General features: G+C 71.5%; 54 protein-coding genes, 1 pseudogene and 1 riboswitch (1 of these 56 only partly in view). Of the genes and pseudogenes, 33 read left to right on the top strand and 22 right to left on the bottom strand.

What is annotated here, in order from left to right:
- Nucleotides 1-434: the 5' portion of a hypothetical protein gene (locus IE257_RS19820; protein WP_189970472.1), read on the bottom strand. It extends 259 nt beyond the left edge of the window; 434 of the gene's 693 nt are visible here — the first part of the coding sequence; the start codon lies at nt 432-434; its stop codon lies beyond the left edge, outside the window.
- A 245-nt stretch (nt 435-679) separates the two neighbouring features.
- Here IE257_RS19820 and IE257_RS19815 point away from each other — a divergent pair, with 245 nt between their 5' ends.
- Both IE257_RS19815 and IE257_RS19810 read left to right on the top strand, forming a co-directional pair.
- A complete protein-coding gene (locus tag IE257_RS19815; RefSeq protein WP_189970470.1) occupies nt 680-1,540 on the top strand; it encodes a bifunctional methylenetetrahydrofolate dehydrogenase/methenyltetrahydrofolate cyclohydrolase in 861 nt (286 codons plus the stop codon).
- Nucleotides 1,530-2,132, top strand: a complete 603-nt coding sequence (locus IE257_RS19810) for a DUF3017 domain-containing protein (protein ID WP_229920525.1) — start codon at nt 1,530-1,532, stop codon at nt 2,130-2,132. The genes IE257_RS19815 and IE257_RS19810 overlap by 11 nt, the downstream gene beginning before the upstream one ends.
- On the opposite strand, the gene IE257_RS19805 is transcribed toward IE257_RS19810, so the two are convergent.
- The gene (locus IE257_RS19805; protein ID WP_189970466.1) at nt 2,129-3,055 is read right to left on the bottom strand and encodes a LysR family transcriptional regulator; all 927 of its coding nucleotides are present in this window, start codon (nt 3,053-3,055) and stop codon (nt 2,129-2,131) included. The genes IE257_RS19810 and IE257_RS19805 overlap by 4 nt on opposite strands.
- Here IE257_RS19805 and IE257_RS19800 point away from each other — a divergent pair.
- From IE257_RS19800 to IE257_RS19780, 5 genes are all read left to right on the top strand, one after another.
- The gene (locus IE257_RS19800; protein WP_189970464.1) at nt 3,048-3,647 is read left to right on the top strand and encodes a short chain dehydrogenase; all 600 of its coding nucleotides are present in this window, start codon (nt 3,048-3,050) and stop codon (nt 3,645-3,647) included. The two genes, IE257_RS19805 and IE257_RS19800, sit on opposite strands and share 8 nt — an antisense overlap.
- A 195-nt stretch (nt 3,648-3,842) precedes the next feature.
- Nucleotides 3,843-4,832: a malate dehydrogenase gene (locus tag IE257_RS19795; protein ID WP_189970462.1), complete on the top strand. Its 990-nt coding sequence runs from the start codon at nt 3,843-3,845 to the stop codon at nt 4,830-4,832.
- A gap of 135 nt (nt 4,833-4,967) precedes the next feature.
- Nucleotides 4,968-6,683: an AbeC-like domain-containing protein gene (locus IE257_RS19790; protein ID WP_229920524.1), complete on the top strand. Its 1,716-nt coding sequence runs from the start codon at nt 4,968-4,970 to the stop codon at nt 6,681-6,683.
- The gene (locus IE257_RS19785; RefSeq protein WP_189970460.1) at nt 6,680-7,054 is read left to right on the top strand and encodes a hypothetical protein; all 375 of its coding nucleotides are present in this window, start codon (nt 6,680-6,682) and stop codon (nt 7,052-7,054) included. Before IE257_RS19790 ends, IE257_RS19785 begins: the two co-directional genes overlap by 4 nt.
- 3 nt (nt 7,055-7,057) lie before the next feature.
- Nucleotides 7,058-7,825, top strand: coding sequence for a serine/threonine kinase C-terminal domain-containing protein (locus IE257_RS19780; protein WP_189970458.1), 768 nt, complete (start codon nt 7,058-7,060; stop codon nt 7,823-7,825).
- Nucleotides 7,826-7,889: 64 nt separating this feature from the next.
- On the opposite strand, the gene IE257_RS19775 is transcribed toward IE257_RS19780, so the two are convergent.
- Nucleotides 7,890-8,381, bottom strand: a complete 492-nt coding sequence (locus tag IE257_RS19775) for a carboxymuconolactone decarboxylase family protein (RefSeq protein ID WP_189970456.1) — start codon at nt 8,379-8,381, stop codon at nt 7,890-7,892.
- A 47-nt stretch (nt 8,382-8,428) separates the two neighbouring features.
- Here IE257_RS19775 and pdxR point away from each other — a divergent pair, with 47 nt between their 5' ends.
- Nucleotides 8,429-9,829: a MocR-like pyridoxine biosynthesis transcription factor PdxR gene (gene pdxR, locus IE257_RS19770; RefSeq protein ID WP_189970454.1), complete on the top strand. Its 1,401-nt coding sequence runs from the start codon at nt 8,429-8,431 to the stop codon at nt 9,827-9,829.
- A 73-nt stretch (nt 9,830-9,902) separates the two neighbouring features.
- Here pdxR and IE257_RS19765 read toward each other — a convergent pair whose 3' ends face one another.
- Complete coding sequence (locus IE257_RS19765; RefSeq protein WP_229920523.1) at nt 9,903-10,763, bottom strand: DMT family protein; 861 nt, start codon at nt 10,761-10,763, stop codon at nt 9,903-9,905.
- A gap of 104 nt (nt 10,764-10,867) precedes the next feature.
- Here IE257_RS19765 and IE257_RS19760 point away from each other — a divergent pair, with 104 nt between their 5' ends.
- Nucleotides 10,868-11,170: a hypothetical protein gene (locus IE257_RS19760; protein ID WP_189970452.1), complete on the top strand. Its 303-nt coding sequence runs from the start codon at nt 10,868-10,870 to the stop codon at nt 11,168-11,170.
- A gap of 8 nt (nt 11,171-11,178) precedes the next feature.
- Nucleotides 11,179-12,381, top strand: a complete 1,203-nt coding sequence (locus IE257_RS19755) for a glutathionylspermidine synthase family protein (RefSeq protein WP_189970450.1) — start codon at nt 11,179-11,181, stop codon at nt 12,379-12,381.
- A gap of 43 nt (nt 12,382-12,424) precedes the next feature.
- Here IE257_RS19755 and rocD read toward each other — a convergent pair whose 3' ends face one another.
- A complete protein-coding gene (gene rocD, locus IE257_RS19750; protein ID WP_189970448.1) occupies nt 12,425-13,630 on the bottom strand; it encodes an ornithine--oxo-acid transaminase in 1,206 nt (401 codons plus the stop codon).
- A gap of 131 nt (nt 13,631-13,761) precedes the next feature.
- A riboswitch (ZMP/ZTP riboswitch) is annotated at nt 13,762-13,852 on the top strand.
- Nucleotides 13,853-13,886: 34 nt separating this feature from the next.
- Between rocD and glyA the strand changes: the two genes are divergently transcribed.
- The 4 genes from glyA (at nt 13,887) to IE257_RS19730 (ending at nt 18,212) form a co-directional block, all read left to right on the top strand.
- Complete coding sequence (gene glyA, locus IE257_RS19745) at nt 13,887-15,155, top strand: serine hydroxymethyltransferase (RefSeq protein ID WP_189970446.1); 1,269 nt, start codon at nt 13,887-13,889, stop codon at nt 15,153-15,155.
- A gap of 232 nt (nt 15,156-15,387) precedes the next feature.
- Nucleotides 15,388-16,401 carry a tryptophan--tRNA ligase gene (gene trpS / locus IE257_RS19740; protein ID WP_189970444.1) on the top strand — a complete coding sequence of 338 codons (1,014 nt, stop codon included), beginning with the start codon at nt 15,388-15,390 and terminating at the stop codon, nt 16,399-16,401.
- A gap of 97 nt (nt 16,402-16,498) precedes the next feature.
- Nucleotides 16,499-17,098, top strand: coding sequence for a 2'-5' RNA ligase family protein (locus IE257_RS19735; protein ID WP_189970442.1), 600 nt, complete (start codon nt 16,499-16,501; stop codon nt 17,096-17,098).
- A gap of 190 nt (nt 17,099-17,288) precedes the next feature.
- Entirely contained in the window at nt 17,289-18,212 is a 924-nt protein-coding gene (locus IE257_RS19730; RefSeq protein ID WP_189970440.1) for a YihY/virulence factor BrkB family protein, read from the top strand.
- Between the two features lie 86 nt (nt 18,213-18,298).
- Here the strand turns inward: IE257_RS19730 and IE257_RS19725 are convergent, their stop codons facing one another.
- The 4 genes from IE257_RS19725 to IE257_RS19710 all read right to left on the bottom strand — a co-directional run bounded on the left by IE257_RS19725 (nt 18,299) and on the right by IE257_RS19710 (nt 22,345).
- On the bottom strand, nt 18,299-18,727 hold the full coding sequence (locus IE257_RS19725; protein ID WP_189970438.1) for a hypothetical protein: 429 nt from the start codon (nt 18,725-18,727) through the stop codon (nt 18,299-18,301).
- 66 nt (nt 18,728-18,793) lie between these two features.
- Nucleotides 18,794-19,702: a hypothetical protein gene (locus IE257_RS19720; RefSeq protein ID WP_189970436.1), complete on the bottom strand. Its 909-nt coding sequence runs from the start codon at nt 19,700-19,702 to the stop codon at nt 18,794-18,796.
- Nucleotides 19,696-20,940, bottom strand: coding sequence for an SH3 domain-containing protein (locus tag IE257_RS19715; protein WP_189970434.1), 1,245 nt, complete (start codon nt 20,938-20,940; stop codon nt 19,696-19,698). The genes IE257_RS19720 and IE257_RS19715 overlap by 7 nt, the downstream gene beginning before the upstream one ends.
- A 220-nt stretch (nt 20,941-21,160) precedes the next feature.
- A complete protein-coding gene (locus IE257_RS19710) occupies nt 21,161-22,345 on the bottom strand; it encodes a D-alanyl-D-alanine carboxypeptidase family protein (RefSeq protein WP_505383561.1) in 1,185 nt (394 codons plus the stop codon).
- Between the two features lie 178 nt (nt 22,346-22,523).
- Between IE257_RS19710 and IE257_RS19705 the strand changes: the two genes are divergently transcribed.
- The 3 genes from IE257_RS19705 (at nt 22,524) to IE257_RS19695 (ending at nt 25,748) form a co-directional block, all read left to right on the top strand.
- Nucleotides 22,524-22,799: an SCO4848 family membrane protein gene (locus IE257_RS19705; protein WP_189970429.1), complete on the top strand. Its 276-nt coding sequence runs from the start codon at nt 22,524-22,526 to the stop codon at nt 22,797-22,799.
- Nucleotides 22,796-24,070 (top strand): metallophosphoesterase, encoded by a 1,275-nt coding sequence (locus IE257_RS19700; RefSeq protein WP_189970427.1) that lies wholly within the window; start codon nt 22,796-22,798, stop codon nt 24,068-24,070. The genes IE257_RS19705 and IE257_RS19700 overlap by 4 nt, the downstream gene beginning before the upstream one ends.
- Before the next feature lie 121 nt (nt 24,071-24,191).
- Nucleotides 24,192-25,748, top strand: coding sequence for an ABC transporter substrate-binding protein (locus tag IE257_RS19695; protein WP_189970425.1), 1,557 nt, complete (start codon nt 24,192-24,194; stop codon nt 25,746-25,748).
- A gap of 6 nt (nt 25,749-25,754) precedes the next feature.
- On the opposite strand, the gene IE257_RS19690 is transcribed toward IE257_RS19695, so the two are convergent.
- The 5 genes from IE257_RS19690 to IE257_RS19670 form a co-directional block, all read right to left on the bottom strand.
- Complete coding sequence (locus tag IE257_RS19690) at nt 25,755-26,483, bottom strand: TetR family transcriptional regulator (RefSeq protein ID WP_189970423.1); 729 nt, start codon at nt 26,481-26,483, stop codon at nt 25,755-25,757.
- A gap of 11 nt (nt 26,484-26,494) precedes the next feature.
- Nucleotides 26,495-26,902 (bottom strand): thiol-disulfide oxidoreductase DCC family protein, encoded by a 408-nt coding sequence (locus IE257_RS19685; RefSeq protein ID WP_189970994.1) that lies wholly within the window; start codon nt 26,900-26,902, stop codon nt 26,495-26,497.
- 96 nt (nt 26,903-26,998) lie between these two features.
- A complete protein-coding gene (locus IE257_RS19680; protein WP_189970421.1) occupies nt 26,999-27,403 on the bottom strand; it encodes a hypothetical protein in 405 nt (134 codons plus the stop codon).
- A 144-nt stretch (nt 27,404-27,547) separates the two neighbouring features.
- On the bottom strand, nt 27,548-28,306 hold the full coding sequence (locus IE257_RS19675; protein ID WP_189970420.1) for an alpha/beta fold hydrolase: 759 nt from the start codon (nt 28,304-28,306) through the stop codon (nt 27,548-27,550).
- 84 nt (nt 28,307-28,390) lie between these two features.
- Nucleotides 28,391-28,942 carry a hypothetical protein gene (locus tag IE257_RS19670; RefSeq protein ID WP_189970418.1) on the bottom strand — a complete coding sequence of 184 codons (552 nt, stop codon included), beginning with the start codon at nt 28,940-28,942 and terminating at the stop codon, nt 28,391-28,393.
- A 304-nt stretch (nt 28,943-29,246) separates the two neighbouring features.
- On the opposite strand from IE257_RS19670, the gene IE257_RS19665 reads away from it, so the two are divergent.
- Together IE257_RS19665 and IE257_RS19660 are read left to right on the top strand one after the other, a co-directional pair.
- Nucleotides 29,247-29,639, top strand: coding sequence for a hypothetical protein (locus IE257_RS19665; RefSeq protein ID WP_189970416.1), 393 nt, complete (start codon nt 29,247-29,249; stop codon nt 29,637-29,639).
- Entirely contained in the window at nt 29,639-32,101 is a 2,463-nt protein-coding gene (locus IE257_RS19660; RefSeq protein ID WP_189970414.1) for a DUF4132 domain-containing protein, read from the top strand. Before IE257_RS19665 ends, IE257_RS19660 begins: the two co-directional genes overlap by 1 nt.
- Before the next feature lie 75 nt (nt 32,102-32,176).
- Here the strand turns inward: IE257_RS19660 and IE257_RS19655 are convergent, their stop codons facing one another.
- The 5 genes from IE257_RS19655 to IE257_RS19635 all read right to left on the bottom strand — a co-directional run bounded on the left by IE257_RS19655 (nt 32,177) and on the right by IE257_RS19635 (nt 36,291).
- Entirely contained in the window at nt 32,177-32,935 is a 759-nt protein-coding gene (locus IE257_RS19655) for a succinate dehydrogenase iron-sulfur subunit (protein ID WP_189970412.1), read from the bottom strand.
- Nucleotides 32,935-34,689, bottom strand: coding sequence for a succinate dehydrogenase flavoprotein subunit (sdhA, locus tag IE257_RS19650; RefSeq protein WP_189970409.1), 1,755 nt, complete (start codon nt 34,687-34,689; stop codon nt 32,935-32,937). Before sdhA ends, IE257_RS19655 begins: the two co-directional genes overlap by 1 nt.
- Before the next feature lie 23 nt (nt 34,690-34,712).
- Nucleotides 34,713-35,195 (bottom strand): succinate dehydrogenase hydrophobic membrane anchor subunit, encoded by a 483-nt coding sequence (locus IE257_RS19645; RefSeq protein ID WP_189970407.1) that lies wholly within the window; start codon nt 35,193-35,195, stop codon nt 34,713-34,715.
- A 5-nt stretch (nt 35,196-35,200) separates the two neighbouring features.
- Nucleotides 35,201-35,581, bottom strand: coding sequence for a succinate dehydrogenase, cytochrome b556 subunit (gene sdhC, locus IE257_RS19640; RefSeq protein WP_078892868.1), 381 nt, complete (start codon nt 35,579-35,581; stop codon nt 35,201-35,203).
- A 152-nt stretch (nt 35,582-35,733) separates the two neighbouring features.
- Entirely contained in the window at nt 35,734-36,291 is a 558-nt protein-coding gene (locus IE257_RS19635; RefSeq protein WP_189970406.1) for a 2-oxo-4-hydroxy-4-carboxy-5-ureidoimidazoline decarboxylase, read from the bottom strand.
- A 415-nt stretch (nt 36,292-36,706) separates the two neighbouring features.
- Between IE257_RS19635 and IE257_RS19630 the strand changes: the two genes are divergently transcribed.
- Nucleotides 36,707-37,450 (top strand): RNA polymerase sigma factor, encoded by a 744-nt coding sequence (locus IE257_RS19630; RefSeq protein WP_189970992.1) that lies wholly within the window; start codon nt 36,707-36,709, stop codon nt 37,448-37,450.
- Entirely contained in the window at nt 37,450-38,472 is a 1,023-nt protein-coding gene (locus IE257_RS19625) for a hypothetical protein (RefSeq protein WP_189970404.1), read from the top strand. The genes IE257_RS19630 and IE257_RS19625 overlap by 1 nt, the downstream gene beginning before the upstream one ends.
- A gap of 300 nt (nt 38,473-38,772) precedes the next feature.
- Here IE257_RS19625 and IE257_RS19620 read toward each other — a convergent pair whose 3' ends face one another.
- Complete coding sequence (locus IE257_RS19620; protein ID WP_189970402.1) at nt 38,773-39,642, bottom strand: L,D-transpeptidase family protein; 870 nt, start codon at nt 39,640-39,642, stop codon at nt 38,773-38,775.
- A 205-nt stretch (nt 39,643-39,847) separates the two neighbouring features.
- Here IE257_RS19620 and IE257_RS19615 point away from each other — a divergent pair, with 205 nt between their 5' ends.
- Together IE257_RS19615 and leuE are read left to right on the top strand one after the other, a co-directional pair.
- Nucleotides 39,848-41,428, top strand: coding sequence for an acyl-CoA mutase large subunit family protein (locus IE257_RS19615; protein ID WP_189970400.1), 1,581 nt, complete (start codon nt 39,848-39,850; stop codon nt 41,426-41,428).
- A gap of 45 nt (nt 41,429-41,473) precedes the next feature.
- Nucleotides 41,474-42,124, top strand: coding sequence for a leucine efflux protein LeuE (leuE, locus tag IE257_RS19610; protein ID WP_189970398.1), 651 nt, complete (start codon nt 41,474-41,476; stop codon nt 42,122-42,124).
- Here leuE and IE257_RS19605 read toward each other — a convergent pair.
- Together IE257_RS19605 and IE257_RS19600 are read right to left on the bottom strand one after the other, a co-directional pair.
- Nucleotides 42,117-43,481 (bottom strand): polysialyltransferase family glycosyltransferase, encoded by a 1,365-nt coding sequence (locus IE257_RS19605; RefSeq protein ID WP_189970396.1) that lies wholly within the window; start codon nt 43,479-43,481, stop codon nt 42,117-42,119. The two genes, leuE and IE257_RS19605, sit on opposite strands and share 8 nt — an antisense overlap.
- The gene (locus IE257_RS19600; RefSeq protein ID WP_189970393.1) at nt 43,481-44,461 is read right to left on the bottom strand and encodes a glycosyltransferase family 2 protein; all 981 of its coding nucleotides are present in this window, start codon (nt 44,459-44,461) and stop codon (nt 43,481-43,483) included. Before IE257_RS19600 ends, IE257_RS19605 begins: the two co-directional genes overlap by 1 nt.
- A 176-nt stretch (nt 44,462-44,637) precedes the next feature.
- Here IE257_RS19600 and IE257_RS19595 point away from each other — a divergent pair, with 176 nt between their 5' ends.
- The 10 genes and pseudogenes from IE257_RS19595 (at nt 44,638) to IE257_RS19555 (ending at nt 56,199) form a co-directional block, all read left to right on the top strand.
- Nucleotides 44,638-45,963, top strand: coding sequence for a DUF6716 putative glycosyltransferase (locus tag IE257_RS19595; RefSeq protein WP_189970391.1), 1,326 nt, complete (start codon nt 44,638-44,640; stop codon nt 45,961-45,963).
- Nucleotides 45,960-46,325: pseudogene (locus tag IE257_RS38500) on the top strand (acylneuraminate cytidylyltransferase family protein); the annotation flags it as partial. The gene IE257_RS19595 and the pseudogene IE257_RS38500, both read left to right, overlap by 4 nt.
- A gap of 429 nt (nt 46,326-46,754) precedes the next feature.
- Nucleotides 46,755-47,663, top strand: a complete 909-nt coding sequence (locus IE257_RS38495) for an N-acetylneuraminate synthase family protein (protein WP_229920558.1) — start codon at nt 46,755-46,757, stop codon at nt 47,661-47,663.
- A 45-nt stretch (nt 47,664-47,708) separates the two neighbouring features.
- The gene (locus IE257_RS19585) at nt 47,709-48,872 is read left to right on the top strand and encodes a hypothetical protein (RefSeq protein ID WP_189970388.1); all 1,164 of its coding nucleotides are present in this window, start codon (nt 47,709-47,711) and stop codon (nt 48,870-48,872) included.
- Between the two features lie 137 nt (nt 48,873-49,009).
- The gene (locus tag IE257_RS19580) at nt 49,010-50,254 is read left to right on the top strand and encodes an amidohydrolase (RefSeq protein WP_189970990.1); all 1,245 of its coding nucleotides are present in this window, start codon (nt 49,010-49,012) and stop codon (nt 50,252-50,254) included.
- Nucleotides 50,255-50,484: 230 nt separating this feature from the next.
- Nucleotides 50,485-51,543: a BMP family lipoprotein gene (locus tag IE257_RS19575; protein WP_189970386.1), complete on the top strand. Its 1,059-nt coding sequence runs from the start codon at nt 50,485-50,487 to the stop codon at nt 51,541-51,543.
- Between the two features lie 210 nt (nt 51,544-51,753).
- Nucleotides 51,754-53,433, top strand: coding sequence for an ABC transporter ATP-binding protein (locus IE257_RS19570; RefSeq protein WP_189970383.1), 1,680 nt, complete (start codon nt 51,754-51,756; stop codon nt 53,431-53,433).
- Nucleotides 53,430-54,545, top strand: a complete 1,116-nt coding sequence (locus tag IE257_RS19565) for an ABC transporter permease (protein ID WP_189970381.1) — start codon at nt 53,430-53,432, stop codon at nt 54,543-54,545. Before IE257_RS19570 ends, IE257_RS19565 begins: the two co-directional genes overlap by 4 nt.
- Entirely contained in the window at nt 54,542-55,804 is a 1,263-nt protein-coding gene (locus IE257_RS19560) for an ABC transporter permease (RefSeq protein ID WP_229920520.1), read from the top strand. The genes IE257_RS19565 and IE257_RS19560 overlap by 4 nt, the downstream gene beginning before the upstream one ends.
- Entirely contained in the window at nt 55,801-56,199 is a 399-nt protein-coding gene (locus IE257_RS19555; protein ID WP_189970379.1) for a cytidine deaminase, read from the top strand. The genes IE257_RS19560 and IE257_RS19555 overlap by 4 nt, the downstream gene beginning before the upstream one ends.
- Nucleotides 56,200-56,221 lie beyond the last annotated feature (22 nt).

Here is a 56,221-nt window from a genome sequence, read left to right as displayed (position 1 = left end):
AGGGCCAGGCCGATCACGATGAGGCCACCGATGACGAAGCCGATGCCGACGGCGGTTCCCGCCTCTTCCGCCGAAGAGCTGGAGGAGCCCGAGAGGGCCGCGGCGAAGACGGTGCCGCCGATGATGACGAACAGGCCGGCCAGCGCCTGCAGGCTACCCAGGATGAAGAGGATGACGCGGGCGGCCTTGGCGCCGCCGGGCATCTCCATGTGGGCCCCGGGGTAGCCGCCCGGGCCACCCGGATATCCGCCGGGCCCGCCCGGGTACCCGGCCGGTCCGCCCGGGTAGCCCTGCGGGGCCTGCTGCGGGTAGGCGTAGCCGCCCTGCGGCGGGACGCCCTGGGGCGCCTGCTGGGGGTAGCCGTAGCCGGGCTGGCCCTGGGGGGCCTGGGGCGGCTGCTGTCCGTACGGGTTGTGCGGTTCGCCGAAGCTCATGGTGGGGTGTTCCTCCGTGGAAGTGCAGGGACGCACGGCACGAGCGCGGAGGAATCCTGCACGGTGCGGTCCCGCCCCCCGGCACTGCCCGCGGCACTCAGTCGTTTCATCGTGGTCCGACCGGCCGTTACTTGTCCAGTTGGTTGCGCTACGGGCGGTGACTTGTTGTGCAAGTGCAATGAACCCTGAGCCCCCGCGAGTGCCTTGACTGGAACCGGGGCCGCCTCATCCGGGAGGATGGGGTCATGACCGCCCAGATTCTCGATGGCAAGGCCACCGCCGCCGCGATCAAGTCCGAACTGACCGCCCGTGTGGCGGCCCTGAAGGCCCGGGGCATCACCCCCGGCCTCGGCACCCTGCTGGTCGGTGACGATCCGGGCAGCCGCTGGTACGTCAACGGCAAGCACAAGGACTGCGCCGAGGTCGGCATCGCCTCCATCCAGCGCGAACTGCCCGGGACGGCCTCCCAGGAGGACATCGAGGCGGTCGTGCGGGAGCTCAACGCCAACCCGGACTGCACCGGCTACATCGTCCAACTCCCGCTCCCCAAGGGCATCGACACCAACCGGGTCCTGGAGCTGATGGATCCGCTGAAGGACGCCGACGGCCTGCACCCCATGTCGCTGGGGCGGCTGGTCCTCAACGAGCCGGGCCCGCTGCCCTGCACCCCGTACGGAATCGTCGAACTGCTGCGCCATCACGGCGTCACGATCAACGGCGCGCACGTCGTCGTCCTCGGCCGCGGAATCACCGTCGGGCGCTCCATCGGCCTGCTGCTGACCCGCAAGTCCGAGAACGCCACCGTGACGCTCTGCCACACCGGTACGCGCGACCTCTCCGGGCTGCTGCGCCAGGCGGACATCATCGTCGCGGCGGCCGGTGTCCCGCACCTGGTCAAGCCGGAGGACGTGCGGCCGGGCGCGGCCGTGCTCGACGTGGGCGTCAGCCGCGACGGGAACGGGAAGATCGTCGGTGATGTGCACCCGGGCGTGGCCGAGGTGGCCGCGTGGATCTCGCCGAACCCGGGCGGGGTCGGCCCGATGACCCGGGCCCAGCTGCTCGTCAATGTCGTCGAGGCGGCGGAACGGACCACCAGTGCAGGCTGAATCGGACGCCGAGAACGCGGCGGGCGGCGGCGCGGCCCGGGCGAACGGCACGCCCGTCGCTCCGGTCGCACCCGTCACGCCGGTCGTCCCCGCCGTGGGGGCCGAACCCGGCCCCCACGGCGGTACCGCCGCGTCCGGTACCGCCGCGTCCGGTACCGCCGCGTCCGGTACCGCCGCGTCCGGTACCGCCGCGTCCGGGGCCGAGACGGCCAGGTCCCGCCGCTTTCCCTCCATCACCCGGGACACCGCCCGCCCCGAGGGCAGCGGTCGCGCCGTGCCCGGGGCCGTGTCCACACCGGCCCGTCAGTGGCCGATGCTCAGCGTGCTCACCGCGACCGCGGTCGGGCTGCTGACCACCGCGCTCGGGCACCCGCGGGTCGGCTGCCTGATCATCGGCGTGGCCCTGCTCGCGGCCTCGGTGATGCGGCGGCTGCTGCCCTCGGTGGGGATGCTCGCGGTCCGCTCCCGCTTCACGGACATGATCACGTACGGGCTGCTGGGTGTGGCGATCACCCTGCTGGCGCTGGTGATGCCCAAGCCGCTGCTGCACATCCCGTTCATGGAGGACGTGGTCCGCTTCACCGTGCGCTAGGCGGGGCGGGGCGGGGCCGGCGCCGTCGGTGCGGCCGGCGCGGTGGGTGCGCCCGTCGCCGTGAGTGCGGTGAGCGCGGCCAGGGCGGCCGCGACGGCCGGCTGGGTCTCGGTGCCCGCCCGGACCAGTGCGTCCAGCGTCCGCCCCGGCCCCGGCAGCTCCCGTACGGCGGCGCCGGGCGGCGGGGCGTCGCACAGCAGCTTCGGCAGGATCGACACGGCCTGACCGGTGGCCACGAGCCACAGACCGGACCGGAGGTCCCCGCACTCGTGGGCGATGAGCGGGGTGAATCCGGCGTTCCGGCAGGCGTGCAGCAGCATCTCGCGGCAGCTGCTCGGGGCCGGCGCCGCGACCCACTCGCACTGCCGAAGCGCGGCGAGCCCGTCCTGCTCGTAGGCGCGGAGCAGGGACCGCGGCAGCGCCAGACACAGCGGATCCTCGAAGAGCGGCACCGCGGTGGTTCCGGGCGCGGGCGGGGCGCCGAGCAGCGGGTAGGCGTAGGTCACCGCCAGGTCCAGGCGGCGCAGGCGCAGCAGCGGCAGTGCCTCCTCCGGGTCCGCCTGCACGATGCGCGGGCGCAGCCGCGGGTGGCGTACGGCCAGCTCGGCGACGAGGGGGGCGGCCACCGTGGCCAGTGCGCTCGGGGCGCAGCCGACCGCGAGCTCCCCGATCGGCTCGGCGTCGAGGGCGCGTACGGCTCCCTCGGCCCGTTCCAGGGCCGCGAGCACCGGTTCGCACGCGGCGGCCAGCGCCTCCCCGGCGGGGGTCAGCCGCAGCCCGCGCCCGTCCTTCTCGACCAGGGCGGCTCCGGCCTCCGCCTCCAGGGCGCGTAGTTGCTGGGAGACGGCCGAGGGCGTGACCCCGTGCAGGTCGGCGACGGCCGTCACCCGGGTGTGCTCCGCCAGGTCCCGCAGGATGACCATGCGCTTCACCCTCGGCCGGGCGGTCCACACGGCCCTGCGCGACCGCGGTCACCAGGTCGTCACCGCCTCCCGCAAGGGCGCCGACGTCCATGTCGACATCACCGACCCCCGCTCCATCCGCGCCATGTACGAGCAGGTGGCGCAGCGGGAGGGTGACATCGACGCGGTGGCGTGCGCGGCCGGCAGCGTGCCGTGGCGCCCGCTTGCCGAGCTGGGTACCGACGACATCCGCGGCGGCCTCGAAGGCAAGGCCGTCAGCCAGATCGAGCTGGTCCGCCAGGGCATCGCGCACCTGCCGGCGCACGCCTCGTACACGCTGGTCACCGGCATCCTGGCACGCGAGCCCCTGCTCACCGGCTCGGTGGCCGCCCTCGTCAACGGCGCCGTCGAGGCCTTCGTGCGCGCCGCCGCCATCGAACTGCCGGGCCGTCAGCGCATCAACGCGGTCAGCCCCACCGTCTTCGAGGAGTCACTCGACGCGTACGGGGACACCTTCGCGGGATTCGACGCCGTCCCGGTCGCCCGCGCGGCGAACGCCTACGTCAAGTCCGTGGAGGGGCACCGGACGGGCCAGATCTTCCTGGTCGAATAGGGGTCCGGGGGCCGGTCGCGCCTTCGAACGCCGGGGTCCGTGTGCCACGCACCACAGGGACCCGGGGGTTAGCCCGGTCCCGGGTCGGATAGCCTGACCGCGGATGTCTCTTCACGTCAAGATTTACAGGGGAGCGGCGTCCTCCAGCACATGGGGCAGGGACGCCCCACCGCCAGCTGTCTAACGGAGAAGGCCATGACCCGCACTCCTGTGAATGTCACCGTCACCGGCGCCGCCGGCCAGATCGGCTACGCGCTGCTCTTCCGCATCGCGTCCGGTCACCTGCTCGGCGCGGACGTGCCGGTCAAGCTCCGTCTTCTGGAGATCCCCCAGGGCATGAAGGCCGCCGAGGGCACCGCCATGGAGCTCGACGACTGCGCCTTCCCGCTGCTCGCCGGCATCGACATCTTCGACGACCCGAACCAGGGCTTCGACGGTGCCAACGTCGCGCTGCTCGTGGGCGCCCGCCCGCGTACCAAGGGCATGGAGCGCGGTGACCTGCTCGCCGCCAACGGCGGCATCTTCAAGCCGCAGGGCCAGGCCATCAACGCGCACGCCGCGGACGACATCAAGGTCCTGGTCGTGGGCAACCCGGCCAACACCAACGCGCTCATCGCGCAGGCCGCCGCCCCGGACGTGCCGGCCGAGCGCTTCACCGCGATGACCCGACTGGACCACAACCGCGCGATCTCGCAGCTGGCCGCCAAGACCGGTGCCGCCGTCTCCGACATCAAGCGACTGACCATCTGGGGCAACCACTCGGCGACCCAGTACCCGGACATCTTCCACGCGGAGATCGCCGGCAAGAACGCCGCCGAGGTCGTCAACGACGAGCTGTGGCTGGCCGACACCTTCATCCCGACCGTCGCCAAGCGCGGCGCCGCGATCATCGAGGCCCGTGGCGCGTCCTCGGCCGCGTCGGCCGCCAACGCCGCCATCGACCACGTCCACACCTGGGTCAACGGCACCGCCGAGGGCGACTGGACCTCGATGGGCATCCCGTCGGACGGCTCCTACGGCGTCCCGGCCGGTCTGATCTCCTCCTTCCCCGTCACCTGCAAGGACGGCAAGTACGAGATCGTCCAGGGCCTGGACGTCAACGAGTTCTCCCGCACCCGCATCGACGCCTCCGTCCAGGAGCTGTCGGAGGAGCGCGACGCGGTCCGCGAGCTCGGCCTGATCTGATCCGGTCGCCCCGACCCGATCCGCTCTTCCTGAAGGCCCCGGCGCATTGCGCCGGGGCCTTTTGGCGCGAACGAGCCTGTCGTGCGCCTGATCACCGTCTTATGGTTTCCCTCCGCACACCGAAAGGGGGATTCGGTGACAGGCACTGCGGACGACAGAACTCCTGTGCACCCTTCGCTCAGCGAGGCCGGCCGGCTGCTGTGCGCCGGCAGCTATCTCGACGCCGCGTACCGCGACCGGGTGATCCAGGAGCTCTATGTCCACGAGGAGCGCTACGTGGCGCCCTCCTACGGCTTCGACGCCGCACGCGTCCTCGCCCACGCACTCCAGGCCCGCCGCGCCGAAGTGGCCTGGGCCTCGGCCGTCATCGCGGTGTGGGGCCTCGGACTGGTGATGGCCCAGGCACTCGTGATCTTCCTGCTGATCCCGGCCGCGTTCCTGAGCGGGGCCGGACGGATCGAGCGCCGTCGCGTGACGCGCGCACGCGGCAGCCGCTTCCTCGAACTCCTCCTGCGCGCATGCGGGTACGTCCTCCTCATCGGCGTCGTCCTGGGTGTACTGGTCGGCGCGGTCGACGGCCGGACGGGAGTCGGAGGGACCGACGAGTCGCTTGTCGTATACGAGTCCTTCCTCCAGGAGTTCGACGAGCAGCCCTTCGGCCTGGGCTTCGTCCTCGCGCTGCCCGTACTCGGCTACGCGCTCGCGGCCTCGTACGCCTGGACGGCCCTGATCGTCTTCGGCCTGCTGTCCCTGGTCGTCGGCCTCCAGCGGGGCCACTTCGCCCGCGTCATCAGCACCTCGCTCAGCAGGACGCAGTACGCCGACCCGAACGCCGACCCCGCCTCCGGCAGGCGCTTCCTCAGGGCCCGCGACCGAATCCTGCGGACCCAGCACAGCCGCCTGGTCATCTACAACGTCGACGACCCGTTCTGCGGCGCGGGCGCCGCGTACCGCCCCTGGCACCTGTCGGTCGAACTGCGCCCCCGCACGGACGGCGTCGAGCCCGAACCGCTGGACAACGAGCGGATCGTGGCCCGGATCAGGCCGCGGCTGGAGGCCCTGCGCATCCCGTCGCCGCACGGCTCACCGGAGGCCGAGCAGGCCGTACTGGACCGGCTGCGGGAACTGGTCGTGGACGAGTGCGTGTTCCTGCCGGCGTCCGGGCTGCCGGCCGCGTTCGAGCCGGACCTCTCGGACAGCGCGTTCGACGCGCACCGGGCCGGAGCCGTGGAGGAGGGCGGGGAGCGCCGCCGCCACTTCCTGCGGGTACGGGTCGGCGGCTGGGACGAGAACCTCGTCATCACCGTCTTCGTACGCGTCCACACGCAGGGCGGGATGCTGATGCTGGAGGTGGCGCCGCACGTGCTGCTGCCCGTACGGCGCCAGTTCCAGGAGGCCGACGACGTGGCCCGGCGCCACTTGCGGAACAACCCCTTCGCCAAGACGGTCTGGGCGCTGAAGCACGCCCCCCGCTCGCTCTCCAAGGCGCTCACCACCCTGTCGGGCGGCAGCCGCGGCCCGTGGCAGATCGCCACGGAGGGCCACGGCGGCGCGCTCCCGGCCGGTCCGGCCGTGTCCGTGCGCGAGCTGGCGGCGCAGGAGGACGCCTCGCTGTTCCAGCTGATGGACCTGGACCGGTACCTGAAGACCATTCAGGACCGGATCGTGGCCGGCGTGACCGTGGCCCTGCACGAAGCGGGCTGGCACACGGAGGAGTTCGCGCAGCGCGCGGTCACCGTGGCGGAGGGCGGGGTGTACATCCAGTCGGTGAGCCACAGCGCGTTCAGCGTGGGCGGCAGCGGACACAGCAATCGGACGAGCCATCACACGGACAGGGGAGATCGGCAGTGACGCAAGACGGGGGAACCGGGGAGGTGCGGATCAACCGCGTCTCGGACAGCACCTTCAGCATCGGCGGCACCAACATCACCAACACCACCGTCCACCACGACGGTACGGGGGCGGCCGCCCCGGGCGCGGCGGAACTGCTGCAGGCCGTACGGGAGCTGCGCATCGCCCTCGTCCACCTGCCCCGCAGCGCCGACCGGTCGGCGCTCGACGCCGAACTGGACGAGGCCGCGGGCGAGCTGGAGGAAGCCGGGGAGATCCGGCCCGGCCTGCCCGCCCGGCTGAGGGGTGCGCTGCAGCGCTGGGCCCCCGTGGTGGACTCGGTGAACGCGGCCGCCGCCCTCGGCGGGCTGCTCGCCTCGTTGGGGAGCTGACCGGTGGCCACGGGCGGCGGCGCCCACTGGAATCCGCAGTCGCAGCGCTGGGAGTGGGCGGAACAGCCGCCGCCGCCCCCGCCCCCGCCCCCGCCCCCGCCCCGCCCGCAAGGGGGCGGACCGGGCCGGGAGCAGTCGTGGAAGGTCCCGCTGCTGGTGGCCCTCGGGGCCGCGGTGGTGGGCGGCTGTGCCATGGCGGGATGGCTCCTGCTCGGCGACGAGGAGCCGAAGAAACCCGCCGCGGCCCCGTCGGCCTCGGGTACCCCGGCCCCGCCGTCCGGTACGCGTTCGAACGCGGCCCCGACCGCAGCCGCCTCCGGGTCGCCCTCGGTCCCGCCGCCGTACACGGTGGTCCGCGACGACGGCGGTTTCTCGGTCGCCGTCCCCACGGGCTGGGAGCGCAGTCACGACGAGGACGGCAGCGGCTCCTTCTACCGGCGGCCCGGGGACCGCAGCGCGCTGGTCCAGATCTTTCGCGTCACCGAGCCGGACGGTGTCGGAGCGTGCGAGCTGCTGCGGATCTCCTCGGAGGCCCTCGGCGTCCGTCCCGGCTACCAGGAGGTCTCCCTCGATCCGGTGTCCGGTGGGTCCTGCGAGCTGGTGTACGAGTACGACAACCCGGAGTCGTACGGACGCCGCCGCGCGATCGAGCGGATCACCGTCGCCCCGGACGGCCGACGGTGGGCACTGCTGGCGGCCGGACCGGCCGCCGACGGCGCGGCGGTGCGCGCGAACCTGACGGCGGCCGTGGAGTCCTTCAGGACGGACTGACGGGTCTGACCGGACTGACGGGTCTGACCGGACTGACCGGACTGGCCGGACCGGCCGGACCGGACTACTTGTACATGCCCGGGGTGTAGTGGCCCGGAACCATGCGGGTGGTGACTCCGATACGGTTCCAGACGTTGATCGTCGCGATCACGGCGATCAGCTGGGCCAGCTCGCGCTCCTCGAACTGCTCGGCGGCCTTCTCGTAGACCTCGTCGGGCACGAAGCCGTCCGTCAGGACGGTGACCGCCTCGGTGAACTCGATCGCGGCGAGCTCCTTCTCGGTGTAGAAGTGCCGCGACTCCTCCCAGGCACCCAGCTGGACGATGCGCTCCACGCTCTCGCCTGCGGCGATCGCGTCCTTGGTGTGCATGTCGAGGCAGAAGGCGCAGTGGTTGAGCTGGGAGGCGCGGATCTTGACGAGCTCGACCAGGGAGGGGTCCAGTCCCTTCTTGGAGGCGATCTCCAGAGCCAGCACGGCCTTGTAGACCTCGGGGGCGAGCTTCGCCATGTGCAGGCGCGGGGTGTGCTCGGGGGCGTGTTCATGTGTGGTCGTCATGTGATCCACCCTAGGAGCCGGGCGGCCCACCGATATGGTCCATATTCATGACGGAATCGTGGGCCACTTTCGGCGCCGACCTCCACCTGCAGCTGGACCTCACGGCCGGACGCCGGCTGCGGGCCGGGCTCACCGAGGCCCTGCGCGAGGCCGCGCGCAGCGGTCGGCTGGCTGCCGGGACCCGGCTGCCGTCCTCGCGCACCCTCGCCGCCGACCTGGGCATCGCCCGGAACACGGTCGCCGAGGCGTACGCCGAGCTCGTCGCCGAGGGCTGGCTGACGGCCCGCCGGGGCTCCGGCACCCGCGTCGCCGAACGGGCCCGGCCGCGCCGTCCGGCGGCGGCCGGCCCCGTACGGCGCCCTGCGCGCAGCGGGCCCGCGTACAGCCTGGTGCCGGGCTCCCCGGACCTGGGGGGCTTCCCGCGCGCGGCCTGGCTGTCGGCGGCCCGCCGGGCCCTGACCGATGCGCCGAACGAGGCCTTCGGCTACGCGGCCGACCCGCGCGGCCGCGTCGAGCTCCGGCGGGCGCTGGCCGGTTACCTGGCGCGGGCGCGCGGGGTGTACGCGGACCCCGAACGCATCGTGCTCTGCGCGGGCTTCCGGCACGGGCTGACCCTGCTGGCGGGCGTGCTGCGGGCGCGGCGGGTGCGGGAGGTGGCGGTGGAGGGGTACGGCCTGGACTTCCACCGGAACCTGCTGGTGCGGGCGGGGCTGCGGACGCGCCCGCTGGGCGTGGACGGGGAAGGGGCCAGGACGGGGGAGCTGACCGCGGCGGCGGGCGCGGTGCTGCTGACCCCGGCGCACCAGTTCCCGACGGGCGTGGCCCTGACTCCGGCGCGGCGGGCGGCCGCGGTCGACTGGGCCCGGACCACGGGCGGGCTGATCCTGGAGGACGACTACGACGGGGAGTTCCGCTACGACCGCCAGCCGGTCGGGGCGCTCCAGGGCCTTGATCCGGACCGGGTGGTGTACCTGGGCACGGCGAGCAAGTCGCTGGCCCCCGGGCTGCGGATGGGCTGGATGGTGGTCCCGCCGGGGCTGCTGGAGGAGGTGCTCGCCGCCGGCCGGCCCACGGATTGGGCGTGCGGCGCGCTGGACCAGCTGACGCTGGCGCAGTTCATCACCTCCGGGGCCTACGACCGGCACGTGCGTGGGATGCGGCTGCGGTACCGGCGGCGCCGGGACGAGCTGGTGGCGGCGGTGGGGGACCGGGTGGGGGTGTCGGGGATCGCGGCGGGACTGCACGCGGTGCTGGACCTCCCGGCGGGATCGGAGCGGGTGGTCCTCCAGTCGGCCGCCTGGCAGGACCTGGCCCTGCACGGGCTGGCGCGGTTCCGGCACCCGGAGGCGGAGGTTTCGGGGCGGGATGCGGTGGTCGTCGGCTACGGGACCCCGTCGGACAGCGCGTGGTCCCCGACCCTGGCGGCCCTGGCGGCGGCCCTCCCGTGACCTGCGGCGCCGTGTCGGGGGCGCTGCCCCCGCGCCCCCGCGCCTCAAACGCCGGCGGGGCCGAGGGAGCGCCTCACACGCCGGCGGGGCTGGATTGGGTACCGGCCGGGGGTTCGGCCGGGGGTTCGCCGAAGCGGGCCAGGGCCAGGGATCCGGCCACCGCCACCGCGAAGCCCGTCACCGCCAGCCAGGCCAGGCCCTCGCGGGTGCTGTCGCCGAGCCAGACCACGCCCACCACCGCCGGACCGATGGTCTCGCCGAGCACCAGACCCGCCGTCGCCACCGTCACCGAGCCGCGCGCCAGCGCCGAGGTGAGGAGCAGGAAGGCCGCGCCACCGCCCAGCAGGAGGGCGTACAGAGCGGGGTTGCGCAGGTCCCAGGGCGAGTCGATGAGCCGGACCGAGACCTCCACCACCCCGAAGCCCGTCCCCGCCGCGAGGCCGAGCACGAGCGCCCGCGGCCCGTCCGGCAGCCGCCCCGCGACCACGCCGACCAGCAGCACCAGCCCCGCCACCGCCAGCATTCCCAGCTTCAGCGCGAGCGACCCGGTCCCGGTGCCCTCCTCCCCGGCGGAGAGCCCGAGCATCACCAGCCCCGCGCACACCACCGCCACCGCGCCCCATTCGATCCGGGACAGCCGCACCCGCAGCAGCCGCGCCGCGACCACCGCCGTGACCGCCAGGCTGGCCGCCAGCGCCGCCCCCACCGCGTAGATCGGGACGTGCCGCAGCGCGATGATCTGGAGCACGAAGCCGGCTCCGTCCAGGCCGAGGCCCGCCAGGTAGCGCCACTCCCGCACGGCCCGCAGGAACAGCGCCGTGTCCACGCCGGAGCCCGTACCCGGCTCCCCCGACCGCACCGCGACGGCCTGCAGAACCGAGGCCGTACCGAAGCAGACAGCCGCACCGAGCGCGCAAATCATCCCAATAAGCACGAACTGACTCTAGATCACGGATCTCACGACGGCCGGATTCCATCGGCCGGGGGCCCCGCTCTACTCTGTCGGCAGCACGCGAGGCCCCAGGGGGAGCAGCAGACATGGACAGCAGCAGCACGAATCAGCGGCGAATGCGCTCCGGCGCGGTCGCACTCGGCGGCATGGGCCTGCTCGCGGCCACGCTCGTGGCCTGCGGCAGCAGCGACGAACCGGACAAGCGCTGCGCCTCCCGCTCCACGTTGCAGCACCTGAACAACAAGGAGTGCAAGAGCGGCGGCACCGGCGCGTACTACTACGGCGGCAACGTCAGCGCCGGCAAGGTCTCCGGCGGCAGTTTCGACAAGTCCGCCGTCACCCGCGGCGGCATCGGCGGCCACAAGAGCTCCGGCTCCAGCGGCGGCTGACCGCCACCATGGAGCGGAACACCATCGAGCCCCGTCCCGGCTGGCAGAAGACGGTCGAGGAGCAGGGGGTGATCTATCCCCTCACCCGGTACCCCGACGACTCCCTGCGCCCCTACTGGGACGAGAGCGCGTACTACTCCTTCTCGCTCCCCGAGGTCGAGGCCCTGGAGAACGTCGTCGAGGAGCTGCACGCCATGTGCCTGGCCGCGGCCGCGCACATCGTCGAGCACGACCGCTTCGAGGACCTCGGCATCACGGATCCGAAACTGGCCGCGCAGATCGCCGAGTCCTGGCGGCGCCGCGCCGAACAGCCCTCCCTCTACGGCCGTTTCGACCTGCGCTACGACGGCACCGGCAGCCCGGCCAAGATGCTGGAGTACAACGCCGACACCCCCACCTCCCTCGTGGAGGCGGCCAGCCCGCAGTGGTTCTGGATGGAGGAGCGCTTCCCCGGCGCCGACCAGTGGAACTCCCTCCACGAGCGCCTCGTCGACGCCTGGCGGCGCCAGGCCGAGCTGCTCCCGCCCGGCCCGCTGCACTTCGCGCACTCCGAGACCGACGAGCTCGGCGAGGACCTGATGACGGTCGCCTACCTCCAGGAGACCGCCGAGCAGGCCGGCCTGGACACCCAGGCGCTCTCCGTCGAGCAGATCGGCTGGGACAGCCTGTCCGGCCGGTTCGTGGACGAGAAGCTCCGCTTCATCCGCTCCTGCTTCAAGCTCTACCCGTGGGAGTGGCTGGCGACGGACGATTTCGGCCCGCACGTGCTCGGCACGTACGACCACGGCGGCGGCTCCGGCACCACCTGCTGGATCGAGCCCCTGTGGAAGATGCTGCTGTCCAACAAGGCGCTGCTCGCGATCCTGTGGGAGCTCTTCCCGGACCACCCCAACCTGCTGCCCGCCTACCTGGACGGCCCGCGCGAACTGGCCGAGCCCGGGTCCACCGGCTACGTGGCCAAGCCCCTCCTCGGCCGTGAGGGCGCGGGAGTCACCCTCCACGCGGCGGGCGGGGGCGGTGAGCCGTTCGTACCGGAGGAGGGGGAACGGTACTGCTTCCAGGGCCTGGCCCCGCTGCCCGACTTCGACGGCAACCGGGTGGTGCTCGGCGCGTGGGTCGTCGAGGACGAGGCGGCGGGGCTCGGCATCCGCGAATCGGCGGGGCCGGTCACGGACGAGTACGCCCGCTTCCTGCCCCACGTCATCCTCTAGGGCCTGTACTGCCGGGGCCCGTACTGCGCGTGGCGAGCGCGCCCTACGCGCCGAGCACCGATCGGAGCTGGTCCAGGCCCCAGTCCAGGTCCTCCTTGCTGATCACCAGCGGCGGGGCGATCCGGATCGTCGACCCGTGGGTGTCCTTCACGAGCACCCCGAGCTCCATCAGCTTCTCGGAGATCTCCCGGCCCGTGCCCCGCGACGGATCGATGTCGACGCCCGCCCACAGCCCGCGGCCGCGTACGGCGGTCACCGCGCCCCCGCCGACCAGCAGGTTCAGCTCACGGTGCAGGTGCTCGCCCAGCTCGGTGGCGCGACCCTGGAACTCCCCGGTCCGCAGCATCGCGATCACCTCCAGGGCGACCGCGCACGCGAGCGGGTTCCCGCCGAAGGTGGACCCGTGCTCGCCGGGCCGGAACACCCCGAGCACGTCCCGGTCGGCCACGACGGCCGAGACCGGAACCACGCCGCCGCCGAGCGCCTTGCCGAGGATGTACACGTCCGGGACGACGCCCTCGTGCTCGCACGCGAAGGTCCGGCCCGTGCGCCCCAGCCCCGACTGGATCTCGTCCGCCATGAAGAGGACGTTCCGCTCGCGGGTCAGCTCCCGTACGCCGCGCAGGTACCCGGCGGGCGGCACCAGCACCCCCGCCTCGCCCTGGATCGGCTCCAGCAGCACGGCCACCGTGTTCTCGGTGACGGCGTGCGCCAGCGCGGTGAGGTCCCCGTACGGGACGATCTCGAAGCCCGGCGTGTACGGCCCGAAGTGGTCGCGGGCCTCGTGGTCCGTGGAGAAGGACACGATGGTCGTGGTCCGCCCGTGGAAGTTGTCGGCGGCGACCACGATCTTGGCGTGCCCGTCCGGGACGCCCTTGACCTCGTAGCCCCACTTGCGGGCGGTCTTCACCGCCGTCTCCACGGCCTCCGCCCCCGTGTTCATGGGAAGCACCATCTCCTTGCCGCACAGCGCGGCGAGCTCGGTACAGAACTCGGCGAAGCGGTCGTGGTGGAAGGCGCGCGAGGTGAGCGTGACCCGTTCCAGCTGGGCACGGGCGGCGTCGATCAGACGGCGGTTGCCGTGACCGAAGTTGAGGGCCGAGTACCCGGCGAGCATGTCGAGGTATCTGCGGCCCTCGATATCGGTCATCCAGGCGCCTTCCGCGGACGCGACGACCAGGGGCAGCGGATGGTAGTTGTGCGCGCTGTGCGCGTCTGCGGAGCGGATGGCATCAGCAGTTGTCGACACGGGGTCTCCGATCGTCCGTCCGGCGCGGTGGAGCGCCGGGTGAAGCGGTGACGAGGGTGGCGTCACCTTCTTATCGTCGCTCGAATACCGGACGCAGAAACCTCTCTTCCGGCGCGCCCGCTAAGGTGTCCGGTACGCACGGCGACTGGCGTACGGAGAACCAACTCCGGGGGAGTCGTGCGCGCTCGACCGCATACAGGGCCGCTCGCCTGGGCCTCGCGGGGTACCGATCACATCGACCCCGGAGGAGCCCGCCATGTCCGCGAGCCGCCATCCCGCCCTTTTCGCGACCGACCCCGAGCTGGCGTCGTTCGTCGCGGCGGAGGAAGTGCTGCAGGCACAGACCCTGCGCCTGATCCCCAGTGAGAACTACGTGTCCGCGGCCGTGCTCGAAGCGTCCGGCACCGTGCTGCAGAACAAGTACAGCGAGGGCTACCCCGGCCGCCGCTACTACGAGGGCCAGCAGAACATCGACCGCGTCGAGGCGCTGGCCGTCGAGCGGGCCAAGGGCCTGTTCGGCGTGGACCACGCCAACGTGCAGCCGTACTCCGGCTCGCCCGCCAACCTGGCCGTGTACCTGGCCTTCGCGAAGCCGGGCGACACCGTGATGGGCATGGCCCTGCCGATGGGCGGGCACCTGACGCACGGCTGGGGCGTCTCGGCGACCGGTTCCTGGTTCCGGGGCGTCCAGTACGGCGTACGGGCGGACACCGGGCTGATCGACTACGACGCGGTGCGTGACCTGGCCCTCGCCGAGCGGCCCAAGCTGATCTTCTGCGGCGGCACCGCCCTGCCGAGGACCATCGACTTCGCCGCCTTCGCGGAGATCGCGCGCGAGGCGGGTTCGATCCTGGTCGCGGACGTGGCCCACATCGCGGGCCTGATCGCGGGTGGCGCGCACCCGTCCCCGGCGGACCACGTCGACGTCGTCTCGACCACCACGCACAAGACCCTGCGCGGTCCGCGGGGCGCGATGCTGATGTGCCGGGAGGAGCACGCGAAGGCCATCGACAAGGCGGTCTTCCCGGGCCTCCAGGGCGGCCCGCACAACCAGACGACGGCCGGTATCGCGGTGGCGCTGCACGAGGCCGCGCAGCCGTCGTTCGTCTCATACGCCCACGCGGTCGTCGCCAATGCCAGGGCGCTGGCCGCGGCGCTCCTGCAGAGGGGCTTCGACCTGGTCTCGGGCGGTACGGACAACCACCTGATCCTGATCGACCTGACGGGCAAGGACGTACCCGGCAAGATCGCCGCCAAGGCCCTGGACCGGGCGGGCATCGTCGTGAACTACAACACGGTGCCGTTCGACCCGCGCAAGCCGTTCGATCCCTCGGGGGTGCGGATCGGTACGCCGTCGCTGACGTCCCGCGGGCTGTCCACCGAGCACATGCCGCTGGTGGCCGACTGGATCGCCCGGTCCGTGGACGCCGCCGCGAAGGGGGACGAGCAGGCGCTCGCCGCGATCCGGGCCGAGGTCACGGACCTGATGGCTGCCTTCCCGGCCCCTGGGCTTCCGCTGTCCTGACCTGCGGCCCGGCTGCCGGGGGCGCTGCCCCCGGACCCCCGCGCCTCAGACGCCGGCGGGGCTGGATTTCCGGCCCGCCGGCGATCGGGGCGCGGGTGCGGGCGGCGCCCGCGGAGCCCCGCGCAGCGGTCTCGGCCCGACCCGCCCCGGAACGGAAATCGGTCGCTCGGCCGGGGCCGGATCCGGCCGACGGCGGGCACGGGCCCGCCCCCGCACCTGAGAGAATGAAGCCATGGCTTCTGATCGTCCTCGCGCGCTCTCCGGCATCCAGCCCACCTCCGGCTCGTTCCACCTCGGGAACTACCTCGGAGCCATCCGCCAGTACGTCGCCCTGCAGGAGACGCACGACGCCTTCTACATGGTGGTCGACCTGCACGCGATCACCATGCCGCAGGATCCGAAGGACCTGCGCGCGAACACCCGCCTGTCCGCCGCCCAGCTGCTCGCCGCCGGCCTGGACCCCGAGCGCTGCACGCTCTTCGTCCAGAGCCACGTGCCCGAGCACGCGCAGCTCGGCTGGGTCATGAACTGCATCACCGGTTTCGGTGAGGCCAGCCGCATGACCCAGTTCAAGGACAAGTCCGCCAAGGGCGGCGTCAACAGCGCCAGCGTCGGCCTGTTCACGTACCCGATCCTCCAGGTCGCCGACATCCTGCTGTACCAGGCGAACGCGGTCCCCGTCGGCGAGGACCAGCGCCAGCACATCGAGCTGACCCGCGACCTGGCGGAGCGCTTCAACCAGCGCTACGGCCGGACCTTCACCCTGCCCGCCGCGCACATCGTCAAGGAGGTCGCGAAGATCTACGACCTCCAGGACCCGGCGATCAAGATGTCGAAGTCCGCGTCGTCCCCCAAGGGCCTGATCAACCTCCTCGACGAGCCCAAGGTCACCGAGAAGAAGATCAAGAGCGCGGTCACCGACACCGAGGCGGAGATCCGCTTCGACCCGGAGAAGAAGCCCGGCGTCAGCAACCTGCTCACGATCTACTCCACCCTCACGGGCGAGACGATCGCCGAGCTGGAGGCCCGGTACGAGGGCAAGGGCTACGGCGCGCTGAAGACCGACCTGGCCGGCGTGATGGTCGATTTCGTCACACCCTTCAAGCAGCGCACCCAGCAATACCTCGACGACCCCGAGACGCTGGATTCGCTCCTGGCCAAGGGCGCGGAGAAGGCCCGCGCGGTCGCCGCCGAGACGCTCGCGCAGGCCTATGACCGCCTCGGTCTGCTGCCCGCCAAGCACTGACGAACGCAACTACGGACAGAGAGCCCTGGCACGAACGGGGGTGCTGCCGCCACACTGGGGCGGCAGCAGTCCACAGCGACAACCGGAGGAGAGACACGTGGGGACCGTAACGCTCGGCGTTTCGATCGCGGTCCCGGAGCCGTACGGCAGCCAGCTCCAGGAGCTGCGCGCGGGCTTCGGGGACGCCGCCGCGCACGGCATCCCCACGCACGTCACCCTCGTCCCGCCGACCGAGGTGGAGGCGGACCGCCTGCCCGCGATCAGGGCCCACCTGGTCGAGGTCGCGGCCGCCTTCCGGTCCTTCCGGATGCGGCTGGGCGGCACGGGGACCTTCCGTCCCGTCTCGCCGGTCGTCTTCGTCAAGATCGTCGACGGGGCCGGCGGCTGCAACCGCCTCCAGAGCGAGGTCCGCGACCCCGACGGGCCGCTCAGCCGCGACCTGGCGTTCCCGTACCACCCGCACGTCACGGTCGCCCACGGGATCTCCGAGGAGTCGATGGACCTGGCGTTCACGACCCTCGCCGAGTACGCCGCCGAGTGGATCTGCGAGGGCTTCGCGCTCTACGAGCAGGGCTCGGACGGGGTCTGGCGCAAGCTGCGCGAGTACCCCTTCGGGAGCGGGCCGAGCTGCGTCCCGGCGCAGGCGGGCTCAGCCGCCGACCAGGCGGCCGGGACGGCCGGCGCCGCCGGATCCTGACGGAGCGGGCGCGGGGCCAGGGGCAGCGCAAGCCGGGCGATGCGCCGGGCACGGAATCTCAGCCTTCGCAGGACCAGGGTGTGGAACGGGCGACCCGTGGGGCGCGCTTCGGAAAAAGTCACAATCGAGGACCGTAGCCGCCGCAAGCGACAATCCCGGCTATTTCCGGCGGCTGAATTACGGTGACCCCATGGACTGGCTGACGAAACTCCCGGTGATCGGGCCGCTCGCGTCCCGTCTGATGCGGACGCACGCGTGGCGTTCGTACCAACGCCTCGACCGCGTGCACTGGACCCGTCTCGCCGCCGCGATCACCTTCATCAGCTTCCTCGCACTCTTCCCCCTGATCACCGTGGCCGCCGCGGTCGGCGCGGCGCTGCTCAGCCCCGAACAGCTCGACCGGCTGGAGAAGACCCTCTCCGAACAGGTCCCCGGCATCTCCGACCAGCTCAACATCGAGGGACTCGTCGCCAACGCGGGTACGGTCGGACTCGTCGCCGGCGCCGTCCTGCTGCTCACCGGCATCGGCTGGGTGGGCTCCATGCGGGACTGCCTGCGCGCGGTCTGGGAGAAGGACGACGAGGACGACGGGAACCCGTTCGCCCGCAAGGGCAAGGACACCCTCGTCCTCCTGGGCCTCGGCGGGGTCGGCCTGGCCTCCGCCGCCGCCTCCATCCTGGGATCCAGCGCGGTCGGAAAGTCCGCCGACTGGCTCGGCATCCCGCGCGAGGGCGCGGGCGGCGCGCTGCTGCGCACCTTCGCCTTCCTGGTCGGTGTCGTGGCCGCCTTCCTGCTGCTGCTCTACGTCCTGACCCTGCTCCCGGGCGTCGAACCGCCGCGCGGCCGGCTGATCCAGGCGGCCCTGATCGGCGCGGCCGGCTTCGAACTGCTGAAACTGCTGCTCAGCGGCTATATGCGGGAGGTCGCCGCGAAGAGCATGTACGGGGCCTTCGGCGTGCCGATCGCCCTGCTGCTCTGGATCAACTTCACGGCGAAACTGCTGCTGTTCGTCGCTTCCTGGACGGCCACGCGCGACGACGAGGACGGCGACGGCGCAACGGACCCTCCGGCCGCTCCCGCGGCCCCGGAGCCCCGGTCCCCCGCACCCGCCTGAGCGGGGCCGGGGCGCCGGGACGGGACGCGCCGGTGGCGCACCGGTGTGGGGCCCGGTGCGCCACTGGAGTACCACGGACGGGCGTGCTACCAGGTGCCGTTGCCGCAGCCGTACACCCAGCGGTGCGAGGCGGCGTTGTCGTGGACCTTGTCGCCCAGGCCGCGGTTGTCGCCGTTGCGCGTCCAGCTGAACTTGTTCGCGTTGTTGCGCAGGTTCCACTCCGTGCCGTAGCCGATGCAGGCGTAGGCGCCGGAGTTGTCGTCACCCCAGTAGATGTTGACGTGGTGGCGGCCGACGGCGACGCCGGAGTTGCGGACCCAGTCGACCTTGTTCTTGACCTGGGCCGGCCACGAGGACGAGCCGCCGCCCTCCTGGTAGAGGTAGTTGGTGTCGTCCGCGTACGCGCAGAAATTGCCGGAGCCGCAGCCGCCGTCGGCCTGGGCCGCGGTCGGAACGGCCACTACCGCCGCGCCGGCGATCGCGAGACCCGCGAGGAGCGTCCTGAGCTTGTTCATGGGGTTCCCTCCCAGTTGTACCGGTTGTACCGTGCGTGGTTCACCGCCGGTCGGCGGTACGCGATGTCAGCTCCCGGAATGCCGGGCGACCACATCGCGAGCTGTGGGCAGGGCCGCCACCTGCATCCGCCGCATGGCGTCGAAGGCGGCCCGGTTCTCGGCGCGGATCCTGTCCGAAAGACGTTCGTGCAGGTCCTGCGCGGTGTCGGCGAATCCGGTCGAGCGGGCGCACTCGGCCTGGGCGACCGCCATCGGCACGTCCTGCGCCTCGGCCTCCGGGCCGGTCCGCGCCAGTTGTTCCTCGCGCTGGCGGACCGGGTGCCCGGCCGGGAAGCCGCGCCCGCCGACGCACGCGCTCCAGGCGGCCAGCGCCTTCCCGAAGGCGGGGTCCTGGTTGACCCGGCCGGTGCGCACCGCGGTCAGCTGGTTCGCCGTCTCGCTGGAGCGGTACCAGGCGCGCACGTCCCCGTAGAGCGTCCGCCAGGACTCGGTGACGCAGCCGCGGTCGCTGTGGCTCAGGGTGCCGCCGAGCGGGCTCTTCACCTCCAGCCCCGTGGGCTCCGGCCCGAGGAGGGCCGCGCCCATCGCGTCCCGCTGCCCGTCGGAGAGGCCGCGTACGTACTGCCCGGCCGGGCCCGAGGCCGCCTGCTCGTCCAGCTGCCGTTCGATCCCGCGCCCGAAGCCGTGGCCGCGGGCCCAGTCCACGTCGTCCACCCCGTACTGGAAGTCCCGGTAGTCCGGGTGCGGCACGCGCGGGACCGGCCAGTACGAGAATCCCCGCGCGCGCATGCAGTCCTGTACGAGCAGCTCCCCGGCGGTGTGCAGCAGGTCCAGCTCGGCGGTGTCCACCGCGCGCGCCGGGGCCCGCTCCCCGGCACCCCCTCCCGGAAGGCCGGTCCAGGCGGCCACCGCGAGCAGCGCGCCGCAGGCCGCGAGGGAGGCGGCGATCCAGCCCCGCCGGGCGGTGGTCAGCACGGGGTCCTCACGCCGCCGGTCGCGTCGCCCTTCAGGTAGATCCCGCTGACGTAGCCGACACCGCCGGCGGCGAGCGGGAGGCGTACCCACTTGTCGTTGGTGACGCCCTCCGCGGTGACCGACTCGCCCGTGACCCAGCACGACGCCGGGTAGGAGTTGCCGGCGTAGACCTTGCTCACGATGTCGCAGGAGCGCCGGGCGCACGCGCGCACATTGGCCTCCGCCCAGGCCGTGACGGTGGTGCCGGGGTCCTCGCCCGGCTGGAAGGTGACGTCCACCCAGCCGTTGCCGGTCATGCCGAGCCCGTCCCAGAAGGTGCCGTCGGCCAGGTCGATGCCGGCCGGGTTGGCCACCTGCCGGCCGAACTCGTCGCGGCCCCCGTTGTAGCCGTTCTGGGAGGCGGCCTGGGCCTCGGGCCGGCCCTGCGGCAGGTCGTTCCACATCTGCCGGACCGACGGCGGGCTCCAGTAGTCGTCCTTGGTGTTCCAGGGACCCACGTCCCAGACCGGCGCTGTCTCGCACCGGGTGCCGTTGCAGACGCGGACGGTGTACTCGCGTCCGCCGTCGGAGGCCAGCATCCGGCGCGAGGGCAGTGCCACGAAGTGGTCGCGGGGCTTGATCACGTGCCCGTTGGCGGTGGTCCCGCCGACCAGCCCCTCCCGGGTCGCGAACAGCCGGTAGGTGGCCCCGGCCGTGGCCGCCGCCCCCGACTCCGCCGCCTCGGCGTGGGTGTTCCAGGAGGTCAGGGTCACCCCCGAGACCGTGGGCGCCCCGCCGTCGGCCCCGCCCTGCAGGCTCACCCGGGTCTGCAGCGAGGACACCGGTCGCGGCAGCCGGATCCGCCCGTCCGCGCCCGCCTCCCGCCACTGCGTCCAGGACCCCGCCGCGTCCCGGCCGCGGACCTCCACCAGGGCGGCCGTCCCCGTCGGGGTGTCGGCGTCGGCCTCCACCCGTACCGCCGACACCCACCGCCCGGCCGGTATCTCCGGCGCGGTGTACGTGCCGCGCCCACCCGCGGGCGGCGCGGTGCGCCGCTGTCCGGCCGGGCCGCCGTGCGCCAACGTCAGCCCGACCCCCGTGCGGACGACGTTGCTCTGCTCGGCAGCGGCCGCGTCCAGCCGAACCCGCCACCGATCCGTGGGCCCCTCCTGCGGCGTCCCCTGCGCGTGCGACGCGGTCGGGTTCGCCACCAGGACCGCACAGGCCACCATGACGACGGCCGACCATCTCCTCCGCATGGGAGGACCCCCTTCCCGAAGGCTCCTTGCCGACGGGAATGAGCAAACCGTGTCGAAGTCCTCTGCAGAACCTGTGAGTTGATAGGTGGCGCGGGCCCGGGAACCGGGCTAGGTCGTCTCTTTCGGATCCTGCCGGGCCACCACACACGACCGCCCCCCGGCCGCCGGCGCGGACGGGGGGCGGAGGCGACGGCGAGAGGGCGGCTCGGCGGGCGGGCGGTCAGACCAGGTCCTCGCCCCGGCTGCGGCGGCCGCGCGGCCAGCGACGGTTGATCACGAAGGCGCCCCCCGCCAGTACGGCCAGCGCGCCACCCGCGACGCCCAGCGCGGTGCCCGCACCGCCGCCCGCACCCTTGCCGGCCGCCGACGAGTTCTCGTGCGACTGGGCCGGGGAGCCGTGCGAGGAGGTGTCCTCGCTCTTCGGCGGTACCAGTTCACCCACCGGCTTGACCTTGCCGGCCGCCGAGAAACCCCAGTCGAAGAGCGCGGCGGTCTCCTCGTAGACCGAGTTCGCGCCGCCCGCGTCCGGGTTCATCACCGTGACCAGCAGCTTCCTGGCCCCCTGCTGCGCGGCGCCGGTGAAGGTGGAGCCGGCCATGGTGGTGTTGCCGTTCTTCACCCCGGCAATGCCCTTGTAGGGGGAGATGCCGCCCGCGCCGGTCATCAGCCGGTTGGTGTTCTGGATCTCGAAGTAGTCGCGGGGCTTCCCGGCCTCCTGCAGGCCGGGGAACTTCGCGCTCACCGTGCCGCAGTACTCCCTGAAGTCCTGCTTCTGCAGTCCGGAGCGGGCGACGAGCGTCAGGTCGTACGCGCTCGACACCTGCTCCGGTGCGTCGTACCCGTCCGGGGACACCACGTGGGTGTCGAGGGCCTGCAGCTCCTCGGCGTGGGCCTGCATGTCCTTGACGGTCTTCTCGACGCCGCCGTTCATGGCCGACAGCACATGCACCGCGTCGTTCCCCGACCGCAGGAAGACCCCGAGCCACAGGTCGTGGACGGAGTAGTCGTGGTCCTCCTTGACGCCGACCAGACTGCTGCCCTGGCCCACGCCCTCCATGTCCGCCTCGGTGACCTTGTGGACCTGGTCCTTGGGCAGGCTCGGCAGCACGGTGTCCGCGAAGAGCATCTTCATGGTCGAGGCCGGGGGCAGCCGCCAGTGCGCGTTGTGCGCGGCCAGCACCTCGCCGGACTCGGCGTCCGCCACGATCCACGACCGCCCCGTGAGGTTCGCCGGGAGCTGGGGCGCGCCCGGCAGCAGGTTCACCTGGGTCCCCGGCTGGCCGAGCAGCGACCCGCCGACCGTGGACATCGAGACGGGCGGCGCGGGTGCCGCCTTGGCCTTGGGCGGCCGGCTCTTTCCGTCGGCCGGGGGGCTCGGCGCGGCGTGTGCGGGAGCCACCAGCATGGTGGGGACCAGCAACGCGGCGGATAGGACCGTCAGCGCGGTCGTCTTGGCAGACACGCAGGTGAAAGTACCTCCCGATGAGCTGGATGGGGTCGCGGACCGGCCCATTCGCGGCAACCACCCCCGGGACAGCCCACCCCGGCGCGTCCGTCCTGGGGACGAATCCGATACTGAAGCCATGAGACTCAGTCGTACCGCCTCCTGGTTCCTGCTCGCGTTCGGAGTGTGGAGCTGGATCATCTGGGTGTCTTTCGTCCGGAACCTGTGGAAGAACGGCAGTGGTCTTGCCTTCGATGCGGCGGGCGATCCCACTTCCTACTTCTGGGTGCACCTGACGCTCGCGGTGACGTCCTTTCTCCTGGGGACGGTGGTCGGTGTGATCGGGTTGCGCGGGGTCCGGGCCCTGCGTCGTGAATCACGTGCGGACGGCGCCGGAACGGATGTCCGGGCATGACGATCTTGATCTTCGCCCTCGTCGCGCTGGCGGTCTGCGCCCTGCTCGTCCTGGTGCACCGCTGGCTCTGGATCCGCCTGGTCCGCGACACCACGGCCCCCGGCCGGCTGCCCCGGCGCATCGGCACGGCCTTGACCATCGCCCTGCCCCTCCTCTCTGTGGCCGCGCTGACCACGGGCCGCGCCGGCGCCCCCTTCTGGCTCCAGCAGACGGTGGCCTGGCCCGGGTACCTCTGGCTCGCGGTACTCCTGTATCTGACCCTGACGATGCTGGTCGCGGAGCCGATCCGCGCGCTGTTGCTCCGCCGTCTGGCCCACCGCGACCCCTCCGGGGCGGAATCCGACGCGCCGCGGACCGTGGAGGTGTCGGCCGCCGCGGCGTCCGCGGCCTCCACGGTCACCGCCGAGCAGCCCGCCACCGACGAGCGGTCGGAGACCGGTGAGGGTCTCACCCGCCGCCGGTTCGTCGCCCGGACGGTCGGCGGGGCGGCCGCCGCCGTGGCCGTCGGCACGGTCGGGGCCGGGACCTACGGGGTCCTGCGCGGGCCGCGCGTGAAGCGGGTCCAGGTCCCCCTCGCCAAACTGCCGCGTGCGGCGCACGGCTTCCGGATCGCCGTCGTCAGCGACGTGCACCTCGGCCCGGTGCTCGGCCGCGCCCACACCCAGCGCATCGTCGACACCGTCAACCGCACCCAGCCCGACCTCATCGCGATCGTCGGCGACCTCGTCGACGGCAGCGTCCCCGACCTCGGGCACGCCGCGGAGCCGCTGCGCCGGCTCGCCGCCCGCCACGGCTCGTACTTCGTCACCGGCAACCACGAGTACTTCTCCGGTGCCCAGCAGTGGATCGACCACGTCCGCGAGCTCGGGCTGACGCCGCTGGAGAACGCCCGCCGGGAGCTGCCGCACTTCGACCTCGCCGGGGTCAACGACATCCAGGGCGAACGGGAGGGGAAGGGACCCGACTTCGGCGCGGCCCTCGGTGACCGGGACCGCTCGCGGGCCGCCGTACTCCTCGCGCACCAGCCCGTCGTCATCCACGACGCCGTCCGCCACGGCGTCGACCTCCAGCTCTCCGGCCACACCCACGGCGGCCAGCTCTGGCCCGGCAACTACCTCGCCGAGCTCGCCAACCCCACCGTCGCCGGCCTGGAACGCTACGGCGACACCCAGCTCTACGTGTCCCGCGGGGCCGGGGCCTGGGGGCCGCCGGTCCGGGTGGGCGCGCCGTCCGACATCACCGTCGTCGAACTCGCCTCATATCAGGCCTGACCCGCACCAAGCGTCGGATCGCCCGCCCCGACCGACCTTCCGGACGCCAATATTCCGTGATGGGATGACCGTTAATCGGACAGCGCGTCGCTGTCATCGGGTCACGGGGTGGGGTTCAGGGATGCGGTCTGTCCGCTCGAAGATAATCGCGGCCGGGCTGGTCCTCGGCGTGGCAGGCGTCGGCGCCTGGCAGTTGCTGCCCGAGGACGGCAACGGCCGCGGAGCCGTCCGGGTCGGCACGAGCGACGTCGTCTCCTCGCTGGACCCCGCCGGGGCGTACGACGCGGGCTCCTGGGCCCTGTTCAGCAACATCTACCAGTCGCTGCTGACCATCAAGCCCGGCTCGGACGCCCCCGTACCGGATGCCGCCGCCTCCTGCGGCTTCGTCGGCCAGAAGCTCACCACCTACCGGTGCGAGCTCCGCCCCGATGTGAAGTTCGCGGGCGGCCGCACCGTCACCGCCGAGGACGTCAAGCACTCCTTCGACCGGATCAAGGCCATCAACTCCGACCAGGGTCCGGCTCCCCTCTTCAACACCCTGGAGTCGGTCAAGGCCGAGGGGCGCACGGTCACCTTCAACCTCTCCGCCGGCGACGCCACCTTCCCCTTCAAGATCGCGACGGGCGCGGCCTCGATCGTCGACAAGGACACGTACCCGGCGAAGGCCCTGCGCGAGGACGGCAGGGCCGACGGCTCCGGCCCGTACGCACTGGCCGCGTACAAGGCCGGTACGAGTGTCGAGCTCAAGCCCAACACCTCCTACAAGGGGCAGGGCAAGCCCGCCCGCACGCCCGTCACCGTCAAGTACTTCAAGGACTCGCAACAGCTCGACCAGGCCTGGAACACCCACCGGATCGACGTCGCCCACCGGGACATGCCGCCGGCCGTGCTCGCCGGCCTCAACCCCGGTATGAAGGACACCCGCTATCAGGCCTCAGGCGGCAGCGAGATCCGTTCCGTCGTCTTCAACGTCCGCCCCGGCTCCACCGCGGCCCCGCTCGCCGTCCGCCAGGCCGCCGCCGCCGTGCTCGACCGCCCCAAGGTGGCCGCCGAGGTCCACCTGGGCACCGTCACCCCGCTGTACTCCCTGGTCCCGGCGGGCATCGCCGGCCACAGCACGCCGTTCTTCGACGCCTACCCGACGCCCAACGGGGCCACCGCCAAGAAGCTCTTCAAGGACGCCGGCATCACCGCGCCCGTCCATCTGGGCCTCGGCGTGAACGTGCGCGGCGCGAACATGCCCGAGGCCGAGGAGCTCAAGCGGCAGCTGGAGTCCACCGGGCTCTTCCAGGTGACGATCAAGCCGGTCGAGCAGTGGAGCGACTTCCAGAAGGCCTACGCGGCGGGTGAGTTCGACGCCTACACCATCGGCTGGATCGCCGACTTCCCGGACGCCGACAACTTCCTCGCCCCGCTCGTCGGCGTCGACTCGTCCATGAACAACGGATTCTCCGACAAGCGCGTCGACGAGCTCATCACCCGCACCCAGTCCCACTCGGAGCGGGCCGAGGCGGCCTCCGACTTCCGCGAACTCCAGAAGCTGGTCGCCCAGCAGGCTCCGATGGTGCCGATCTGGCAGAAGAAGGACTACGTGATGTCCCGCGAGGGCGTCACCGGAGCCCAGTTCCTCTCCGACGGCACCGGCGTCTGGCGCCTGTGGGAACTCGACTGGCTGTAGCAGCCGCTACGCGGGGTCCGGGTCCGAAGCCTTGCGCCGGGCCCCCGCGGTGGCCGTCTGCGCCATGCCCGGCAGGAAGTCCGCGAACAGTTCGTGCACCTCCCGCACCAGCGGGCGCAGCACCCGGAACCGGGCCAGGACGATGCCCCGCGTCGTCAGCTGCGCGCCGCGCTCGGCGAGCCCGCGCGTCTTCTCGCTGTTCGGGGAGCGGTCGAAGACCCAGTACAGGACCAGGCCCATCTGCGAGAGCCACATCAGCTCCGGCAGTACGTCGGCCAGCTCGGCCGGCACCTTGGTCTTCGCGCCCGCCAGCACCTCGCGGTGGATGTCGATCGCGGCCTGCCGGGCCGCTTCCGATTCCGGCGAGAACGGGCTGAGCGGGCTCTCGGGGTCCGCCGCGTTCTTGAAGAACTGCGAGGCGAACTCGTGGTACGGGGCGGCGATGTCCAGCCAGCTGGTCAGCACGCCCGCGAGCCGCTTCTGCAGATCGGTCTCGCTGTCCAGGATGGGCCGCACCGCCGCCTGGTGGGCGGCGCCGATCCGGTCGTAGAACCCCTGGACCAGGTGTTCCTTCGACTCGAAGTAGTAGTAGGCGTTGCCGACCGAGACGCCGGCCTCCTTCGCGATACCCCGCATCGTCGTCTTGTCGAAGCCGCGCTCCTGGAAGAGGCGGAGCGCGGTCTCGAGAATGAGCGTGCGGGTCTGCTCGCTCTTGGGAGCCTTCTGATCAGTCACGGTGGATGAGCCTATCGGGGGACGGGGCACTGGTCGTCACAGGCCGGTACCTCCGCCCCCTCGGGGTGACCCTCGGTACGCACGGCCTGCCGCCAGGCGGAGGCCGTGTACATCGCCGCCCGGGCGAAGGGCCGCCCGGCCGCGGTCGCCAGCCAGTTCGCCTTCGGCCGGTGCTCGGCCAGCGCCCACAGGCACACGATGAAGGCGTCGGTCCCGGTCCACACCTGCCCCGAGTCCCCGATGACGGTGATCTCCCGCAGCGTCGATGCGTGGTCGAGGCGGGGGAACCGCCGCTGCGCCTCCCACGAAGCGGCGGGGACCAGGGCGAGCGGGACCAGCCACCGCTGCGCGAGCAACCAGTGCCGGATGTGCACGCAGAGCGGGCAGCCGGCGTCGTAGAGGACGGTCAGTCTCCGCACGGGCGCAGGTGCGAGGGCGGGCGCGGCGACGGGCGCCGTGGCGGTGGCGGGCGCGGTGGCGGTGGCGGGCGCGGTGGCGGTGGAGGTCGACACGGCTCAGGCTCCGACCGGCGCGGTCCACCCCTGCGGGGCGACGGGCGGGGTCTGCTGGCGCTCCATGATCCCGCGGCGGCGCATCCGGTTCAGCGCCCACACGTTCCCGAGGTGCATGACCCCGAGCACCAGCAGGACGACGCCGAGCTTGACCGAGAGCGCCTCGAAGAGGGCGCGGGGGGTTTCGATCTCCTGGCTCGACCGGAGGTAGAGGGTCACGAAGCCGATGTTCACGAGGTAGAAGCCGACCACGAGAAGCTGGTTGACGGCGTCCGCGAGCTTCTCGTTGCCGTGCAGGACGTCGCCGATGAACACGCGCCCGTTACGGCTGAGGGTGCGGGCCACCCAGACGGTGAGCGCGATGCTGATGAGCAGGTAGATGACGTACGTGACTACGGTGAGGTCCATGAACCCCAGCCCCCTTGAACGTGTTCAAACTTGCTGACAGGGATGACTGTAGGCCTCTTTTTGAACAAGTTCAAGCGAATGTCTACGGCAGCGCGAAGCCCCCGGGAATCCGCGTACGGACGCCCGGGGGCTTCGTGTTCGGGGTCAGGCGCGCGCCAGGAACTCCAGCATCAGGCGGGTGGTTTCCGCGGGACGCTCCAGCGAGGGGAAGTGGCCCGCCCAGGGCAGTTCGACGCCGTCGGCGCCCGGGATCAGGGAGGGCAGCTCGGCGGCGATGTCGCGGAAGTCCAGGAGGTCGTGCGCCCCGCCGACGACCAGGGTCGCGGCGGTGATCGCGGCCAGGTCCACCTCCGGCTCGGGCAGCTCGTGGCTCCCGGTGACGGTCAGGCCGATCTCGAAGTTCCGCAGCTGCATGGCCCGTACCAGGGCGTGCGCGTCTGCGCCCGCGTCCGGGCCCAGCCAGGTGCGGGCGTTGAACTCGGCGGCGCCGGCCAGATCGCCCGCGTCCAGGAAGACGTCCTCGGCCGCGCCGAACTTCCGCAGCTCCGCACTCGGCTCGTGGCCCGGCCGCGCGGGACAGAGCAGGAGCAGCGAGGAGACCCGCTCCGGATGCAGCGCGGCGACCTGCAGGGCGATCCGGCCGCCGTACGAGCTCCCGACGAGGGCCGCCCGCTGTGCGCCGAGGTGGTCCAGGAGGTCCAGCACGTCACCCGCGTCGCTGTACGGAGCCGTGCCGGCGGGGGAGTCCCCGCAGGTCCGGAAGTCCGGCCGGACCACCCGGAACCCGGCCTCGATCAAGGGCTGCCACTGCGGCTCCCACATCCGCCGGTCGGCCACGGAGGAGTGCAGCAGGACGACGACGGGCCCGTCGGCGGGGCCGTCCACATCATGAGAAACGATCATCCGCTGATCCTCGCGGGGGCGGCGGCTGCGCGCCAGTGCCTTTCGGGGGGTGCACCCCCGGGCCGACCGCACCCCCGCCCCGCCTCACATGCTCATCGACCGCGCATGGTTGACCTGCGACATCACCCACTGGTAGGTGTACGCGTCCACCGCCGGGATCATCGTGGAGTGGTGGCGGCCGCCGCTGGTGACCGTGACCTGGATGTAGCCCGTGGTGGTCTTCTGCTTCATCAACAGGAAGAGCAGGCCGAGCAGGCAGAAGAGGAAGAAGACGATCGCGAGCACGATCGCGTGCGGCGGGATCTTCTCCTCGGTGCGCGAGAAGTCGGTCGCGTTCCACATCGCGCCCTTGAGCGGCATCGTGCCCGACGGGGTGATGATCTGGTCCCCGGCGACGGTGATGTCGCCGAGGGACAGACCGGCTCCGCCGGTCGGGGCCGCCATCGGGTAGGCGGGGGTCGCCATGCCGGCGCCACCGATGGTCGGCTGGTAGGCCGGGGCGGCAGGGTAGGGCTGCGGGTAGCCGTAACTGGCCTCGCCCGGACCCCACCTGTAGTCCCCCTGGCCGGGCGCGCCGGGCTGACCGCCCTGGCCGGCGGGGTCGCTCGTGTACGGATTCGGCTGCTGCTCGCTCATGGCACCGATCCTTCCACAGGGACTCCCGCCCTGTACCCCGGGTCCCCCAACCCAGGTCAGAGCGCCGCGCCGACCGGAGCGGTGAGGTGCGCACCCATCAACTCCCTTTCCCCGCAAGCCGGAAGGAGCAAATGGGCGACCGTGCGGGCATGACGAACAACTGCCGCTGCCGGGCGGGCTTCAGCAGCCGGCCCCGCAGCAGGTTGGTCATGAAGCCTTGCAGGTCGGGGGCGTTGGAAGCGGTGCCGCCCTCGGCCCGGGCAGGTACGGCCCGTTGTCAGTGCTCAGCCCTACTGTCGACGGCATGGGAATGGTGACCTTCGTCGACGAGACGACCGCCGGAGGCCGTGGCGACGGCTGGGCACTGGACATGGCCGAGGAACGGATCGCGCTGCACGAGCTGATCCGGCGCAGGGTCTTCCAGGAGGTCGCGGAGTACCACGCGAAGCGACCGGAGGTCTTCCAGGGGCTGGTGCAGCCGGAGGGGGCCGAGCGGGCCCTGAACGGGTTCGCGCTGCGGACGTCGCGCCGCATCGACCCGGAGAAGCAGACGGAGCTGGCGCTGAAGGCGTTCGAGCGGAACGGCTTCCTGGTGCTGGTGGGGGACCGTCAGGTGGTCGGGCTGTACGAGGAGATCGATCTGCCGTTCGGCGTCGAGGTCACCTTCCTGAAGCTCGTCGCGCTGGTGGGTGGCTGATGGCGACGCGGAGCGCCGAGGCGCTGGATCCGGCCTCGGCCGTCGGGGCGACGGCCGAGGCCTTCCTCCGCAAGGCCGTGCACTCCATGTACCACCCCCCGGCCTTCCAGGCGCAGCTCGACGAGGTGCTGACGCTGCCGGAGCAGGACCGGCGCCGGCTGGTCGAGGAGTTCGCCGACCACTACCGGCGGGGCTCCCACACCGAGCCGGTGCGGGTGAAGCTGCTGACGCTCGTCGTGCTCGTCGGCCAGGGCCTGGACGCCCTTCCGCTGGAGGAGGAGCGGGCCGCCCGGCTGGAGGCCCTCTCCCGCTCGCACACGTTCTGGTACGCCGATCGGTACGAGGCCCTGGCCAAGGCCGAGATCGCCGCCGGGCGCACACTCGCCCCGGCCGTCATCGCGACCGTCCGGCGCAGCGCCATGAACGCGCACGGCGACACCGGTCTCGTCGAGTTCGCGGGACAGCTCACCGGGCCCGTGCTCAACGCCGGCGAGGAGTGGGCGGACCGGGCGATGGCGCAGGAGCGCTGGCGCGAGCTGCTCGCGTACGCGCTGACCGCCAGGGCCGCCAAGCCCTCCGCCGCATGGGAGAAGGGCGGCCGGGCGCTCCTCGACCGCCTCGGCGCGGACGCGGTGCGCGAGGCCGTCGTGGGCTGGCTGGCCCTCGTCGGGCGGCCCCGGACCATCGAGCTGGTGCGCGGCGAGTACGAGCCGGACGTCAACAACGCCTTCGACCCGTTCAACGCCGATGCCCTGCGTGGACTGGCCTGGCTGCTGTCCTTCCTGCCGCCGCACCCCGGGACGGTGCGTGCCCTCGGCGCCCTGGTGGAGAGCGCGCTGCGCAAGGCCGCCGGGATCGGCCCGCGCAATCCGAAGGTGGCCAACGCGGCCGTCAACTCCCTTGCCCGCATGGAGGGTGCGGCCGCCCTCGCCGAACTGGCCCGGCTGGGCACCCGGGTGACGTACAAGGGCACCGCCAAGCTCATCGACGCGGCCCTGGAGGCGCGCGCCGCCGCCCTCGGTCTGGGCCGCGAGGAGATCGAGGAACTGGCCGTACCGGCACACGGGTTGACCGAGGTGGGCCGGGCCGAGTTCCGCATGGGCGAGGCCGTCGCACTGCTGGAGGTGCGCGGGAACCGGGCGGTGATCGGCTGGCGCAACGCCGCGGGCAAGCAGGTCAAGAGCGTGCCCGCCACGGTGCGACGGGACCACGCCGAGGAGCTGAAGGAGCTCAAGGCGGCGGCCAAGGACATCGACAAGGCACTGTCCGCGCAGGCGGAGCGGCTGGACGGCCAGTTCCTGGCCCGGCGCCGGTGGGCGTACGGGCAGTGGCGCGCCCGGTACCTGGACCACCCGCTGGTCGGGACTTTGGCCCGGCGGCTGATCTGGACCGTGGACGGCACGGCCGTCGGCTTCGCGGACGGGCAGCTGCGCACACTGACGGGCGAGCCCCTGGCCCGGGGCACCGGGGAGGAGGAGGCCACCGTCGAGCTGTGGCACCCCGTCGGCAGGGAGCCGGCCGAGGTGGTCGCCTGGCGCGAGTGGCTGGAGCGGTATGCCGTGACGCAGCCCTTCAAGCAGGCCCACCGCGAGGTGTACCTGCTGACCGACGCCGAGCGGACCACGGGGACGTACTCGAACCGGTTCGCCGCGCACATCCTGCGCCAGCACCAGTTCCACTCGCTGGCCGCGGTCCGGGGCTGGCGCAACAGGCTGCGCCTGTGCGTGGACGACTGTGCCCCGCCGGCCGTCCGCGAACTGCCGCGGTGGGGGCTGCGCGCCGAGTACTGGATCGAGGGCGAGGGGAGCGAGTACGGGGTCGACACCACCGAGTCGGGCAGCTACCTGCGGCTGCGGACCGACCAGGTGCGCTTCTACCCGATCGACGCCCCGCAGAACGAGGCGAGCACGTACGGCGGCGAGTACACGATGCGGCTGCCGGGCGGCCGGGAGCCCGTCGACCCGCTGCCGCTCGCGGAGATACCGGCGCTGGTGCTGAGCGAGGTGCTGCGGGACGTCGACCTCTTCGTCGGCGTGGCCAGCGTCGGCAACGATCCGACGTGGTCCGACGGCGGACCCGAGGGCCGCTTCCGCGAGTACTGGGCCTCGTACGGCTTCGGCGAGCTGAACCAGAGCGCCGAGACCCGGCGGGTGCTGCTGGAGCGGCTGGTGCCGCGCCTGGCCATCGCCGACCGGTGCACCGTCGAGGGCCGCTTCCTGCACGTACGGGGCGAGCTGCGCACGTACCGGATCCACCTGGGCTCCGGGAACATCCTGATGACGCCCAATGACCAGTACCTGTGCATCGTGCCCGGCGGCTCGGCGGGCACCGCGGGCGCCGACCCCGGCTACCTGCCCTTCGAGGGGGACCGCACCCTCGCGGTCATCCTCTCCAAGGCGATGCTCCTCGCGAAGGACACCGACATCACCGACCCGACGATCACCGGCCAGATCCGCCGCTGATGCCGTGGGGGAACGGCGAGGGCCCCGCCCCCGGACGAACCGGGGACGGGGCCCTCGCACACACGGACCGGAAGGTCAGAAACGGCGCGTGATCAGTGCGCGCTTGACTTCCTGGATCGCCTTCGTGACCTCGATGCCACGCGGGCACGCGTCGGTGCAGTTGAAGGTCGTGCGGCAGCGCCACACGCCGTCCTTGTCGTTCAGGATCTCCAGCCGCTGCTCGCCGGCCTCGTCACGCGAGTCGAAGATGAAGCGGTGCGCGTTGACGATCGCCGCCGGGCCGAAGTACTGGCCGTCGTTCCAGAACACCGGGCACGAGGACGTGCACGCGGCGCACAGGATGCACTTGGTGGTGTCGTCGAAGCGCTCGCGGTCCTCGGCGGACTGCAGACGCTCGCGCGTCGGCTCGTTGCCCTTGGTGACCAGGAACGGCATGACGTCGCGGTACGCCTGGAAGAAGGGCTCCATGTCGACGACAAGGTCCTTCATCACCGTGAGGCCCTTGATGGCCTCGACGGTGATCGGCTTCTCCGGGTTGATGTCCTTGATCAGCGTCTTGCAGGCGAGCCTGTTCTTGCCGTTGATCCGCATCGCGTCGGAGCCGCAGATGCCGTGCGCGCACGAGCGGCGGAAGGTCAGCGTGCCGTCGAGGTCCCACTTGATCTTGTGGAGACCGTCGAGCACGCGCTCCTTCGGGTCGATCTCGACCTGGAAGTCCTGCCACTGAGACTCGTCGGAGATCTCGGGGTTGAAGCGGCGGATCCGGAAGGTGACCGTGATGAAGGGCGAGGCCGCGGCCGCGGCCTCCATCTTGTCCATGGTCGGGGTGGCCATCAGTACTTACGCTCCATCGGCTGGTAGCGGGTGACGACGACGGGCTTGTAGTCCAGCCGGACGGAATCCTTGCCGTCGTCGCCGACCTCGCGGTACGCCATGGTGTGGCGCATGAAGTTGACGTCGTCGCGGTTCGGGTAGTCCTCGCGGTAGTGACCGCCGCGGGACTCCTTGCGCGCCAGCGCGGACACGGCCATGACCTCGGCCAGGTCGAGCAGGTTGCCCAGCTCGATGGCCTCCAGCAGGTCCGTGTTGAAGCGCTTGCCCTTGTCCTGGACGGACACGTTCTTGTAGCGCTCGCGCAGTTCCGCGATCTTCTCGACCGCGGTCTTGATGGTCTGCTCCGTACGGAACACCATCACGCACGCGTCCATCGTCTCCTGGAGCTCCAGACGCAGCTCGGCGACCCGCTCGTTGCCCGTGGAGTTGCGCAGGTGCTCGACGAGGTCGATGACCTGCTGCGCCGGGTTCTCCGGGAGCTCGACGTAGTCGTTCTCCTGCGAGTACCGGGCCGCGGCGATACCGGAGCGCTTGCCGAAGACGTTGATGTCCAGCAGCGAGTTGGTGCCCAGGCGGTTCGCGCCGTGCACCGACACGCACGCGACCTCGCCGGCCGCGTACAGGCCCGGGACGATGGTGGTGTTGTCGCTGAGGACCTCACCCTCGACGTTGGTCGGGATGCCGCCCATGGCGTAGTGCGCGGTGGGCTGGATCGGGATCGGGTCCGTGTACGGCTCGATGCCCAGGTAGGTGCGCGCGAACTCGGTGATGTCCGGGAGCTTCGCGTCGAGCTGCTCCGGCGGCAGGTGCGTCAGGTCCAGGTACACGTGGTCACCGGCCGGACCGCAACCGCGGCCCTCGCGGATCTCGGTGTAGATGGAGCGCGAGACGACGTCACGGGACGCGAGGTCCTTCATGACCGGCGCGTACTTCTCCATGAAGCGCTCGCCGTCCTTGTTGCGGAGGATGCCGCCCTCACCACGGGCGCCCTCCGTCAGCAGGATGCCCATGCGCCAGATGCCCGTCGGGTGGAACTGGAAGAACTCCATGTCCTCCAGCGGCAGGCCGCGGCGGTAGCAGGCCGCCTGGCCGTCACCCGTGAGGGTGTGCGCGTTGGAGGTCACCTTGAAGAACTTGCCGGTGCCGCCGGAGGCGTAGATGACGGCCTTGGCCTGGAACACGTGGATCTCGCCGGTGGCGAGCTCGTACGCGACCACACCGGCCGACTTCTTGACGCCGTCCTCCTCCACCAGGAGCTGGTCCAGGACGTAGAACTCGTTGAAGAATTCCACGCCCTCCTTGACGCAGTTCTGGTAGAGCGTCTGGAGGATCATGTGGCCCGTGCGGTCCGCGGCGTAGCAGGACCGGCGGACCGGGGCCTCGCCGTGGTTGCGCGAGTGACCGCCGAAGCGGCGCTGGTCGATGGTGCCGTCCGGGGTGCGGTTGAACGGCAGGCCCATCTTCTCCAGGTCGAGGACCGCGTCGATGGCCTCCTTCGCCAGGATCTCGGCGGCGTCCTGGTCGACCAGGTAGTCACCGCCCTTGACCGTGTCGAAGGTGTGCCACTCCCAGTTGTCCTCTTCCACGTTGGCCAGCGCGGCGGCCATGCCGCCCTGCGCGGCGCCCGTGTGGGAGCGGGTCGGGTAGAGCTTCGTCAGCACCGCGGTGCGGCTGCGCTTCGTCGACTCGATGGCGGCGCGCATGCCTGCGCCACCTGCGCCGACGATGACGGTGTCGTACTTGTGGATCTTCATTTGGTTCGCCTCAGCCCCGTTGCCTAGCGGATGTTCGGGTCGAAGGTGAAGATCACCAGCGTGCCCAGAAGGATGGTGAACACCGTGGCGGTGTAGAGCAGGCCCTTCAGCCACAGCCGCGTGTTGGCACGCTCCGCGTAGTCGTTGATGACGGTACGCAGACCGTTGGCGCCGTGCAGCATGGCCAGCCACAGCATCAGCAGGTCCCAGACCTGCCAGAACGGGGACGCCCAGCGGCCGGCCACGAAGGCGAAACCGATCTTGGACACGCCGCCGTCGAGCACCAGCTGGATCAGCAGGTGGCCGATGACCAGGACGACGAGCACGATGCCCGAGAGGCGCATGAAGAGCCACGCGACCATCTCGAAGTTGCCGCGGGTCGAGCGCGGGGTCTTGCCGGTCCGCTTGCGCGGGGCCTCGATGTAGGGCGCCGGGTTCTCGACGTCGTAGAGCGAAACGCCCTCCACGTCGCCGATGACCTTGGCGGAAGAAGTGTCAGAAGACATGCGTGTCACTTCCCGAACAGTTCAAGGTAGGCGTGGCCCAGGACGGGGTACAGGGCCCCGACCATGAGGACGATCCAGATGCCCACGACGGTCCAGAGCATCTGCTTCTGGTAGCGCGGGCCCTTGGACCAGAAGTCCACGGCGATGACACGGAGACCGTTGAGCGCGTGGAACAGGATGGCGGCGACGAGGCCGTACTCCAGTAGCGCGACGATCGGAGTCTTGTAGGTAGCCACGACATCGTCGTACGCCTCGGGGGAGACGCGGACGAGAGCGGTGTCGAGGACGTGTACGAACAGGAAGAAGAAAATGAGGACGCCGGTGACTCGATGAGCCACCCAGGACCACATTCCTTCCCGGCCGCGGTACAACGTTCCAGCCGGCACGGAAAACCCTCCGGAAGCGGGGCGGGGGCCAGCCGGCTTCGTTGTCGGTCGGGCCCGGCCGGGTACGGTCCTCCGGCCCCGGACATCGTAGCGACGCTTTGTCGGTTCCTTCGCCCGGGGGTCTTCGGTGTGATCAAACAGGCACGTACGGACTATCCCACAGGGGCGAATAGGCCGATTTCCGTGGCAGTCAGCCCATCGGGCGAGGTCAGCCAGCGTGTCAGATCCCGAAGCCGGGCCTGGGCGACCCGTCGCAGCTCGTCGGCGGAGATCGAGCGCTCCTCGTCCACCTCGTGCCCCATCCGGCGGCGGATCGCGCCCAGGAGCTGGTCGGCCTGCTCCTCCGGCGGGTGCTGGTCGAGGCAGATCACGAAGGCGTGGCCGAACTTTCGTTCGTACTCCGCATGCGCCGCGTCGAGGGCCAGCAGTGCGGCGTACGGGGCCCCGTGGTCCAGCTCCGCCGAGGACTCCGCGGCCAGCGCCTCGGTCAGGTCGCCCTGCGAGAGGTCGTACGAGGCCTCGTCCGCGGCGGCGATCAGAGCCCCGGGATCCGGGTAGGGGCGGTGTGCAGCCACCCGGTGCGCCCAGCGCCGACTTCCGCAGCAGTGCAGCAGGACGGCCAGGGTGGCTTCGGGGGACAGGGCGTTGAACCGCGCCAGTCCTGAGCCGTGGGAAGGGGTGGAACTTCCCCCGCGTTCGGTCCGGGACATGCCCCCTGGGGCCTGTGCCGGAAGGTGGCTGGACAGCAGGGGGCTCCTCGGGGCGCGGCGGGGGTGTACCGCCACGCTATCGACGCAGGGCAGGGTGTGTCGTACCGATTCGGGGATTTCACCCGGAAGTGAGCCGAAAGGATGACGTGAGCGCCACGGGCAGGCATGGTGAGTGCCCCGGGAAGGGGAGGGCGACCGAGGCCGCCACCCCCCACAGGAGAGGCCCCGGCCGCCATCCGTCACGGGCTCGTGCGACAAGCCCGTACCCCTGTCAGCGCCGCAAGTGCGTTTTGTGTCACACCTCGCTCCGCACAGGGTTGGTTGCGCGTTGTATCACTCGTGGACGAGAGGTACTTGAAAGCCGTAACGTGCTGATTTGCGCCACACGTACAGGACAGTGAACGGGTTGGGGACTTTGCTGGGGGACGACGCGGAGCTGACCGCCGCGGTGCTCGCGGCACAGGACGGCGACGAGAACGCGTTCCGTGCTGTGTACCGCGCCGTGCACCCACGGCTGCTCGGGTACGTACGCACGCTCGTCGGCGACGGCGACGGCGAGGACGTGACCTCCGAGGCCTGGCTGCAGATCGCCCGCGACCTCGACTCCTTCACCGGCGACGCCGACCGCTTCCGCGGCTGGGCCGCCCGCATCGCCCGCAACCGTGCCCTCGATCACATCCGCATGCGCGGCCGGCGCCCGGCCATCGGCGGGGACGACACCGAGCTGACCGGCTGGGCCGCCGAGTGCGACACCGCGGGCGCGGCGATGGAGTCCCTCTCCACCGGCCGGACCATGGCGCTCATAGCCCAGCTCCCGCAGGACCAGGCCGAGGCCGTCGTCCTGCGGGTCGTGGTCGGGCTGGACGCCAAGAGCGCGGCCGAGACCCTGGGCAAGCGGCCCGGCGCCGTACGGACGGCGGCCCACCGGGGCCTGAAGAAGCTGGCCGAGCTGCTCGGTGCGGAGGGCGGCTTCGAGGCCGACCCGGACACCGCCTCGGGTGCGGGCGCGACGGTCGGCCATAATGCCCGTGGCCAGGTCTGGGACGGCGGGGGCGGGAGGGATCTCGACGCCGTACCCGCACAACGTGGCCGAGGCGGGGGCTTCGTAGAGCAAACCGGTGTGACGGATTCACGTTGGCGGACGCAGAAGGACATGTGATGGCCGACGAGCGCAACAGGTGGCTGGACAAAGCCGCAGCGGACAAAATGCTGCGCGGCGAACCGGTGGAACCTGTGGGGCCGGCCGCCGATCAGCGTGCCCGGACCGAGGCCGCCCGGCTGCGTGCCGCCCTGGACGCCCTGGGCGCCGTGGCCGAGCCGCTGTCCGTGGAACTTCCCGGCGAGGCCGCCGCGGTGGCCGCCTTCCGTACGGCGCGGGGCGCCGCGCGGCCGGCTGCCGTGTCCGAGGCGTCCGAAGTCGCCGCCGAACCCGTCGTCGACCTCGGCCGCATCATCCCCGCGCCCGTGCCCGCGGGCCGGCGCGGGCGGACCGTGAGCTTCGGCCTGGCGGCCGCCCTGGCCAGTGTCGCCGTCGGCGGCCTGGCCGCCGCGGCCGGCGCCGGGCTGCTCGACCGGGCCCGGCACGACAGTGCGGGACCCGCTCCGGCGATGTCCGTCAGTGCCGGCGAGCACTCGTCCCAGGGCATCGGCAGCGGAGCCCCGACCTCGCGCCCGATGTCGACGCCCACCCCGCTGCCGAACGGTTCGAATGCGACGGTCCTCCCGGATGCGGCCCGGACGCCGGACGCGGACGGCCGGACGACACCCGGGAGCGAAGCGGGCGCCGGCACCTCCTCGGGTGCGACGGCGACCGGCGGCACGGGCAAGGACGGCCAGGACGGCCGGATCGGCACGGGCGGCAGGGACGGGGACCGCGACACCTTCGGCGGCGGGGGCACCGACAAGGACGGCACGGAGGGCGACCGGGAGCTCCGGCTCAAGGCCGCGGACCTCTGCGAGCAGTTCAAGTCGGGCCGGATCAATGACGACCGCCGTGAGTGGCTCTCGCGCCAGGCCAACGGCCTCACCCGGATCCCGGCCTACTGCAAGTCCCTGCAGGAGGACGAGGGCTCCGGCGGCGGCAAGCGCAGCGACGCCCCGCCGGTGGGCGGGACGCTCCGCGCGCCGACCCTTTCGCCGTCGCTCCCGCGGGGTTCGATCGGCCTGCAGGTCGACCGCTGATACATGCGCTGACCTGCCTGTAACACTTTTCGAATCGGTGGCGCAGTACATATCGAGCCGACTGGTCATCGGCCGCGCATGAGCCGGGGTTCCCCCCGTACCCCTGGGCTCTGCGCAACCGGCGCGGGCGGGGCACGTTCCCCCGGCCCTGCCCGCGCCCATTACGTCAGACCGAAAAAGCCCGAGGCATCGCCTCGGGCTTCTTGCTTGCCGGCTTCCTGCTTCTTGGTCCCGCTGTCGCTGCCGCGGGCACGGGCACGGGCTTCGCGGGACCGGAGGCCCGGCCCCGGCGCCACGGCATCACCAGTAGACGACGACCTTGTCGCCGACCTGCACCTGGTCGAACAGGGCCGACAGCTTGCCCTTGTCCCGGACGTTCACGCAGCCGTGCGAGGCGCCGGCGTAGCCGCGCGCCGCGAAGTCGGCGGAGTAGTGCACGGCCTGGCCGCCGCTGAAGAACATCGCGTACGGCATCGGCGTGTGGTAGATCGTCGACGTCCACTCCTTGGCCTTCCAGCCCACGTTGAACACGCCCTCACGGGTCGGGGTGTTCTCGGAGCCGAAGCGCACGTCCATCGTCGAGACGACCTTGCCGTCGATCATCCAGGCGAGGGTGCGGCTCTCCTTGCTGATGCACATGACGCGGCCCGTCATGCAGCGCGGGTCCGGCGCGTCGACCTCGTTGACGGTAGGCGGGCGCAGCTCGTCGGCGGTGGGCTTCTTGCTGGAGCTCTGGATCTTCTTCCAGGTGGCCTCGTCGACCGAACCGGTGGCGTTCAGCCCGTTCTTCGACTGGAAGGACTTGACCGCGGCCGTCGTCTTCGAGCCGTAGAAGCCGGTCGGCGCGACCGACATCAGCTTGAGCTGCTTCAGCCGGGCCTGGAGCTCGCGGATCTGCTCGCTCTCGTCGCCGTTGGCCATGATCTGCTTCACCGAGGGCGAAGGCGAGGCCGAGGGGGATGCCGACGCGGAGGCGGACGGCGAGGGCGAGCCCGAGGGCTTGTCGTCGGTGGAGGGAGAGGCTTCGGGGGAGGCGCCCGCCGTGGGCGAGGACGGAGCCGAGGAGGCGGAGCCGACGGACTCCGTCTTCTGCGGTCCGCAGGCGGTCGCGGCGAGCGCGACGGCGGTTGCCAACCCGATCGTGCGGATTATGACTCTCTGGCGCTGCATTGCAGTCCCCCGGTTTCTACGTCGTGTATCTAGGTGATGCTCCGCACGCGTGGACAGTTGCACTCGGCTCCGGGATGTTGCGCCATTGTGACCGGCAGTCGTCCGCAGCCTTACGAAGCGATTCGCGGCCGGGGCACCCCAGCGGTGGCTCGGGGAGGTTTTATCAGTCCCGGGCCCGGTTGCTCTACGGAGGACTACGTCACACATGGCACTCACAGAGAGCGGATTCCCCATCGAACCGGTCTACGGGCCCGGCGACCTGACGGGTTGGGACCCGGCGTCCGAGCTGGGGCAGCCGGGCGACTTCCCCTACACTCGGGGGATTTATCCGAACATGTACACCGGTCGGCCGTGGACCATGCGGCAGTACGCCGGTTTCGGTACGGCGGCCGAGTCCAACGCCCGCTACCGGCAGCTCATCGAGGGCGGCGGCACCGGGCTGTCCGTCGCCTTCGACCTGCCCACGCAGATGGGACACGACTCCGACGCCCCCCTCGCCCAGGGCGAAGTGGGCAAGGTCGGCGTCGCCGTCGACTCGCTCGACGACATGCGGACGCTGTTCGACGGGATCCCCCTCGACCGGGTCTCCACCTCGATGACGATCAACGCGCCCGCCGCGCTGCTCCTGCTGCTCTATCAACTGGTGGCGGAGGAACAGGGCATCTCGGGCACAGAGCTGACGGGGACGATCCAGAACGATGTGCTCAAGGAGTACATCGCGCGCGGGACGTACATCTTCCCGCCCGGCCCCTCCCTGCGCCTGACCGCCGATACCTTCCGCTACTGCCGCGCCGAGATCCCGCGGTGGAACACCATCTCCATCTCCGGCTACCACATGGCCGAAGCCGGCGCCTCTCCCGCGCAGGAAGTGGCCTTCACCCTCGCCGACGGCATCGCCTACGTCCGTACCGCCCTGGCGGCGGGCATGGTGGTCGACGAGTTCGCGCCCCGGCTCTCCTTCTTCTTCGTCGCCCGCACCACCCTGCTGGAGGAGGTGGCGAAGTTCCGTGCGGCCCGGAGGATCTGGGCCCGCGTCATGCGGGAGGAGTTCGGTGCGCGGGATCCGAAGTCGCTGATGCTGCGCTTCCACACCCAGACGGCCGGGGTCCAGCTGACCGCGCAGCAGCCGGAACTGAATCTCGTACGGGTGGCCGTGCAGGCCCTGGCCGCCGTCCTGGGCGGCACGCAGTCGCTGCACACCAACTCCTTCGACGAGGCGATCGCGCTGCCGACGGAGAAGTCCGCCCGCCTCGCCCTGCGCACCCAGCAGGTCCTCGCGCACGAGACGGACGTGCCGCACACCGTGGACCCCTTCGCCGGGTCCTACGCGGTGGAGCGGATGACGGACGAACTGGAGGCGGCGGCGCTCGCGCTGATGCGCCGGGTCGAGGACCAGGGCGGGGCGGTGGCGGCGATCGAGGCCGGCTTCCAGAAGGCCGAGATCGAGCGGAACGCCTACCGCATCGCGCAGGAGACCGAGAGCGGGGAGCGGGTCGTGGTCGGGGTCAACCGCTTCGCGCTGGAGCGCGAGGACGCGTACGAGCCGCTGCGCGTGGACCCGGCCATCGAGGCGCGGCAGTGCGCGGCGTTGGCCCGGCTGCGGGCGGAGCGGGGCGGGCCGGCGGTGACGGCGGCGCTCGCGGCCCTGAAGGAGGCGGCGGCGGGAACGGCCAACGTGCTGTACCCGATGAAGGAGGCGCTGCGGGCCCGGGCCACGGTGGGGGAGGTGTGCGGCGCGCTGCGGGAGGTCTGGGGGACGTACGAGCCGAGCGGTTCCACCTGGTGAAACAGACTGGCGCGACAGGTGCGTCCCTGTGGGACACTCCTGCCCATGCTGGGTGTGACCGATCTTCCGACGTATCTCGCAGGCCTGGTGCTGATCATTCTGCTGCCGGGGCCGAACTCGCTCTACGTGCTCTCCGTGGCTGCCCGCCGCGGGGTGCGCACCGGGTACAAGGCCGCCGCCGGGGTGTTCACCGGCGACGCCGTGCTCATGCTGCTGACCGCCGTCGGCGCCGGGGCGCTGCTGCGGGCGAGCCCGCTGGTGTTCACCGTGGTGAAGTTCCTCGGCGCCGGCTACCTGGCGTGGCTGGCCGTGGGGATGATGCGGGGCGCCTGGGCGCTGTGGCGCACGCGCATGGAGCGGGCCGAGGCCGAGGCCGCGGTGCCCGCCGACCCGGCCGAGAACGAACGGCCCTACCGGCGCGCGCTGCTGATCAGCCTTCTCAACCCGAAGGCCATCCTCTTCCTGATGTCCTTCTTCGTGCAGTTCGTGGACCCGTCGTACGCCTATCCGGCGCTGTCGTTCCTGCTCCTGGGCGGCCTGCTGCAGACCGGCAGCTTCCTCTACCTGACGCTGCTGATATTCGGCGGGACCCGCCTCGCGGCGGCCTTCCGCCGCCGCAGGCGGCTGTCGGCCGGGGCCACCTCCGCGGCGGGCGTGCTGTTCCTCGGCTTCGCGGCCAAGCTCGCCGTCAGCTGAGCGCCCGGCGCAGCCACGCCATCCGCCGGACGGCCCGGCGCACGGTCCGGCTGCGCGGCAGGAACGACAGCTGCGCCGGGATGCCGCCCGGCAGGCCCAGGGAGGTCAGCCGGCGGCGGGTGAAGTACCGCCAGGTGCGCGGGGTCAGGTGCCTGGCCAGGTAGGCCTCGGCCGCGGGCCGACGCGCGGCCAGGATCTGCGGCTGCATCGTGAACCCGACGGCAGTGAGCAGTGCGGCCGGTTCCGCCCGGACCTGCTCGGGGGTCGGAGGCGTCCAGGCCCGGACCGCCTCCGCGTCGGCGAGGTCCGGGAGCAGGGCGTCCACCAGGGCCAGCGGTACGCGATTGCTGTTCGGGTACGGGCTCAGGGTGGCCAGCACCGCATCGGTCCCGGTCCGGGCCACCGGGAGCCCGTACAGCGTGGCCGCCGTCAGCAGCCCGGTGGAGAAGCAGCCGACGACGAGCGCGGGGCGCAGCCGCTGGTAGAGGGTCTCGGCCAGGACCGGGGCGGCGATCACCGTCAGCCGGGCACCGAGCCGTTCGGCCTCCTCCCGGGCCCGCCGGCAGTACACGGCCGGGGCGCCGGGGTGCGGCTTGAAGACCAGCTCGCGATGGCCGAGGGCGTGGGCGCCGCGGACCATCGAGACGTGCAGCTCCTCCTCCTCGGCCGGGCTCATCAGGTCGAGGGCCGAGAGGTACTGGCCCAGGAGGAGGGCCGGGGGCTCGGCCGGCTCGACGGGGGCACCCGCGGTCGCCGCGGTGGCTTCGGCGAGTTCGGCGAGTTCGGCGAGGACCTTGAGGAACGGCTCCGTCGGCACCAGTTCGACCCGTACCCCGAACTCCGTCAGCAGCAGGGGCTCCAGCCCGGGCACCAGGTCCAGGTGGAGCACCCGCCGCACCCGCATCCCCAGCTGCGGGTCGAGGCGGAAGCGGGTGGGGCCGTAGCTCATGAGCCCGTCGGCGTAGACGTCGACGGCCGCGCCCGGGAAGAGTCGGCACAGGGTCTGGGCGGGCGGGACCTGGAGGGACTCGACGATCAGCTCGACCCGGTCGTCGCCGAGGTCCCACAGGGTGCGCAGCTGCCGTTCCCAGAGGGGGACGTCCTCCGCGCGGGGGGCCCAGGTGCTCGGGTGCTGGGGCTCGATGACGCGGTTCCAGTCGAGGACCTCGTCGAAGCGCGAGCGCAGGGCGGCGAAGCCCGGCATCTCCGCGATCCCCGGGGTGACCTCGGCGGTGACGGCGTGGTTGCTGGTCAGCAGGATGCGGCGGCCGGCGGGCGGGAAGCCGCCCGCGTCGATGCCCGCCGCGAGGGTGGCGGCGCCGTAGAGGGTGGAGGCCAGGAAGATCTGGGTGGGCATCAGGCGCTCGCTCCCGACGGGGCGCGGCGGCCGCCGCGCAGGCGGCGCAGCACGGTGGAGCGTTCGACGTCCATCGAGTCCAGGACCTGGTCCAGTACGTCCTGCGGCATGCGGCCGAGCGCGGCCGTGCTCATGATGCGGAGTTTCTTGGCCACGTCCGGCTCGAACCTTTCGATGGATCCGAAATGATGGGCGATAATTGCACAATAGGTTCGGACGGCTTTCGGGAGCAGTCGGTCGGATTCCCGGTCCCCGAGCGCGTCCGCGAGTACTTGATCGAATGCGCGAATGAAATCGAGCTGCCGTTCGTCGCCGATCTGCGTCAGTGAGGTGGAAACCCCGCGCCGGTAGAAGACGCCGGGCAGTCCGACCGCCGCGAAGGACGCCGCCTCCCGGTGCAGCCGCCAGATCCACGGCCGGTCCTCCGCGGTCCGCAGCCCGTCGGTGAAGTGCAGCACCCCGCGGTCCAGCAGGCGCCGGTGGTACATGCCGGCCCACGCGTACGGGTAGTCCACCGAGGTGGCCCGGTCGGCGGGCAGGATCGCGGCGCGCGGATCGGCGACCACCGACTCCGGCCCGTACGGAACACGCTGCACGCTCCGCGACCGGCCCGTGCAGCGAACATGGTCGGTGCGGACGAAATCGCAGTTCAGAGCCTCTATGGCGGCCAGTGTCCGGGCCAGATGGCCCGGCGCCAGCCAGTCGTCCCCGTCCAGGAAGGCCAGGTACTCGCCACGGGCCGCGTCCAGACCGGTGTTCCGGGCGGTGGCCAGGCCGCCGTTGCGCTCGTGTCTGAGGTGCACCGCCCCCGGCAGCTCGCGCGCAGCCCGCTCCAGCAGGTCGGGCGTCCCGTCCGTCGAGCAGTCGTCGACGAGCAGGAACTCGAAATCGTCCCGGGCGTTGAGTTCGAGACTCTTCAGGGCATCCGGTGCATATGTCTGCACGTTGTAGAACGGCACGACAACAGAGAGCTTGGGCACTCGCGAGACATTAGGGCGCCGCCCGTCATTCACTGTGGCCCGGATGCGGATTCCATGTGAACGGCGCGGGGCGGGCGAGTTAACCCGTGCGCTTTCGCATTTCGTCGACGCGTTGTTAACCCGCTGTTGTGCGCTCGTTGGGCCGATCACCGAAATTGCGGAATAGCTTCTGCCGCGTGCCAGAACGCAAACGCGTCGCCGTACTCGCCGATTCCGATACGCGATGGAAATGGGGCGCACTCACCGCCCGCCGTCTCGTGCCCGACCACCAGCTCACCGGATTCCTGCTGCGCGGCCGTGCCACACCCACCGCGCGCCAGCTCGGCGAGGTGGGGGTGCGGGCCGACCGGCTGTCCGAGGTGACCTGCGCCGAGTTCCTCGCCGAGATCGAACGCGAGCGCTACGACGTGATCGTCCTCGCGCTCGTCGGCGGGGCCGTCCAGGCCGTCCTGCACGGGGCCCGCGCCCTGTGGCCCGCCCCGGCCGGGCGCCCCGTACTCGTCACCGGCTACGTGGGCGTCGTGTACGAGAAGCTCGCCGACGGGCTGCTGCTGCGGCACGGCGCCGACCTCGTCCTCGCCAACTCCCGCCACGACGCCGAACGCTTCCGCGCCGTGTACGAGGGCGTCGGCGCGGACGCCACCGCGGTCACCGAGACCGCGCTGCCCTTCCTGGGCGGGGCACGGTACGAGCCGGCCGGGAGCCGGGCCCACACGGTGGTCTTCGCCGTCCAGCCCTCCGTGCCCGACAGTCGTGCCGACCGCGCCTACCTGCTGGAACGGGCCGCCGGACACGCCCGGCTGCACCCCGACCGGGAGGTGCTGATCAAGCTGCGCAGCAAGCCCGGGGAGCACACCACGCACCTGGAGGAGCAGCCGTACCAGCGGCTCGCCGAGAAGATCCCGGGCGGACTGCCCGCCAACTGCCGGCTGGTGTACGGAAACATGGGCGAGGTCCTGGACGGCACCGACCTGCTGGTCACCGTCTCCTCCACGGCCGCCCTGGAATCCCTGCACCGCTCCATCCCGACGGCGATCCTGACCGACCTCGGCATCCGCGAGGCCCTCGGCAACCACCACTTCCTGGGCTCCGGCTGCCTGGCCTCCTGGGACCAGATCGACTCCGGTCTCCTCCCGGAGGGGAACCCGGCCTGGCTGGCGGCCCAGGGCGTCCTGCCCGCGCAGGGCGCCGGCCCGCGGACGGGCGCGGACGCCTACGCCGTGGCCCGGGCCAAGGTGGCCGCGCTGATGGCCGCGACCCGGCTGCCCCCGCCCGCCCCGTACTACACGCGCACCACCGCCCCCCGGTACCTGCCCGGGATCCTCGCCCGGCACCACCTCGATCCCGACGGCACCCCGATGCCCGGCGCGGTGCGCCCGGCGGCGGGGGAGTCCCGGCTGCGCCGCCGGCTCCGCGCCCACCTGCGCGAGGCCGCCCGCGGCGCCTACCGGCACGGGGTGCAGCGCGTGGCCCCGGTGATCCGCAGGCTGGGGGAGCTGTGAGGGTCCTCGCCGTCGTCCCGGCCCGCGGCGGCTCCAAGGGGGTCCCGGGCAAGAACCTCGCCGAGGTCGCCGGCACCCCGCTCGTCGCCCGCGCCGTCCTGGCCTGCCGCGCCGCCCCGACCGTCACCGACGTGGTGGTCTCCACCGACTCCGAGGCCATCGCCGCCGCCGCCCGCGCCGCCGGAGCCGACGTGATCGCCCGCCCCACCGCGATCTCCGGGGACACCGCGAGCAGCGAGGCCGCCGTGCTGCACGCGCTCGCCGCCTTCGAGGAGCTGCACTCCCTCACCGTGGACGTGGTCCTCCTCGTCCAGTGCACCAGCCCCTTCCTCGCCGCCTCCGACGTCGAGTCGGTCGCCGTGGCCGTCGCCTCCGGGGCGGCCGACTCGGCCCTGACCGTGGCCCCCTTCCACGGGTTCCTCTGGCGGGACGCGGACGACGGCACCGGGACCGGGGTCAACCACGACGCGGCGCACCGCCCCCGGCGCCAGGACCGGCCGCAGGACCTGCTGGAGACGGGCGCCGCCTACGCCATGGACGCCGCGGGCTTCCGCACCGTCCGGCACCGGTTCTTCGGCCGCGCCCTTCCCGTCGCCACCGATCCCGCTCGGGTCCTGGAGATCGACGACCCGCACGACCTGGCCCGCGCCCGCCTGCTCGCACCCCTGCTCGACCCGCGCCCCGGGGCACACCCCGCACAGCCCGCCCCGGACCCCTGCGCGCCCGCCTCCTCGCACCCCGATCCACAGCCCGTACCCCGCACATCCCCGCACCGAAGGACGCCCCCTGCCATGACCTCCACGCCCGACCCCCGCATGCGTACCTTCGGCGCCCGCACCGCGGGCCCCGGTCGCCCCGTCTACGTCGTCGGCGAGATCGGCATCAACCACAACGGCGACCTCGGCAGCGCCTTCGCCCTCATCGACGCCGCCGCCGAAGCGGGCTGCGACGCCGTGAAGTTCCAGAAGCGCACCCCGGAGATCTGCACCCCGCGCGACCAGTGGGACATCGAACGCGACACCCCCTGGGGCCGGATGACCTACATCGACTACCGCCACAAGGTCGAGTTCGGCGAGGACGAGTACCGCGCCATCGACGACCACTGCGCCAAGCGCGGCATCGACTGGTTCGCCTCCCCGTGGGACACCGAGGCCGTCGCCTTCCTGGAGAAGTTCGACGTCCCCGCCCACAAGGTGGCCTCCGCCTCCCTCACCGACGACGAGCTGCTGCGCGCCCTGCGCGCCACCGGCCGCACCGTCGTGCTGTCCACCGGCATGTCCACCCCGCAGCAGATCCGCCACGCCGTGGAGGTGCTCGGCAGCGCCAACATCCTTCTCTGCCACGCCACTTCGACGTACCCGGCCAAGGCCGAGGAGCTCAACCTGCGGGTGATCAACACCCTCCGCGAGGAGTACCCGAACGTCCCGATCGGCTACTCCGGCCACGAGACGGGCCTGCAGACCACGCTCGCCGCCGTCGCCCTCGGCGCCACCTTCGTCGAGCGCCACATCACCCTGGACCGCGCGATGTGGGGCTCCGACCAGGCCGCCTCCGTGGAGCCCGGCGGCCTCACCCGACTGGTGCGCGACATCCGCACCATCGAGACCGCCCTCGGCGACGGGATCAAGCGGGTCTACGAGTCCGAGCTCGGCCCCATGAAGAAGCTCCGCCGCGTGCAGGGCCGGCTGGCAGCCGTCTGACCTGTCCGGCGCGTACGCGTTCCGCCCCCCGACAAGGAGCACGTGGTGACCCCCTCCGCCTCCACCCTGGCGTTCGTCGAGAGTCCGGTCCAACTCCTGAACGTGCTGGAGTGGGCGTACGCGCGCGCCGGAGAGCAGCCGCAGCTGGACGGCGTCCCTCGCCAGCGGGGGCGCCGCGCCGACGGCGGGACCGGGCCCGGCCGCGCCGCCCGGCCGGCGGGCGCCGCGACCCCCCTGCGGATCGTCGTCCTGCCGCCCACCGACCCGATGTCCCGCGGCCAGCTGCGCCGGGTGGCCGCACTGGCCCGGGACGAGGGGCACGAGGTCCAGTGGCAGGAGGCCCGCGGCAGCCGGTTCGCGCCGCTGAAGGCGTTGGCCGCGCTGGCGCGCGACGTACGCGCGGCGCGCACGGTCGTCGTCGGCGACCCCTTCTCGCGCTACGTGCAGCTGCTGCTCACCCTGGTGCGCGCCGAGGAGCTGGTGGTGGTCGACGACGGCACCGCCACCATGGAGTTCATGGCCCAGACCGCCCGCGGCGAACGCCTCGTACGGTGGCACCGGATCGGCGGCGGCGGACTGCCCGGCCGGATCCGCGAGATGGCGTACGCACCCGTCTCGGCGACCGCGCGACGCCGCTTCACGCCGGCGGGACGCCCCGGCCACCGCGTCGAGGTGTTCAGCTCGATGCCCGTCACCGCCCACGGCGCAATGACACTGCGGATCAACGACTTCGCGTGGACCCGCGCCCGGTTCGGCCCGCCCCGCCTGACCAAGGGCACCGACCTGGTCGGCACCTCGCTGGTGGAGACCGGTGTGGTGGACCCGGACCGCTATCTGGACGCGGTGCGCGCCCTGACCCTGGAGCACGGCGCCACCCGCTACTTCGCGCACCGCCGGGAGTCCCCGGAGAAGCTGCGCGCGCTGAGCCGGGCGACCGGGCTGGAGATCGTGCGTCCGGACCTGCCGCTGGAGCTGATCGCCCGGCGCGGTCCCGTCGGCCGGACGATCGTCAGCTTTCCGTCCACCGTCGTCCACACGCTGCCGTACGCCCTGACCGGTACCGGTGTCACCGTGGCCGTATGCGATGTGGACCCCGCCTGGCTCACCGGGTCCGCCTCCCCTCGCGCCCGCAGCTTTCTCGCCGGGGTCACGGACACCGCCCGCGATGTGCGCAGACTGCCTGCCCAGGCGACTCCCACGGCCGGATGAGCGCGCGAGTTTACCCCCGCGTGCATCCGGTCATGCGTCCAGAGGTCGGGTTTCTTTCCCCTAACGGCATGAACTTTTCGTGATCCCCGGCCAGTTGACCCGTCCGTGGGCCTACCCTTCAACGGGTGAACCAGTTGATGTCCCGCGAGTCCCAGACCGCCCAGCCCGCCGCGTCCGACCGGCCCGAGCTGCCCGGCAAGCTTCCGGACCACCTGCGTACCGAACTGATCGCCTTCCGCCGGGACTTGCACATGCACCCGGAGCTCGGACACCAGGAATTCCGTACCACCGCGGCGATCAAGGCCCGGCTGGAGAAAGCCGGCCTGCGACCACGGGTACTGAAGTCCGGCACCGGCCTGATCTGTGACGTCGGCACCTGGGACGGGGGCCGGCCGATGCTGGCCCTGCGCGCGGACATCGACGCCCTGCCCATCCCGGACGCCAAGACGCACGTCCCGTACCGCTCGACCTTCCCGGACCGCGCGCACGCCTGCGGTCACGACGTGCACACCGCGGTGGTCCTCGGCGCCGGCCTGGTCCTCGCCGAGCTCGACCGGCAGGGGCTGCTGCCCCGCCCCGTACGGCTGCTCTTCCAGCCCGCCGAGGAGGTGCTCCCGGGCGGGGCCACCGATGCCATCGAGTCCGGGGTCCTGGACGGCGTGGGCCGGATCGTCGCCGTGCACTGCGACCCCCGGGTCGACGCGGGGCGCATCGGGCTGCGGCCCGGCCCCATCACCTCGGCCTGCGACCGGCTGGAGGTCAGCCTCTCCGGCTCCGGCGGGCACACCGCGCGCCCGCACCTGACCACCGACCTGGTGACGGCCGCCGCCCGGGTGGCCGTCGACACCCCGGCCCTGCTGGCCCGCCGGATGGACGCCCGCTCGGGCATGTCGGTCACCTGGGGCCGGATCGAGGCCGGCCACGCCTGCAACGTCATCCCGATGCACGCCGAGCTGTCCGGAACGGTGCGCTGCCTGGACCTGAACGCCTGGCACGAGGCACCGGACATGATCCACGCGGCGATCGACGAGATCGCGACCATGCACGGGGCCAAGTTCGAGATCAACCACGTGCGCGGCGTGCCTCCGGTGGTCAACGACCCGGTGATCACCGAACTGCTGCGCGAGGCGATGGGGGTCCGCCTGGGCGCGGAGTCGGTCGAGGACACCGAGCAGAGCCTGGGCGGGGAGGACTTCTCCTGGTACCTGGAGCACGTGCCGGGTGCGATGGCCCGGCTGGGGGTCCGTACGCCCGGCGACACCGCCAAGCGTGATCTGCACCGGGGCGACTTCGACGTGGACGAGTCCGCGATCGGCGTCGGAGTGGAGTTCTTCACGGCTGCCGCACTGATCGACGGGCGTCGCGCCGTGGCCGGTAGGTAGCCGGCCGGGCACATCTCCCTACAGGATCCGTGGGGTTCCCGGTGGGCGTGTCCAGCCCTTGGTACACAAGGGCTGGACACGTAAGGAGTCACCAATCGGTCACTGTCCGGTTCACGACGATCCGATAACGACTCATGAACGGGCCTTTAACTGACATCTACGCGCGTTACGATCGCCGCGAAACCAGCGCCGGTCGTGGCGCTTCGGTCAGGTTTTGAAGGAGCCTCCCCTTGCGCCGGATCACCAGGATCGCCACCGTGGGCATCGCGTCCGCGGCGCTGGCCCTCTCGGCCACCGCCTGTGGCGGAAAGAAGTCGTCGGACGCCTCGGCCTCCCCCTCGGAGTCGGGTCAGAAGTCCGCAGCCATTGCGTACGACATCGGTGGCCGCGGCGACCAGTCGTTCAACGATGCCGCCTACGCCGGTCTGAAGAAGGCCGAAACCGATCTGAAGATCAAGGGCGCCGAGGCGGAGCCCACCGACGGTGAGGGCGAGGCCGACAAGGTCCAGCGCCTCACCGAGCTTGCCCGCAAGGGCAACAACCCGGTCATCGGTGTCGGCTTCGCCTACGCCCCGGCCATCAAGAAGGTCGCGCCGAAGTTCCCGAACACCACGTTCGGCATCATCGACGACACCTCCGTCACCGGTGACAACATCGCCAACCTGGTCTTCAACGAGGAGCAGGGCTCCTACCTGGCCGGCGTCGCCGCCGCCAAGGCGTCCAAGACCGGCACGGTCGGCTTCATCGGCGGTGTCGAGGTTCCGCTGATCAAGAAGTTCGAGGCGGGCTTCACCCAGGGCGTCAAGGACACCAACCCGAACGCCAAGGTGCTCTCCCAGTACCTGACCCAGCCGCCGAACTTCGACGGTTTCGCCAAGCCCGACCTCGGCAAGGCTGCCGCGCAGGGCCAGCTCGACGCGGGCGCCGACGTGGTCTACGCCGCCGCCGGTCTCGCCGGTTCCGGTGCCATCGAGGCCGCTTCGGCCAAGGGCAAGTGGGCCATCGGTGTCGACTCCGACCAGTACAACCAGGCGGGTCTGGCGAAGTACAAGGACTCCATCCTGACCTCGGTCACCAAGGACGTCTCGGACTCCGTCTTCAACCTGATCAAGTCGGTCGAGGACGGCAAGCCCACCATCGGTGAGATCCGCTACGGCCTGGACAAGGACGGCGTCGGCCTGGCCGACTCCAACCCGAAGTACAAGGAGATGGCTGACGTCATCGCCGCGGTGGAGAAGGCCAAGGCCGACATCATCGCCAAGAAGATCACCGTCAAGACCGCGCCGTAAGGCCGTTCCTGACATGTAGTCCTGGTCTCCGGGGTCCGGGAAGCGGTCACGATCGCTCCCGGGCCCCGAGCCACGTTCTGTGATCACTAGTCTGTGACCAAGTGGCCTCCCTGGCCGCGAGTTTTCACTTCCGACAGTGCTACGCGCGTAGAAGCATCGTGGACGCGATACTTTCACTCCCCGCCCTGTCCTCCCTGCCTTCCGCTCCTTTTGCGCCAAGGAGAGTGCGTCATCAACGCGTCCAGCCCGCCCCCCGCCGTAGAACTGCACGGCATCACCAAGCGCTTCCCCGGCGTCGTAGCCAACAAGGACATCGCGATCACCGTCCGCAAGGGCACGGTCCATGCCCTGATCGGTGAGAACGGCGCCGGCAAGTCGACTCTGATGAAGATCCTCTACGGCATGCAGAAGCCGGACGAGGGCACCATCGCCATCGACGGGGAGCAGGTCTCCTTCAACACCCCCGGCGACGCCATCGCCCGCGGCATCGGCATGGTGCACCAGCACTTCATGCTCGCCGACAACCTCACCGTCCTGGAGAACGTGGTTCTCGGCGGCGAGAAGTTGTACGGCATCGGCGCCAAGGCCCGTAAGAAGATCAAGGAGATCTCGGACGCGTACGGCCTCGGCGTGCGCCCCGACGCCCTGGTCGAGGACCTCGGTGTCGCCGACCGTCAGCGCGTGGAGATCCTCAAGGTCCTCTACCGCGGCGCGAAGATCCTCATCCTCGACGAGCCGACCGCCGTGCTCGTGCCGCAGGAGGTGGACGCGCTCTTCGACAACCTGCGCGAGCTCAAGGCCGAGGGCCTGACCGTCATCTTCATCTCGCACAAGCTGGGCGAGGTGCTGAAGGTCGCCGACGACATCACGGTCATCCGCCGCGGCACCACGGTCGGCACCGCCGACCCGAAGACCGCCACCCCCAAGCAGCTCGCCGAGCTGATGGTCGGTGCGGAACTGCCCTCGCCGGAGACCCGCGAGTCCACGGTGACCACCACGCCGATGCTCAAGGTCACGAGCCTGACCGTCGCCGCGGGCGAGGCCGTCGTCGCCGAGCCGGAGGTCCTGGTCCCTGCGGGCGCCCCGGACTCGTCGACCCTGGAGAAGGTCGAGGCCGGCCGGCTCCTGCTGGACGACATCAGCCTGACCATCCACAAGGGCGAGATCCTCGGCATCGCCGGTGTCGAGGGCAACGGCCAGACGGAGCTGATCGAGGCCCTGATGGGCATGATGACCCCCGACGCGGGCGCCATCACCCTGGACGGCGCGGACATCACCAGGATGTCGGTGCGCAAGCGCCGCGAAGGCGGCATCGGCTACATCCCCGAGGACCGCCACCGCCACGGCCTGCTGCTGGAGTCCCCGCTCTGGGAGAACCGCATCCTCGGCCACGTCACCGAGGCGCCCAACTCCAAGAGGGGCATCCTCGACCTGAAGGCGGCCCGCAAGGACACCGAGCGGATCGTGCGCGAGTACGACGTCCGCACGCCCGGCATCGAGGTCACCGCGGCCTCGCTCTCCGGCGGCAACCAGCAGAAGCTGATCGTCGGCCGCGAGATGAGCCACAACCCGAAGTTCCTGATCGCCGCCCACCCCACCCGTGGTGTGGACGTCGGCGCGCAGGCACAGATCTGGGACGCGATCCGCGAAGCCCGCCGCGACGGCCTGGCCGTCCTGCTCATCTCCGCGGACCTGGACGAGCTCATCGGCCTGTCCGACACCCTGCGCGTGATCTACCGCGGCCGCCTGGTCGCGGACGCCGACCCGGCGACCGTCACTCCCGAGGAGCTCGGCACCGCCATGACGGGCGCCGCCTCGGGGCACCTGGAAGCAACCGACAACCACTCCGCCGCTGCCGACGGTGACACGACGGAGGACGAGGCCCGATGAAGAAATTCGACAAGGACCGGCTGATCCTCGGCTTCGCCGGGCCCGTCCTCGCGCTGGTCAGCGCGTTCCTGCTGACCATGATCGTGCTGGCCGCGACGGGCATCGACCCGATCGAGCCGCTGCGCCTGATGGTGGAGAACGCCAGCTACGAGGACGTCCAGATCCTCATCGTGAACCAGGCCGGTACGTACTACCTGGCGGCCCTGGCCGTGGCCATCGGCTTCCGGATGAACCTCTTCAACATCGGCGTCGACGGTCAGTACCGCCTCGCGGCGATGCTCTCCGCCGTGGTCGGTGCGGCGGTGACCCTGCCGGGCCCGCTGCACCTCCTGCTGATCGTCCTCGTGGCGATGTTCGTCGGTGCCTTCTGGTCCGGCATCGCGGGCGTCCTCAAGGCCAAGCGCGGGGTGAGCGAGGTCGTCTCCACGATCATGCTCAACGCCATCGCGACCAGCCTCATCGCCTGGCTGATGCTGACGAAGAACCTCGGCGTCCAGATCGAGGGCTCCAACGACCTGACGACCGGCGACATCGCCGAGTCGGGCTGGTTCCCGGCCGTGTCCCTCGGCGACGGGCTGGAGCTCTACGGCTTCACCTTCGTGGCCTTCGCCCTCGGCATCGTCTACTGGTTCGCGCTCAACCGGACCCGCTTCGGCTTCGACCTGCGCGCCACCGGTGCCAGTGAGTCCGCCGCGCAGGCCTCCGGCGTCGACGCCAAGAAGATGATCATCACCTCGATGCTCATCTCCGGGGCGGTCGCGGGTCTCGCCGGTATGCCGCAGCTGCTGGGCGAGACGCACACCTACAACCTGGCCTTCCCGGTCGGTGTCGGCTTCACCGGCATCACCATCGCGCTGCTCGGCCGCAACAGCCCGGTCGGCATGCTCTTCGCCGCGTTCCTGATGGCGTTCATCGACAAGGCCTCGGCCTCGCTCGACCAGAACGGGTACGCGAAGGAGATCGGCACGATCATGAAGGGCCTGATCGTGATCGCAGTCGTCGTCTCGTACGAGCTCGTCCGCCGCTACGGCATCCGCCGGCAGCAGCAGAAGGTCGGCGAGGAGCTGGCCGCGGGCCACGCCATGAAGACCGAGAAGGAGGTCGCGGCGTGAGCGCCAGCACCGTTTCCACGAAGAAAGCGGCACCCGCGACGCGGAGCCGCAAGAAGCTGACCCTGCCCTGGATCATGCTGATCATCGCGGGTGGCCTCGCGCTGGTCTCGCTGGTCCGCCTGATCAGCGGCGCCAACGACCTGACCTCCGTCGGCCAGGTCTCCGGCGCCCTCTCGCTCGCCGTGCCGATCGGCCTGGCCGGTCTCGGCGGTCTGTGGGCCGAGCGCGCGGGCGTCGTCAACATCGGCCTCGAGGGCATGATGATCCTCGGCACCTGGTTCGGTGCCTGGGCCGGTTACCAGTGGGGTCCGTGGACCGGCGTCATGGCCGGCATCATCGGCGGCGCCATCGGCGGCCTGCTGCACGCGATCATCACGGTCACCTTCAACGTCAACCACATCGTCTCCGGTGTGGCCGTCAACATCCTGGCCCTGGGCTTCACGCAGTACCTGTCGAACTTCACCTTCGCGGACGCGCCGGGCGGCTCCTCCAAGCAGTCGCCGCAGGTCGAACCGATCTACAAGATCACGATCCCGGGGCTGTCCGACTGGATGGCCGAGCTCCAGGCCAAGCACTGGTTCTTCGTCTCCGACCTCGCCGGCGTCATCGGCGGCCTGGTCACCGAGCTGTCGCTGCTGACCGTCGTCGCCCTGCTGCTGATCCCGGCCACCTGGTGGGTGTTGTGGCGGACCACCTTCGGTCTGCGGCTGCGCTCCTGCGGTGAGAACCCGATCGCCGCCGAATCGCTCGGCGTCAACGTCTACAAGTACAAGTACATCGCCGTGATCGTCTCGGGCGGCCTCGCCGGCCTCGGCGGTGCGTTCCTGTCGATCGTCGCCAGTCCGATCTACCAGGAGGGCCAGACCGGCGGCCGCGGCTACATCGGTCTCGCCGCAATGATCTTCGGTAACTGGATGCCGGGCGGCATGGCGCTGGGCGCGGGCCTCTTCGGCTTCATCGACAGCCTCAAGCTGCGCGGTGGCGCCACGAACGTCCACGCGCTGCTGCTGCTGATCGCCATCGTGCTGGTGCTCGTCTGCGTCTGGCAGCTCTACAAGAAGAAGTACCTGCAAGCCGGTATCTCGGCGGTCTTCGCGGCGCTGCTGTTCGTCTGGTACGCGACGACGGACTCGGTGCCGAGCCAGTTCGTGGATGCCGCTCCGTACGTCACCACGCTGCTGGTGCTCGCCCTGTCGGCGCAGCGCCTGCGCATGCCCAAGGCGGACGGCATGCCGTACCGCAAGGGTCAGGGCAAGTGACCTCGGGCCGGACGGTGGACTGGGAAGCCCTGCGGAGGGCCGCCCGGGACGCGATGACCCGGGCGTACGCCCCGTACTCGGGCTTCCCGGTCGGGGTCGCCGCCCTGGTGGACGACGGCCGCGTCGTGACCGGCTGCAACGTGGAGAACGCCAGCTACGGGCTGGGCCTGTGTGCCGAGTGCGGGCTGGTCTCCTCCCTCCACGCAACCGGTGGTGGCCGCCTCACGCACTTCACGTGCGTGGACGGCAAGGGCGAGATCCTCGTCCCGTGCGGCCGCTGCCGTCAGCTGCTGTACGAATTCGGCGGCGACGAGCTGCTGGTGGAGACCCCCGACGGGGTCCTCCCGCTGGCGGCGATGCTGCCGCAGGCCTTCGGGCCCGACCACCTGAGATAGCCGTGGCGACGGCCCTCCGCCC

The organism is Streptomyces avidinii, assembly GCF_014650695.1.
Taxonomy (GTDB): domain Bacteria; phylum Actinomycetota; class Actinomycetes; order Streptomycetales; family Streptomycetaceae; genus Streptomyces; species Streptomyces avidinii.
The sequence above is the reverse complement of the archived record's forward strand: the minus strand, read 5'-3'. Positions and strand labels throughout refer to the sequence as shown.

Coding starts and splice junctions, on each gene's coding strand:
- IE257_RS19635 (WP_189970406.1), bottom strand. CDS start 36,291: ATGTCCCGGACCGAACGCGGGGGAAGTTCCACCCCTTCCCACGGCTCA.
- IE257_RS19565 (WP_189970381.1), top strand. CDS start 53,430: ATGAAGAAATTCGACAAGGACCGGCTGATCCTCGGCTTCGCCGGGCCC.
- glyA (WP_189970446.1), top strand. CDS start 13,887: ATGTCCGCGAGCCGCCATCCCGCCCTTTTCGCGACCGACCCCGAGCTG.
- IE257_RS19680 (WP_189970421.1), bottom strand. CDS start 27,403: ATGGACCTCACCGTAGTCACGTACGTCATCTACCTGCTCATCAGCATC.
- IE257_RS19645 (WP_189970407.1), bottom strand. CDS start 35,195: ATGTCTTCTGACACTTCTTCCGCCAAGGTCATCGGCGACGTGGAGGGC.
- IE257_RS19755 (WP_189970450.1), top strand. CDS start 11,179: ATGGAGCGGAACACCATCGAGCCCCGTCCCGGCTGGCAGAAGACGGTC.
- leuE (WP_189970398.1), top strand. CDS start 41,474: ATGCTGGGTGTGACCGATCTTCCGACGTATCTCGCAGGCCTGGTGCTG.
- IE257_RS19760 (WP_189970452.1), top strand. CDS start 10,868: ATGGACAGCAGCAGCACGAATCAGCGGCGAATGCGCTCCGGCGCGGTC.
- IE257_RS19665 (WP_189970416.1), top strand. CDS start 29,247: ATGGGAATGGTGACCTTCGTCGACGAGACGACCGCCGGAGGCCGTGGC.
- IE257_RS19805 (WP_189970466.1), bottom strand. CDS start 3,055: ATGGTCATCCTGCGGGACCTGGCGGAGCACACCCGGGTGACGGCCGTC.
- IE257_RS19670 (WP_189970418.1), bottom strand. CDS start 28,942: ATGAGCGAGCAGCAGCCGAATCCGTACACGAGCGACCCCGCCGGCCAG.
- IE257_RS19795 (WP_189970462.1), top strand. CDS start 3,843: ATGACCCGCACTCCTGTGAATGTCACCGTCACCGGCGCCGCCGGCCAG.
- IE257_RS19625 (WP_189970404.1), top strand. CDS start 37,450: ATGGCCGACGAGCGCAACAGGTGGCTGGACAAAGCCGCAGCGGACAAA.
- IE257_RS19660 (WP_189970414.1), top strand. CDS start 29,639: ATGGCGACGCGGAGCGCCGAGGCGCTGGATCCGGCCTCGGCCGTCGGG.
- IE257_RS19580 (WP_189970990.1), top strand. CDS start 49,010: ATGTCCCGCGAGTCCCAGACCGCCCAGCCCGCCGCGTCCGACCGGCCC.
- IE257_RS19620 (WP_189970402.1), bottom strand. CDS start 39,642: ATGCAGCGCCAGAGAGTCATAATCCGCACGATCGGGTTGGCAACCGCC.
- IE257_RS19705 (WP_189970429.1), top strand. CDS start 22,524: ATGAGACTCAGTCGTACCGCCTCCTGGTTCCTGCTCGCGTTCGGAGTG.
- IE257_RS19700 (WP_189970427.1), top strand. CDS start 22,796: ATGACGATCTTGATCTTCGCCCTCGTCGCGCTGGCGGTCTGCGCCCTG.
- trpS (WP_189970444.1), top strand. CDS start 15,388: ATGGCTTCTGATCGTCCTCGCGCGCTCTCCGGCATCCAGCCCACCTCC.
- sdhA (WP_189970409.1), bottom strand. CDS start 34,689: ATGAAGATCCACAAGTACGACACCGTCATCGTCGGCGCAGGTGGCGCA.
- IE257_RS19730 (WP_189970440.1), top strand. CDS start 17,289: ATGGACTGGCTGACGAAACTCCCGGTGATCGGGCCGCTCGCGTCCCGT.
- IE257_RS19655 (WP_189970412.1), bottom strand. CDS start 32,935: ATGGCCACCCCGACCATGGACAAGATGGAGGCCGCGGCCGCGGCCTCG.
- IE257_RS38495 (WP_229920558.1), top strand. CDS start 46,755: ATGACCTCCACGCCCGACCCCCGCATGCGTACCTTCGGCGCCCGCACC.
- IE257_RS19815 (WP_189970470.1), top strand. CDS start 680: ATGACCGCCCAGATTCTCGATGGCAAGGCCACCGCCGCCGCGATCAAG.
- IE257_RS19605 (WP_189970396.1), bottom strand. CDS start 43,481: ATGCCCACCCAGATCTTCCTGGCCTCCACCCTCTACGGCGCCGCCACC.
- IE257_RS19775 (WP_189970456.1), bottom strand. CDS start 8,381: ATGACGACCACACATGAACACGCCCCCGAGCACACCCCGCGCCTGCAC.
- pdxR (WP_189970454.1), top strand. CDS start 8,429: ATGACGGAATCGTGGGCCACTTTCGGCGCCGACCTCCACCTGCAGCTG.
- IE257_RS19800 (WP_189970464.1), top strand. CDS start 3,048: ATGACCATGCGCTTCACCCTCGGCCGGGCGGTCCACACGGCCCTGCGC.
- IE257_RS19695 (WP_189970425.1), top strand. CDS start 24,192: ATGCGGTCTGTCCGCTCGAAGATAATCGCGGCCGGGCTGGTCCTCGGC.
- IE257_RS19710 (WP_505383561.1), bottom strand. CDS start 22,345: ATGCTGGTGGCTCCCGCACACGCCGCGCCGAGCCCCCCGGCCGACGGA.
- IE257_RS19715 (WP_189970434.1), bottom strand. CDS start 20,940: ATGCGGAGGAGATGGTCGGCCGTCGTCATGGTGGCCTGTGCGGTCCTG.
- IE257_RS19725 (WP_189970438.1), bottom strand. CDS start 18,727: ATGAACAAGCTCAGGACGCTCCTCGCGGGTCTCGCGATCGCCGGCGCG.
- IE257_RS19615 (WP_189970400.1), top strand. CDS start 39,848: ATGGCACTCACAGAGAGCGGATTCCCCATCGAACCGGTCTACGGGCCC.
- IE257_RS19675 (WP_189970420.1), bottom strand. CDS start 28,306: ATGATCGTTTCTCATGATGTGGACGGCCCCGCCGACGGGCCCGTCGTC.